Source organism: Zymomonas mobilis subsp. pomaceae ATCC 29192 (assembly GCF_000218875.1).
GTDB lineage: Bacteria > Pseudomonadota > Alphaproteobacteria > Sphingomonadales > Sphingomonadaceae > Zymomonas > Zymomonas pomaceae.
Window position 1 is genome coordinate 1 of sequence record NC_015709.1, and the last position, 57,671, is coordinate 57,671.

The window sequence follows — 57,671 nt, forward strand, 5'->3', positions numbered from 1 at the left end:
AAAACGCGCATTTACACAAAAATATCGACGATCCTATTGTTGATAATCGTTTGATGCCGTCTAAGCTGACAGCAAAAACTATGCATAGTTTTGCTTCCTGCTCTTGACCCGTAACGCGGAAAGCCATAAAGACTTTTCCTTCGTAAGGGCTGAACTGTGTTCAGTGTCAGTGCCTTTATTCTTATTTTCTGATTACATCGAGGACAAGCATGGCGAATACGCCGCAGGCAAAAAAGCGCATCCGTCGTAATGACCGTCGCGCTGAGATTAACGGCAATCGTATTAGCCGTATCCGTACTTTTATCAAAAAGGTTGAGTCTGCTATTGAAGCGGGCAATAAAACCGATGCAGAACAAGCTTTAGCCGCTGCACAGCCGGAATTGTTCCGCGGTGTTTCTAAAGGCATTTTGCATAAAAATACGGCTTCACGGAAATTCTCCCGTTTGGTTAAGAGCGTTACCGCTTTAGCCTAATATTTGTTAAAGGAGTTGCCATTGATCAGTTGATCTTGATTCAGCACGAAAAATGGCATTTTCCTCTAACAGATTTCAATATTTTATCTAAAAGCGTCCGATCCAAAGATCCTTTGCTTTTATTGGAAACAAGGGAATCACTTTATTTAAAGTAAAGTTGATATTCTTTATTCTTTTAAGATATTTTCGGATTGCTCTATCAGCCAAACTTCTTGTTTTTTAACAGGAAGTAGATTGAGCTCGTTACTGCATATAGTGGCGAGCTTTTTTATGCGTCAAAAATAATAATACCGTCTATATTTTGTAACAAAGTATTGATGTTGTAATAATATTTATGCACCGCAGTCTGAATATTTCTTGATAGCTGTTCATTTTAGCGCATCCGCTAAAAAAATAAAAAATGTCCAGTTAATCTATTTCAAGTGATAGTATCCCATGCAGTGATTCCTTCGTACATATCGAGTCAAGGCGTAAATTTTTGACGCTATCGCCGCTTACCCCTTGATTGGTTTTGTTTGCTCTTCCAAAAAGTAAGCGCATACTTGATAAATATTGAGTCCATCATCAGGACTTCAGTAAAACAGAATCGAGCATGACGGGTCTCCGTAAATAATAAGGCTGGGGCGCGTACCGTCTTATCGGTAGGGGCCGAAATCAAATAAAATCATAATTCTTTATAAGAGCTCAATTGAAGCGGGGAAAAATAATAGCGTGCTGAATCCAGTGCAAAATTCAGGTGGTGAAATGAATATCCCGGTACAAGACCAGGCATCATTACTGCCGGCTGCATGGAATGAAGTGCGTCAAATTTTGCGTAAAAAATGTGGTACACGTACTTTTGAAAGCTGGCTAAAATCTCTGGCACTCGCCGATTTTGATAACACTCATAAAATAATACGTTTGGCCTGTCCCAGTGAGTTTATGGCCAATTGGGTTTCTGCTCATTTATCTGATGAATTATTATTAGCATGGCGGACAGTCTGGCCTGGTATTACCGAAGTAAAGATAACCGTTCGCAATCCAAGTGCTCAACCTTTATTATTAGACGTTACAGAAATCGAATTACCCTTAGGCGACCATCCTCAACCCGTTGTCAAAAAAGCGAGCAAAAAAAAACAACCTTCGGCTACCATTGTTCCCCCTGCGTCAGCAGATGAATCCGAAAAGGATAGCCAAGGCCAGTTTGAAGAGCGCTATAATTTCGATAATTTTGTTGTTGGCAAGGCAAATGACCTCGCTTATCGCGCGGCCTGCACTTTTGCAGAAGGTGGAAAGCTCGATTTCAACCCGCTTTTTTTACATGGTGGAACGGGTCTTGGTAAAACCCATTTGATGCATGCGGTCGGGCTCGAATATTTAAAGCGTCATCCTAACAGTTCGGCAATTTATATGTCTGCCGAAAAATTCATGTATGATTTTGTCGCGGCCATGCGGGCGAAAGATACGCATAGCTTCAAGGCCAGATTGCGTTCCGCTGATCTTTTAATGATTGATGATGTCCAGTTTATCGCTGGAAAGGATTCTACACAGGAAGAATTCTTCCATACGATGAATGAGGTGATTACAGCCGGACGACGGCTCGTGATTTCAGCCGATCGTAGTCCTCAAGATTTAGAACGGATTGAAAGCCGTATTCTTTCCCGCTTGTCATGGGGCTTGGTTGCGGATGTTAATCCCGCTGATTTTGAGCTGCGGCTCAATATCATTCTGAAAAAATTAGAAGCTATGCCTCAGGTCACTGTCCCTGAAGACATTGTTTTCTTTCTTGCGAAGCGCATATGCACGAATGTTCGTGAATTGGAAGGCGCGCTTAATAGGGTTGTTGCCTATGCAACTCTTTCCAATCGGCCGATTGACATGGATTTTGTCACAGAAACCTTGGCCGATTTATTGCGCTCAACGCAAAAACGCATAACGGTTGAAGAAATTCAAAAGCGGGTTTGCGACCATTATCGTTTGAAATTAGCTGATATGAGTTCAAAAAGACGTGACCGGATTATTGCCCGCCCGCGGCAGGTCGCCATGTATTTATCCAAATATCTGACACCTCGTTCTTTACCTGAAATTGGTCAGCGTTTTGGGGGGCGGGATCATACAACCGTTATTCATGCGATTCGTCAGGTAGAAAAATTGCGTTTAATAGATGAAGAAGTTGATTCTGATGTCCGTATGCTGATGCGTCAGCTTGAAGGATAAGGCTTTTTAATAATAAAGCTTGAACCAACCTTCTGTGATTTTTATAAATTCGTTGTCTTTTGATTTCCTCACTTAACTTCCTGAATTGAGAAATATGCTTAGTTTTTCGGCCATTACTGTCCGGCTTGGGGGCCGACTTATCCTTGATCAGGCAACTGCGAGTTTACCACCCGGCAGTCATGTGGGTCTCATCGGGCGGAATGGCGCGGGTAAATCCACTTTGATGAAAGTGGTCGCAGGCCTCTTAGAATCCGATGGGGGCACGTTATCTATGCCCCGTGAAACCCGTATCGGCTATATTGCACAGGAAGCGCCAGAAGGGACGGCTACACCTTATGAAACGGTGTTAGCGGCGGATAAAGAGCGTGCAACGCTTATGGCTGCAAGTGAAACCGAAGCCGATCTTGAAAAGCTAGCGGAAATTCACGAAAGATTAAATGCCATCGACGCCTACACCGCGCCAGCACGGGCATCCCGTATTCTGGCAGGTCTTGGTTTCGATGAAACGATGCAGGCACAACCCCTTTCATCTTTTTCAGGTGGTTGGCGTATGCGGGTTGCTTTAGGGGCATTATTATTTTCTGCGCCAGATTTATTGTTGCTTGATGAACCGTCAAACCATCTCGATTTGGAAGCGGTATTATGGCTTGAAAATTTCCTTCGTTCTTATCGTGGGACTTTGCTTTTAATTAGCCACGAACGTGATTTTCTGAACAAAGTTGCTGATCATATTCTTCACCTTCAACAGGGAAAACTAACTCTTTATCCAGGGGGATATGATGCTTTTGAACGACAGCGGGCTGAACGTTTGTCGCAAGTCGAAGCAGCGCGTAATCGCCAACTAGCGGAAAGAGAAAAACTGCAAAGCTTTGTCAACCGCTGGCGCACAAAAGCACATAGCGCCCGCCAAGCACAAAGTCGAATGAAGGCGTTAGAAAAAATGGAACCCATCGCGGCGGCGGTTGAAGATCCATCGCTCAGTTTTTCCTTCCCCAGTCCCGATGCCAATTTGAAACCGCCTTTAATAACCTTGGATCAGGCTTCTGTTGGCTATGGGGAAAAGCCCATTCTAAGCCATCTCAATTTACGGATTGATCCTGATGACCGGCTCGCTTTCATTGGTCGAAATGGTAATGGTAAGACGACTTTAGCTAAATTATTAGTCGGGCAGTTATCTACGCTTGAAGGCGCTATGACCACCTCGTCTAAAATCAAAGTGGGCTATTTTACGCAATATCAGGTCGAAGAATTAGATGTTGAGGATAGCCCTCTTGATCATATGACGCGATTGATGCCCGGTTCGCCTACGGCTGCGGTTCGTGCCCAGCTGGGACGATTTGGTTTTTCAGGGGAAAAGGCAACTCAAAAAGTAGGCAGCATGTCTGGTGGTGAACGGGCAAGATTAGCTTTAGCTTTGATTACGCGTGATGCGCCTCATCTGTTGATTTTGGATGAGCCTACTAACCATTTAGATGTGGATGTTCGACAAGCCTTGATCGAAGCTTTAGCTGAATATCGGGGGGCTGTTATTATCGTTTCACATGACCGTCATATGTTGGAATTAACCGCTGATCGTCTTATTCTGGTCGATAATGGTAATGCTTCTGATTTTGAGGGTGATCTTGATGATTATACGGATTTTATCTTAGGCCGAAATGATCGGATAACTAGTGGTCAAAATACACCAAAGCCTCAAGATCGTAAGGCTGAAAAAAAGGCACGAGCTGAAGCCCGGCAAAAAAATAAAATTTTGCGGGATGAAATTAAAAAATTAGAATTAAAAATATCGCAATTAACAGCTAGAAGAAATGAAATAGATCAAGCTTTGTTCGATCCAAAATCGGCTTCTTCTAAAGATAAATCACTTACAGTTACTGAACTTATGAAGTTACGTTCTGATGTTGAAGAAGAATTAAACCAAAAAGAAGCCCTGTGGTTGGAAAAAAGTGAAACTCTAGAGTAAATTGATCTTAATTTTATTTAAAAAATACTTTTTGGTTTTTGAAAGTCTATCTCAGAGGCTCTCCAAGAAGAGTCTCTTTTTTCTCAAAACCAAGAGCATAACTGCGTTATAAAAGCCTCTAATGTAGGTAAAATTGCACTAAACATTAAAAATAGTGACCTTTTTATTTTATTTTCGAGCGTTTCCAACTATCACTTACATGATGAAATAAATTACCTTGAGATAATCTTTTAAGATTTTTTTGAGAAATTACTGTTTCGATTGTGCGTATTTAAGCAAAAGCAAGCTTTTCGTTTGATATGCGATGCTTTTTGGCAACATTTTGAGCTATATGTGTGCTTGCACCGCTCGCTTGCTTTGTTTAGTTACGATAGTAATCCGTAAGGGTTTGATTGAAAGGGGATGACAATGCGTAAGCTGGCCATTGTGGCTGCGCTCGCCTCTAGCGCAATAGCTGCACCGGCGCTTGCCCGCGATGGTGCGTGGTATGTCAGCGTCGACGGCGGCGGTTTGTTCGTCGAGGATATACATTATAAACTGCCGGGTGCCCAATCTGCAAGAATGGGTAACAAAGCAGGTTACGATGTAGATGCCAATGTTGGTTACGACTTCGGGCCGTTCCGTGTAGAAGGTGAAGCCGCCTATAAAAGTGCCAATAATGGCAACTTTTCATCAGGAGGTACTACCGCCAAAAGCCATGGATCGACTGATGTTCTAAGCTTCATGTTGAATGGTATGTTCGACTTTGGCGGCAAAAATGACGGCGTTTCCGGCTTTATCGGAGGTGGTGTCGGTGTCGCTCGCGTCGCTCTTAACCATTACTCATTAGGCGGCACTAGTAGCTTCGCCAATGATTCTGATGCGCATTTTGCGTGGCAGGTAATCGCTGGTATCCGTAAGCCGGTCACTAAGATGATCGACTTCGAATTGAAGTACCGCTTCTTCAATGTGAACGGTTTGAACTTCCAGACCACCGACATGGGTAACATGTCTGGCCGTTATCGTTCGCATAGTGTGTTGGCCGGCTTGGTATTTAACTTTGGTGAACCGAAGGCTTCGCCTCCACCACCACCACCGCCACCTCCGCCACCACCACCACCGCCACCTCCGCCACCACCACCTGCGCCGCCACCACCACCTCCGCCTCCGGCAATTCCGGGACCGTTCTTGGTGTTCTTTGACTTTGACAAGTACAATATTACGCCAGAAGCAGCGTCAATTCTTGACAACGTGGCCTCGTCTTACGATCAGACGGGACAAGCACGTGTGGTTCTTGCGGGTCATACCGACACCATGGGTTCTGCCAAATATAACATGGGTCTGTCACAGCGCCGTGCAGATTCTGTTAAGGCTTATCTGGTTGGAAAAGGTATTCCTGAAGATGCAATGGCTACCGAAGCTTTCGGTAAAACGCATCTCTTGGTACAGACCGCTGATGGTGTTCGTGAACCTCAGAATCGCCGCGTCGAAATCACTTTCGGTCCAGGTTCTGATCAATAATTTTAATCGCCTTTCTAGGCTTCAACAAGAAAGGGCTGATCTTTGGATCGGCCCTTTTTTTATTATGATCACGGTATTTTTTATATTTTTCCAAGGTAAAAAAGGCCGCACATCCGACCTCGGCATTTTATCTGATTTTATATTATTAGGGATGTTTTTTAAGAAAGATCGGCCTAAACTTTCTTTAGAATCTGAATAATAATATCGAGAAGGATGCCTTAATGTCCCATGATATAGACCGTGATATTGCTGCCGTAAAACAGCAAGAAGCGTTACTTCATTTACCCGAATTTAATGAAGAAATTGCATGGCAGCTAGGATCTTATATCCGCGCTATAGCCGGTAAAGAAAAACTGCCGATTGCTATCGCCGTGGCGCGTTTTAATCAGCCTCTTTTTTATGCGGCGATGCCTAATAGTTCTCCCGATAATAGAAACTGGATTCGACGCAAAGTGGCAACGGTTGCGCATTATTTCTCAAGTTCTTACGCTATCGGTTTGAAATTAAAGAAAAAAGGCGAAAAATCCTTAGCGTGTTATGGTTTAGATGATAGCCAATATGCTTTTCATGGTGGTGCTTTTCCTATTTTCGTTAAAAATGCCGGTATTGTTGGCTATATAGCTGTGTCAGGACTGGATCAGCGTGATGATCATGCTTTGGTCGTAATGACCTTGGCGCAACATTTAGGAATTGATCCTAAAACTGTCTCGTTAGATACCTTAATTACCGCCTAAATAGAATATTTAGATATAGGGGCATTATAGTAAATATTATTTATAATAAGGCCCCTATATTATTTAGGATGAAATAAATATATTTTTCAGTCATTTTTATTCTATTCCAGTTGGATATTATCTGTTTGTTAAAGCAATTAGTTTTCAAGACGATATGCCTCGCTGTTTTTTTTAAAATGTCTTTATATTTTATTTCATAGGTTTAACCGAAAGATAAAATTACAGGAGACATTTTAATCTATCAGTCAGCTTCATTTATATAGGCTATTAACTTGAAATAGAGTATTGCTATCCTGATATATACGGGAACAATCTTCCTAATTGGAGATCACACATTATGGCAAATTGGAATGATCCTCGGGTGAGCGCGATGGGATCTGCGACACCTGGTCGTGCCGGATCGTCGGAGCGTGACGCCGGTCTTCGCTCCTATATGCTTTCGGTTTATAATTATATGGCTGGTGGGGTATTATTCACCGGTATCGTTGCTTATTTACTGGCCCATTCATCCTTGGGTGAAGCTATTATTTTTTCACCCTTACGTTGGGTTGCAATTCTGGCACCGCTTGCCTTTGTTTTTGCTTTAAGTGCAGGGGTGAACCGTTTCAGCCTTTCGACATTACGCGGCCTTTTTTGGGCTTATGCCGGTGTAATGGGCGTATCCATGTCGGTTATTTTCTTTGTATATACCGGCACTTCTATTGCTCAGACGTTTTTTGCAGCGGCGGCAGGATTCGCCGGTTTAAGTCTGTTGGGTTATACGACCAAAAAAGATTTATCCGCGTTTGGTAGCTTTCTGATCATGGGCGTCTTTAGTTTAATCATTGCCTCTCTTGTGGGAATGTTCTTTCATTCTTCACAATTACAATTTGTGATTAGTGCCTTTGGCGTACTGATTTTCGCAGGTTTGACGGCTTATGATACTCAGCAGATCAAAAGCCTCTATTTTATGAGTTCAGATAGAGAATATACCGGAAAATTGGCGATTATGGGAGCTTTGAGCCTTTATCTCGATTTCATCAATATGTTCAACTATCTGTTGAGCTTTATGGGTGATCGCCGCTAATTTTCTAAAAAATTATTTTTTGAAGCCCGAAGGTAAATAGGCCTTCGGGCTTTTTTTATGTCGTAATGGTTTAAGGCTTCTCCGGGGTGGCTGGGGCCATGCTGGAATCTGACAGATTTTTTGCCTGTTTTTGTTCATCTTTTTCTATTTTGCGAAGCAAAGCCGGCTTGGGTTCTAAATATTTAGCTAGAAATTCGGTACTTCTTGCCCATGCCTGTTGAGAGGCCGCTTGGTTATAATTGGTCTGCGTTTCATCCATAAAACCGTGGCCGGAATTAGGATAAAAATAGCATTCCAAGGGTACGGAGGCGGCTTTTAAGGCTTCAATCCAATCAAGGGCTTCGACATCAATCTTTTGGTCCATGGTGCCGAAATGGAGCTGTAAAGGCGTTTTAATTTTCGCGGCCTCTGCAACAGGTGGAGAGGGACTATAATAAGTCACTGCAGCCAATAGATCGGTATTGGCTTGGGCGGCTGTATATTCTACTAATTTCCCGCCCCAACCAAGGCCGATAGCCCCTACCTTGCCGGTTGAATAACGTTGGTTCTTTAACCATGCAATCGTCATGACGGCATCTTTGATGACCCATGGCATATCAAAAGCCCCAATCATTGCTTTTGCCTTGGCCGTATCTTTCGGGGTTCCACCCCAAGGGGATAAGAAATCCGGCGCAAGCGCAATATATCCCTTAAGGGCCATCTGCCGGGCAACTTCGCGCGCTTCAAAATCCAGTCCGTTTTCATCATGTACCACCATGACCGCCGGTAATTTCCCGCGCGCAACGGCGGGCACCGCAATATAGCCATGCATCAATTCACCATTAGAGACTTTCCAGTGAACCCGATGGGTATTTAAAAGCGGATTATCATCGCCTTTATCAATAGGAAAAGGCAACTCGGCAGGTTTAGTCGATGTAGTATTACCCTCAGTCTCGGCAGCCATACTTTTACCCGAGAATCCAAGACCTATAAGCGTTGTTATACTCAAATTTAAAAAATTTCGGCTAAAACATCGACGATTTATTTGTTGTCTCAAAGAGACTATTTCGTCAGAAAGCGTTTTAAACCCCATAACAGGACCTCTATTGTTATATAGCACCATCAATAGCCGATAAATCTTCAGCCAGAAGACGCGCTATCAAATCCTGTGCACATTTATTTAAGGATTCTTTATCTGTAGATCGGATGACCAAATTGACCCCGCCGCTACCATTCCGAAAGAAAGGGTAGCTGCCTAATTTGCAATCAGGATGGTCTTTTTCAGTTTCTCTCAATGTTTTGGCAATACGGCTTTCACCATCCCATGTCCCAATAGTACGCGATAAAACCGGTTTCCCCCCTTTTAAAGTGCCATTAAGACTTTCCAACATCGTCGTTACAATTTTAGGAACACCGGCCAGAATAAAAATATTTTGAATATGGATTCCTGGCGCGCCCGATATTGGGTTTTTAATGAGCGTGCTACCTTTGGGAACCCGCGCCATTAGAAGACGGGCAGGGGTCAGGCCGCCCCGATCAGAATAATATTCTTCAAGGCATTTCCGAGCATCTGGATGAATGACTATCGGCAAATCAAGCGCGTGGCTGATACCTTCTACCGTAATATCATCATGGGTTGGGCCAATCCCTCCGGTAGTGAATAAATAATCATGGCTGTCTTTTAAATCGCGTACAGCCGCAACTATCCTCGTATCATCATCGGGAATAACGCGTACTTCTGTCAGCCTTATCCCTTGTATATTGAGCCATGAGGCAATTTGAGCAATATTTTTATCTTCCGTCCGTCCCGACAAGATTTCATCGCCAATTATCAGCAAAGCCGCTGTCCATATACGATTATTTTCCATAATGCTCGATTTGTCCTTGTTTATTCAAAAAACCATTTCTGAACTCTGAAACTTAACAATTCTAATGCATAATGCACCCTCGCAAAGGGCAAGTTTATTAGTTATAGCAGAAGTTATGACTGAATATATCTATGTCAAAGATGGCGACACCGCTATTCGTACACATGCCATCAAGCTTTATGATGAAAACGCTTTTGCCGGAATGCGTAAAGCTGGAAGACTGGCTGCTGATGTACTTGATGCACTTGTACCCCACGTCAAACCGGGTATCTCGACCGGAGAACTTGATCGTCTTGCCGATGACCTGATCCGGAAAGGGGGCGGTATCTCTGCCTGCCGTTACTATCGTGGCTATCAAAAGTCGGTATGTATTTCGGCCAATCATATTATATGTCATGGTATCCCAGGCCCCAAAGCATTGAAATCCGGTGATATTATCAATATCGATGTTACGGTTATTGTTGACGGATGGCATGGGGATACCAGCCGAATGTATTTCGTCGGAGATGTCCCCTTAAAAGCTAGAAAATTGGTCGATGTTACGTATCAAGCTTTGATGCTCGGTATCGAACAGGCTCGCCCCGGTAATCATATAGGGGACATCGGGCACGCTATTGCGACACTGGCGGCACAGCATCGCTATGGTGTAGTCCGCGATTTTTGCGGCCATGGCTTGGGCCGCGTCTTTCATGACCGCCCAGAAGTTGTTCATGTCGGTATGCCAGGCGAAGGGCCAGAATTAAGACCGGGTATGCTGTTTACTATTGAACCAATGATCAATATTGGTAAGCCCGATGTTAAAATTTTAGAGGATGGTTGGACGGCGGTTACCCGTGATCGGTCCCTTTCTGCCCAGTTTGAGCATTCTATCGGAATCACGGAAAAGGGTTGCGAAATCTTTACAAAAAGCGCAGCCGGATTAGATGCACCCCCTTATAAGGGGTAAGCTTGTTATTTTATAATAAAAATTAACGATAAGCTATCGTATTTTAGTTTTGGGGATAGTGAGTATAATGCAGACCATTCGTTTTTTTTCTGATAATGCCGCCACCGTCGCAGCACCTGTTATGGATGCTATTATAGCCGCCAACCACAGCGATATGGCCTATGATGCTGACCAGTGGAGTTTAAAGCTCGACGCTATCTTTTCCGAATTATTTGAAACGGAAGTGACAGCGCATTGGACGGTCACGGGGACGGCTTCAAACGCTTTGGCTATGGCCGCCATTTGCCCTCCCTTTGGTGGCGTTTTATGCAGTCAGGATGCCCATGTTCAGACAGATGAAGGCGGCGCACCAGAATTCTATACGCATGGCTCTAAATTATTATTAGTACCTGGCGAAGCCGCAAAATTTACCCCTCAAAGCTTACGGGATAGAGCTGCCGCTATTTCTGATAGTGTCCATATGGTACAACCCCATGCGGTAACTATTACCAATTCAACAGAATTAGGGCAGGTTTACACCCCAGAAGAAACAGCCGCTATTGGTGCTGTCGCTCGTGAAAAAGGATGGCATTTCCATCTGGACGGGGCACGCTTTGCTAATGCAATAGCTTCTCTTAACTGTTCGGTTGCGGATTTGACGTGGAAAGCGGGCGTCGATCTGATGAGCTTTGGCTTTACTAAGAATGGGGCTATGGCCGCAGAAGCCTTGGTTTTCTTTAATCGTGATCTCGCTGCTGACAATAAACGCCGCCGTAAGCGTGCGGGCCATCTCCTGTCAAAAGGACGTTTTATTTCCGCTCAGATCGAAGCTATGCTGAAAAACGACTTATGGCTTGATCTTGCACGGTCTTCCAATGGCGTTGCGGCGCGTATCGCTGCGGCTATTGATCCTAAACGTCTGGTTTACCCTGTTCAGGCTAATGAAATTTTTCTGTATATTTCGCAAGAAGAACGCGCTGAATTACGGGCAAAAGGCTTCGTTTTTTATGATTGGGGTCATGACAAAATCCGTCTGGTCGCTTCATGGGATCAGCCTGATCATGAAGTCGTCGCTCTGATTGAAGCTTTACAGGCTTTATAATTTTTATTGTGACGAGCGTATAAAATGGGGAAGAGGACGTAATGGCATTAACTGAAAGTGAAGTTCAGTCGAACAATAATTTAAGGCTGACTTCACCAAAGGTTTTAATCGCTTTTTTGTTAGTGACCTTAATCTGGAGTACCACTTGGTTTATTATCCGCGGTCAGCTTAACACCGTGCCCGCCAATTGGTCGGTCTGTTATCGTTTTTTTATAGCTGGCTTGATGATGTTTCTATTTTGTCGTGCCAAAGGTTATAAAATCACGCTGGATCGCGGAAATCAGCTTTTCTGCATGGTTTCCGGTTTACTCTTGATTACGGCCTCTTATGGTTTTGTCTATGCTGCCGAATCCCATATTACATCGGGGTTGGTGGCGGTTGCTTTTGCTCTAGTCATTATCCCCAATAGTTTTTTTGCGCGGGTCTTTCTGGGGAAAAAAAGCTCGCCCTATTTTGTTTTGGGATCGGCCTTAGCCGGAATCGGGTTGGGGCTGTTATTTCGTAATCAACTAGGGCATTTTTCCAGTGATACGGAAACCCGCTTGGGTCTGGGCTTATCTTTATTAGGGGTTCTGAGCGCTTCTTTGGGGGAAGTTTTACTAGCTACGCCTCGAGGACGCTCTCATCCTATGCCGGTTTTTTTGGCATGGTCTATGATATGGGGCAGTATAGGAATCGGCGTTGTGGCTCTTTTTATAGATGGCGCGCCTGTTTTTGACACTAGCCTTCCTTATCTTGAAAGCTTGCTCTACCTGACCGTCTTTGGCTCGGTATTGGCCTTTATCTTTTATTTTTATGTTTTACAGGCGGTGGGCCCTGCTATGTCTGCCTACTCCCATGTTCTTATTCCCATTGTCGCTATGGGTATTTCAACTCTCTTTGAAAATTATATCTGGGGTATTTCGGCTATTGCCGGTAGCGGCATGGTACTGCTTGGATTATTGCTGACGCTGAAGTCTCAGCAACCTAACACCCCGATACCTCTTGAAACCATGATAGTTGATTAGAAATTGTTAAGGGTCGGGCTTATATAACTAAAAGAGCCTTAAAAAGTTTTTATCGGCCTCAATAAGTGTTCTAGGATTTTAAATATCACTGTTAGGTTAGGATCACTGTATGTCTGAATCTCGGGTTGTTTCTGATAAACCTACGGTTATCCATCGCCATGATTATCAGCCACCTGATTGGCTAGTGCCCAGTATTGCGCTTAATTTTTTACTCGATCCGCAAAAAACACGGGTAAAAGCCCGTTTGCACGTCAAGCGTAACGGTGAACACACACATCCTTTACGTCTAGAAGGTAATGATCAATCGCTGATCAGCTTTTCTATTGATGGCGTTGATGCCCTGTCACAAGTCGAAAAAGCGGACCACGGCCTAACGGTGCCTTTATCCGGCGATTCTCATTTTATTGAAACCGAAGTAGAAATTTCACCTGAAAGCAATTCCCAATTAATGGGGTTGTATGCTTCTTCGGGGCTTCTTTGCACACAATGTGAAGCCGAAGGCTTTCGCCGTATTACCTATTTCCCAGATCGTCCCGATATTCTCAGCCGCTATACGGTGCGTATGGAGGCCGATGCCTCTGCCTTTCCGGTATTATTATCAAATGGTAATCTGGCGCTATCTGGAAAAACAGAAAATGGCCGCCATTTTGCCTTGTGGAACGATCCTTTCCCCAAGCCTTGCTATTTGTTCGCTTTGGTAGCGGGAAATTTAGCGGCGCGCCGTGATGAATTCATTACGGCATCTGGACGCAAAGTTGCGTTGGCCATTTGGGTTCGGGAAGCCGATCTTGATAAAACAGCTCATGCTATGGAGGCCCTTAAAAAGGCGATGGCGTGGGATGAAAAAGTCTATGGTCGCGAATATGACCTAGATCAATTTAATATCGTGGCTGTTGATGACTTCAATTTTGGCGCGATGGAAAATAAAAGTCTCAATATCTTTAACTCACGTTATATTCTAGCTGATCCCGATACCGCTACAGATGCTGATTATGATGCTATTGCAGGGGTGGTCGCCCATGAATATTTTCATAATTGGTCAGGTGACCGCGTTACCTGCCGTGACTGGTTCCAGCTTTCTTTAAAAGAAGGTTTTACCGTTTTTCGGGATCAAAGCTTTTCGGCTGATTTGGGTTCACCAGCAGTTAAACGTATCGAAGATGTCAGAAGTTTACGCGCGGCTCAGTTCCCAGAAGATGCTGGCCCCCTAGCGCATCCTATTCGGCCAGAAAGCTATATCGAAATTTCTAATTTTTATACGGCAACTGTCTATAACAAAGGGGCCGAAATTATCCGGATGTTGCATCGCCTGTTAGGGGCCGAGCAATTTAGAAAAGGTTCGGATCTTTATTTTGACCGCCATGATGGCGAAGCCGCTACTTGCGAAGACTTCGTTCAGGCGATGGAAGATGCTAGCGGTGTTGATCTAAAGCTGTTCCGTCGTTGGTATAATCAGGCGGGCACGCCTAAATTAAAGATTGCTTTCAAATGGGATGATAAGACCAAGATGGCCCATCTCCATTTGGAACAGATTGTTCCACCAACCCCGTCACAACCTGAAAAACAACCGATGGTTTTACCTGTCGCTGTCGCATTGATCGGGAAAGAAACGGGGCGCAATTTAATCGGGGAACAGTTGCTTGTTCTTTCTGAAGCCAGTCAGGATTACGAATTCGGGCCTTTGGAAGAAGAACCGTTATTATCAAGCAATCGTGGTTTCTCGGCGCCTGTGATTATAGAAGATCAGTGTGAGGCCGCTAATCTTGCTTTTCTTTCGGCGCATGATGACGATCCCTTTGCCCGATATGAAGCTATGCAGCAGCTGATGCTCAATTTATTGGTTGCTCGCGTTCATAAAGAGCAATCAAATGCCAGCACTGTTGTTGAAGCTGTACGACAAACCTTGATTGATCCTAAATTGGATTCTGCTTTCATTGCAGAGGCGGTGATACTGCCTTCTGAAAATATGATTGGCGAACAACTTGAAACGGTTGATCCAAAGGCTATTGCTGAAGCCCGCGATGATTTGCGGTCTATTTTAGGGCAAGAATTAGAAGATTTATGGCGCGATGCTTATAAACGTTCCAGTAGGGGCGATTATAGCTATACCCCCGAAGCCGTAGGTGCACGGCGTCTAAGAAATGTGGCGCTCAGCTATCTAGCGGCTGGCGATTTCAAAGATGCACCAACGATAGCATGGCAGCAATTTGAAAAAGCTGACAATATGACCGATCGTCGCGGGGCGCTTGACGTTCTGGTTAACGGGGTAGCGCCTGAACGGGAACAGGCCTTAACAGCCTTTTATGAGCGTTATAAAGATAACGCTTTGGTTATTGATAAATGGTTCTCGGCTCAGGCGCTTTCGACACGCCCTGATACGATTGATATTGTCAAAAAACTGGCCGTTCATCCTGATTTTACACTGAAAAATCCTAACCGTGCACGCTCTTTGATCGGCGGATTTGCCCATAATGCACGGGCTTTCCATGATCTTTCCGGCGAAGGCTATCGTTTTGTGACGGATATGATTATCGCCTTGGATAAAATCAATTCTCAGACGGCAGCAAGAATGATTGCGCCCTTTGGTCGCTGGAAACGCTACGATAGTACGAGATCAGAGCTGATGCGCCAATCTTTAGAAAAAATATTGGAAACGCCTAATCTTTCCAAAGATGTGTTTGAACAAGCCTCTAAAAGTTTGCTTTCTGACTAAAACAGAATGCCAATAAATACTTCAAAAGGTCGTCTTTTAATGAAAGGCGGCCTTTTTTATGTGTCCTGAATATAATTTGTCAGAGCATTCTATCTAAAATGCCTACCCCAAAGAAACAACGACGGTACAAGGCAAAGATGCCTCATCAAATTCGCCTCAAGAGGCAAGATTGAAAGTTTTTTGTTGGGATAAATTTTTAGGAGGTGTTTTTTTGATTATGAGCCATTTTAATGGCTCCCCGAGTAGGATTCGAACCTACGACCTGCCGATTAACAGTCGGACGCTCTACCGCTGAGCTATCAGGGAATACCGTTCGCGTTTACCGCGTTGGGTGTGGAGCGCGTATAACAATCACCCTTTTATCTCGCAAGCTTTTTTTTAAAAAAAATCAAAAAAATGAAAGCTATGGATGAAACTTGTTCACCTCCCTATATTTACTGAAATCGGATATAGGGAAGGTGGAGTTTGTCATGCGGCTTGATGATTACCGAAGTAGCGACAATGTCGAAGACGAACGGGGTGAAAATTTCAGTAACGGGGGCGGGGGCGGCTTCAATCTTTTAGGCCCTTTACTGGGATTTATCATCGGTCGTTTTGGGATTGGTGGTGTCGTTATATTAGTTTTAATTTGTGTTATTTTCAAAATTAATCCTTTGGGTTTTATCAGTAACACCCCGTCTGTCAGTCCATCCGCTTCAAGCCAGCAGCATTCCGTGCGTTCTGCCCAGCAAGCTTGCCAGTTAAATGCGGCCAGTCTTTTTTCCTGTCGCGTTTTGGCAAGTACAGAAGATACATGGAGTAAAATATTTGCGGATGAAGGCAAAAAATATACCCCGACGACTTTAGTTTTCTATAGCCAGCGTGGACGTTCTGGATGTGGGGTAGCGGAATCAGCGATGGGGCCGTTTTATTGTCCCGCAGATCAGCGGGTTTATCTGGATACTGATTTTTATAATGAATTGGTAAATCGTTTTCATGCGGGCGGGGATTTTGCCCAAGCTTATGTTATTGCTCATGAAGTCGGCCACCATGTTCAGGATTTGAACGGCTTATCTGATCAAATTCGTGAACAGCAGGCAAGGTCGTCGAAAGCGCAAGCCAATGCCCTACAGGTTCGGATGGAGTTACAGGCTGATTGCTATGCTGGCGTTTGGGCAGCCCATAACCGTGATCGCATCGAAAGCGGCGACATTGAAGAAGGTATGAAGGCCGCCCATGCTATCGGGGACGACACTTTGGAAAAAGCAGCGGGTATGCGTCCGGTTCCAGAAAGCTTTACTCATGGCACATCTGAAGAGCGTATGCGCTGGTTACGACGCGGAATTGAAAGCGGTAATCCAGCTCAATGTGACACGTTTAACCATGATATTGATAGCTAAATAGCGTCCCTATAGCTTTTTAAAAAGGCTACTGATAACGGCCAATTATCCTTGGATATAAATTAAGGCAGGCGCTAGAAAGTCTGCCTTATTTTTTAGGCTTATCAATAGCCTAGCGTGAAGGCTTCATACCTTCTCTTTGAAATTACGCCTTGCTCTCATCCTCTTCCCCATCCGGTTGAGGCTTTAATTTTTCGGCTTCTTTTGCGGCATCATTCTTCTTCAAAGAGATGTTTTTTTCTTTTTTTATGCCTTTATCGGGGGCGGCCTGTACGCCATCCTCGTTACCAGAAGAAGCATTGTCCCCTTCTTCAGCCTGCTGCATAGAGGTCGGCACATCAGGTTGATCATTAATCCAATGCAGGGGTGATCCCGGCGGGGTCGTATAATAAGAGGTACCCGTGTAAAATTTCACCTGTGCTTTAGCCATACGATTGGCAAGACGACGATAAAATTCTCGCTGAATTTTCCACTTCATCATCGCTGCCGTGCGGATGGTGCCCACCAAAATAGCACCACTACCATCTGTATTATCGACACCAAGATCATTGTATCCTGAATAGATAATATCTTTAAAATTATCTTCCTTTCGCATTTCATCAATGGTTTGTTGCATGATTTTGACAACACGAGAGGAATCTTCGGATAAATCCAAGGTCTGACGAATAATAATTTGGTTAAAATCGCGGCCTGTATTGGCAATAGAGGTCACGGATGAAAAGGGTATAATATGCAGATCACCGTTGATAGCACGGACCCGCAAAGTACGGATAGAAAGATGCTCAACCGTCCCTGAAACACCGCCTGTTGTAACCCAATCACCCACCTGAATGGCATCTTCAACCAACATAAAAAAGCCGGTAATAAAATCTTTAACCAAGCTTTGAGAACCAAAAGCAATCGCGGCACCCATGATACCGGCACCCGTCAGTAAAGGGGCGACATTAATACCAATCTGAGATAAAGTGGTAACCGCTACGATAATAACAATAAATACTAACAAAACTGTGCGAATAATCGGCAAAACCGTACGCAAACGTGTCGCACGACTAAATTGGTTGGTTTCATGGAAACGATCGATCTGACGATTCAATAAAGCGTTAACAAATTCCCATAAAGCAGCCGCAATCGTAATAGCTATCAACATGCTAAAGGCTAACCCTGTCAGGCGCGCCCCTATACTTGATTTAAACAAAAAGCGGATAGTGGGAATGCCCCAACTTTGAGTAAGGGCGACCAGAGAAACAAAAGTAATAATAACAGTAATAGCGGTATGGACATAAGGATAATAAAAATCGGCACGCTTTTGTAGGCGGGGATAACGATTTTTTGTTTCATCTTTAAGATTGAAAAGATTCTCTTGCGCCCCATAAGCTAGAACCGCAAATAAACGAGAAAAAATTAAGATAGCTATAGTGAGGATACAACTGCGCAGCATCCATTTATAGCCATTATGAAGGCGGGTTGCCCATATCAACCAAAGGGCCATATCAACGAATATAGCCGGTATCCACCATAAACCGACAATCGTGCTGACAAAGCCCCAGAAAACACTGCCTCGCATTTTTTCAGGCGGTTGAAGGGCACGACCAACAATATGACGAATACGCCATATAAAGGCAGCTAAAAGTAAATGCTCAATTAAAATAACGGCAAGGACAATCGCCTCTATACCACGGCGTGCGAGATGAAATTCACTCCCCATGGAAGTAATAAAAATAATAACCGCGGGGGAAAATACTAAAATATTAGCCCAACGAATAACTAATTTTGCAGTATAATCAGAAGCTGGAAATATCCGGATGGGAGGCGATGCCGGCGCAAAGGTTGATTCCAGAATAATATAAACAATACGGGATACAGAGTAGGCATTCGCCAGCGTCAGGGTTAGGGCTTCTGCCTGCCGACTAGGAGAGAATAAAGCAGAAGCAATATAGCTAAATCCTACCAATAGAGCGACTGGTAATAATTTTATCATCATATGATAAAAGGTAAAAGGCACGCGAATGATGAAGGCCATCACCTCATGCTGTCGCCGATGATCTTCTTCTCGGGTTTTTATATCTTTTGGATCGGGATCATCCGAGTCAATATTATCCTCAGATACCGGATTTATGCCTTGGCTAGTATCGTCGCTGTCGTTATGGGCAAGATGCCGAAAGTTCCACTGCGTTTCATAGGACTGTGCCCGCGATTTAATCGTCCGCAGCAAACCTCTTGTAAGAAAAGCTGTGGCATATTCTAGCGCTAATCCCAGTAAAAAGATAAAGGTCCCGTAAACGACAGCGTTAACCAAAATTTTATGGGTAACGGGGTTACTCATTTCTACCCGGAACCAACGGGCGACAAAACCCATATCCTTAAATAAGGATGCAAAATTGCTGCTATACCGGACGATATAGCGAGAAACGACATTCAGGTCATCGCCAACATCTTTGTTAATAATAATAGCGGGTTCATTATTATCGACGGCTTCTTCAGCAGAAGACGTTTTTGATGGGGCTACGGGAGCAGCGGCAGGCTTTTCAACTGTTTGAGTACTATTATTTTCGATATTATTTTCAGTAACGCTATCATTAGTAACGCTGTTATCGGCTTCGACCGTATTATCTAAATCAGATGTTTCTGATGGATGATGCGTCTTATCGTGATCGGAAGGCAGCGCCTTGGTCATTAAAGAGAGGGTATGCGCAAACGCTTCTCTTTTCTTTGGATTTTCTAATGTTTGTAATAATCTTTGTGCTTCAGATTTTGATAAACTGGCCTGATCACTGGGCGCAGCGGGGGGATTATCATTATTATCCGCAGCAATAGCTTGCGCTGTTATTGTGTTGATAAACAAAAGCAGAAAAAATAGAAAAAGAGATATAGAACGTATTTTTTGAAAATAACTATTATCAGGCAATATTTTCATACGATTATACACGCTTTACATTCTCTTTTTATAAAGGATAAAATCATAAGAATTCATATTAAATCTTAGATAAAAAATATGAATTCTTACCCTGAAATAATTTTTTTGCTCGTCAATCAATCCAACTTGACGATTTAATATTTCAGCCTCAAGGAAAAACAGCAAGCAAATTATTCTAAAATACGCTTCGAATATCGAATATAAACTAAAAATAATAGTGCATTTATAGCCTTTATCTAAGGCTAAACTGTTCCTTCTTTATAAGCCGATATAACATAAACAAGATATTCGATTAACATAACCGGAATTGTTCTCGTGCTATCCGATCATCCAAGGCATGATTGGGATCAAATAGCAAATTAAGCGGCGTAGTTCGGTCTAAAGTAATGGTAACATCAGAAATATCACGCATTTCCCGTTGATCGGCCACGGCGCTCATAGGTCTTTTATTCGGATCAATGACCCGCATATCAATAATAGAACATTCAGGAATAATAGCGCCTCGCCAACGACGCGGGCGAAATGGGCTGATCGGGGTAAGCGCCAACATACCAGAATCCAAGGGAAGAATAGGGCCATCTGCTGATAAATTATAGGCGGTGGAACCTGCAGGCGTTGCCACTAAAATACCATCAGCGACCAGTTGTGGTAGAACAACACGCCCATCAATACTGATTTCCAAATGGGCCGTCTGGCGCGTTTCGCGTAACAGCGACACTTCATTGATCGCCCGATAGATTTTTTCTTCTCCTGAAACAGAAGTGCTTTCCATCCTTAAAGGATAGATTGTAAAACGCCTTGCCCGAAGAATCCGTAAAAGAAGATTAGGCGTTCTCCATTCATTCATCAAAAAGCCCACCGTGCCCAAATTCATACCAAAAACAGGAATATTGAGACGATGATCTAACAAATGATGAAGCGTTTGGAGCATAAAGCCATCACCCCCAAGGGCAACGATAACATCTGCTTCTTCCAAGCTTCCCCAAGAATAGAGTTTTCGTAATTCAGCCGCTGCTACCTGGGCCTGCTCTGTCGGAGACGCGATTAACGCCAATACATTATATTTCATAACCGGTATCTTTTTGAAATAACAAAGAGGAGGAGCGCAAAAGGATGCTCTTAAATGAGTAACTTAACCACTTTTCCGTTGCTGATTTAAAACTTCATAGGCCATAATCGCGCCTGCAACAGCAACGTTAAGGCTATCTGCCCGACCCATCATCGGTATTTTTACCAAATGATCGCACGCATCTTCATAGGTTGCAGGAAGACCCTGTGCTTCATTCCCAACCAAAACAAAGCTAGGCGTTCTATAAATCGGTTGCTGATAATCTTGGGAAGCTCTTAAGCTGGCCCCGATCAATTCCCCCTTATCCTGCTTCAGCCATAGGATAAAATCTTCCCAGCGCGCTGTTACTATTTTTTGGGTAAAGAGTGCCCCCATAGTAGCGCGGACGGCTTCTACTGAAAAAGGATCAACACAATCATCAATCAAGATAAGGCCCCCTGCACCGACGGCATCACCCGTACGGAGTAGAGTGCCAAGATTACCGGGGTCTCTTAAAGATTGGGCGACCAACCAGATAGGCGCTTGATGACGATCAATATCGGATAAAGATTGTGTAAAGGCTTCAAATACACCGATAACCGTTTGGGGATTATCTTTGCCGGATAATTTATGAAGAATATCACGACTGGTTTCTATAGCTTCCCCGCCCGTTTCCTCAACTGCCTCAATCAAGGTTTTTACTAAGGGATGAGGGGCACTATCAGCCGCAAAGAAGATATAGACCGGAATATAGCCCGCTTCCCGTGCTTCTGTTAAAATACGCAATCCTTCAGCTAAAAACAGTCCTTCTTCACGGCGATGCTTCTTATCGCGTAAAGCGCGGATGCGTTTAATAAGGGGATTAGAAAAGGCTGTAATCGATCTTGGCATGAAAAAACCAGATTATCCTTGTTTATTCTTCACCGAATTTTTGTTCAACTAAATCAGCTAATGCGCTGGCCGCCCGTTCTGCACCTACACCTGAAGCATGAATAGTGACATAATCGCCAATAGCGGCCCCTAACATCATTAATCCCATAATCGAGGTGCCGATCACTTTTGAGCCATCTTTTTCGACTTCGATAGTGGCTGACTGGGCAGAAGCTAAAGCAACGAAACGGGCACTGGCACGGGCATGAAGACCGCGTTTATTAGAAATTTTTACTTTACGTGTAACGGAGGTCATAATGATTCGCCTAATATTTCTGATGCAACTGAAATATACTTACGTCCTGCTTCACGGGCAGCCGCAACAGCGGCCTGAACATCTTGTTGCCTGCGTGCCCGTTCCAGCCGGATTAGCATTGGCAGATTGATTCCCGCAATGACTTCTACCTTGCCGGGCTGCATAAGGGAAATAGCCAGATTAGAAGGCGTGCCGCCAAACAAATCCGTTAATAAAATAACCCCGTCCCCTGTTTCTACCTCCGAAATGGCTTGTGCTATATCAGCACGCCTGATTTCCATATCATCGTCAGGGCCGATGCAGATAGCGACTATCCCCTCTTGCTTCCCGACGACATGTTCCATAGCCGTGACGAATTCCGCCGCTAGCCCCCCATGGGTTACTAATACTAATCCAATCATTCAGTGCTCATCCGCCTTGATATTCCTTTCCGCCTCTAAACGCCTCGGGTTGTGATTCGAGTAGAGGTAATTTTAAATCACGATGGGTAATAGTGAGAGAAAAATGCGCTTGACGCAACTTTGCAGCCATCCATTCTGCCGCATAGACAGAACGATGCCGTCCTCCCGTGCAGGCAAAAGCAATAATAATATAGCTCTTACCTGTTGTTATATAGCGCGGCAGTAAAAAAAGAAGAAGATCTTCAATTTTACTTAAAGCCGACGCACAGGCCGGATCTTGCTCGATATACTGGGCTACTTCCGCATCCAACCCTGTCAGAGGCCGTAATTTTTTGTCCCAATAAGGGTTCTGTAAAAAACGCATATCAAAGAGCAAATCGCAGTTACGCGGGATGCCGCGTGAAAAACCAAAGGATAAAATAGATACATTGGGCGCCAAGCTATTTTTTGCCCCAAAACGTTGTCTTATTTCTAATTGCAGGCTGTGGCTGCTGGTTGTGGTAGTATCAATTAAAAACTCGGCGGCTTCTCGAAGCGGGGCTAAAAATTCACGTTCCTGTGCGATTCCATCTTCCATAGGTCGATCAAGCGCCAAAGGATGGCGTCGTCTTGTGGTGTCAAAACGACGCATCAATTCGCTATCCGAACAATCCAGAAACAGAATATCAATAGGTTGGGCGTGGTGTTTTCGTAACTGCACTATGTCCTTTAGAAAAGCTTTCGCATCAAAACCGCGGGTGCGACTATCTATGCCTAAGGCTAAAGGCCGCCCTTCATAGGGGGTAACAGAGGAGGCAGAGGAGGGCGGTGTTAAAATAAGACGCTCTAATAAAGAGAGCGGCAAATTATCGACTGTTTCCCACCCCATATCTTCAAAAGTACGGAGTGTAGTGGATTTACCCGCACCCGATAGACCAGACACTAAAATAATACGTTTGGGCGGTGGGGCTGATGAGGCATCAAGCGGAGGGATTATTTCAGATGAATTATTCTGGGCCATGCTTGAAATATCCTCTTTCTTGTCAATTCTCTAACAGAATATCGCCAAGTAAACAGTCAATTTTGATTTCAATTTTTAAAGGTGCAGAATTTTCAAAAGCATTAAGTCTTATTTGAGGAATCCGAATATCCCCTATCACGCTATGGCTATCCTTTTCAGGCATTCTTTTCGGTTGTTGATCCAAAATTGCTAATAAGGCTATTTTTGCCGTGGTAATATAAGGGATAGTTATAATGCCTAGCCCCCTTACTTCCAATAAATGCGCGATAGAAGGGGGCGCTTTTGCCAATAAACTTTTTGTATCAGAAGTATAAATAGGCTCAATTAAGGTATAATCATCGCTGACCAAGCTAGCGCCCCGATCAAGGAGGCGTAAAGCGAGATCAGATTTTCCACTTCCTGATCGACCTATTAAAAGAACCGCCAGATTTTTAATAGCCACCGTTGTGGCATGTATCACCAACGGCTTTTTATACGAAAAAAAGGTCTCTTCATCTTCAGCAGTAAAAGAGAAAAAATCATCAGAAGGTATAAAAGACCTGCTCATAGCTTTTTATAGCCTAGTTCTTTTTCTCTGCGAATATCAAAAAGCTATGAGCGACCGCTATTATCTGATTCCAATATTTAAGATCTAGAAGAAGGCATAGTCGGAATAATGGGGGCAGCGGGGAGATGAATAATAAATTTTGCCCCTTTCTGACCATTCGCACGATTCTCGACTTCGATAGTGCCATGGTGGGCTTCAACCGTTGCCTTAGCAATGGCCAAGCCTAGGCCGCTATGCCGTCCGAAAGCTTCTTGACTAGGGCGGACAGAGTGGAAGCGGCGAAAAATTTCTTCTCTTGCCTCTTTTGCTACACCGGGCCCTTCATCCTCTACCCAAATAACGACATCATCGCCATCACGTGTAGCGGCAATAGTGACCAAGCCATCAGGGGGAGAAAAAGAAATCGCATTATCGATCAGATTTTCAAAAACACGGGTCAAACGGGCACCATCGCCCAAGACAACGGCAATACCTGACTGCGGTCGAGCAAAAGCAATTCTGACATCGGACGCATCGGGTCGTCTTTGACAATGTTCAGTAATGCCTTGAATAAGGGGACCAAGGTCAATCACCTCAAAACTTGAACGCGCCATTTCGGCATCGACACGGGAAGCTTCCGAAATATCGGTAATCAGCCGATCAAGCCGTTGAATATCATCCCGTAAGACGTTGATAAGCTGACGCCTTAGATGATCTTCCTTAATGATTTCAAGGCTATCAACCGCAGAACGCAACGAAGCTAGAGGATTTTTCAATTCATGTGTTACATCAGCAGCAAAGGCTTCAGTGGCATCAATACGCTGTTGAAGCGCTGTATTCATGTCCGAAAGCGCTCTTGCCAAAAGGCCGATTTCATCCCTTCTAGCCGGAAGCCGCGGGACTTTCACTTCCCGTTCTCGTCCTAATCGAACCCGAACAGCAGCCTTCGCTAAACTCTTAAGAGGGTGAACAATTGTGCGGGCTAAAAACAGGGAAAGTCCTAAGGAAACTGAGGTGACCACCAATAAAACGATCATCGCCCAAAAACGCTGTCTCCGCACTTTATGTGTAATATAGCGTGGATTATCCGTCGTAAATAACGTCGCACCTTCTTTTCGAAGGGGGGCTGCGATAGAAATCAAGGGTGTCCGATCGGCGGCCCAACGTAATCGGGTAGAAAGTTTATTCTGATCACGGGCTTCCACAGCCTCTGGCCATGCATGCAGCGTATCATGCTGCGGTTCTTCATAATAGGGTAAGGGTTGTGCCCGAACAACCGTATCATTAATCTGATCCATTAAACGGGCTAAACGATGCTGCCACGTATCCTGTGCCGGATCATGAATAACGTAAGTTGGGGTTTGTCCTTTCCAACTATCAGAAATTTGAGCGCCTTTATTATCAAAAATTCTGATACGAAATCCGGTTTGCTGTCCCATTCTTTTAACCAGATCAGGCCAGTCTTCCCTTGGTGAATCGTCCAGATTATCGGCAATAAGTTCGACCATTGCCTTATATTTTCCGGTTTGAAGACCCGTCAAGCGATCCCGATATTGGGCGACATAGAAGAAACTACCGGCAAATATCAGAAGGACAAAGATATTAATGGCCAAAATCCGCGCCGTCAGCGACCAACGCGCTGACCAACCCAGCGCGAGCTCGTTACGTCGCCAATTATGACGGGAAAAACCTGTTTCTTTATTCTTCGGCAAATCGGTAGCCGATGCCATAGAGCGTCTCTATACTTTTGAATTGATTATCTACCTGACGGAATTTACGCCGCAGGCGCTTGATATGACTGTCTATGGTACGATCATCAACATATACATCATCTTGATAAGCGGTATCCATCAACTGATCACGTGATTTTACAAAGCCTGGACGTTGGGCAAGCGCTTCTAAAATAAGAAACTCGGTAACGGTAAGGTTAACATCTTTACCCTCCCATGAAACCCGATGCCTTGCTGGGTCCATAACAAGGCGTCCTCTTGTAATAACCGCATTTTCTCTTGATTGAGAAGCATTATCTGGCGATAATTCACTATGCCGTGCTTCGGTACGCCGTAACAAAGCACGAATACGGGCAATAAGAAGGCGCTGGGAAAAGGGTTTGGCAATATAATCATCTGCGCCCAAAGCCAGCCCCAAGGCTTCATCCAATTCATCATCTTTAGAGGTAAGAAAAATCACCGGAATCATGCTTTTTTCACGTAATCGACGCAAAACTTCCATGCCGTCCATGCTGGGCATCTTGATATCCAAAACAACCAGATCAGGCGGAGCGTCCAACAACGCTTCAAGCGCCATTTTCCCATCCGAATAGACCCTGACCCCAAAACCTTCTGATTGAAGGGTAATGGAAATAGAGGCTAATATATTACGGTCATCATCGACCAAGGCGATTGAAGCAGTCATTTTATCTCTGCTCTACTGCACAAATATTTTGAAATGGCAACCATTATCCGGTAAAAATTTCTTTCTTTGTCGCAGGTTATAACGGTTTTCCTGTTCCTAACTGTGTTGTCTTAGCCGCTGATATAGACAGAAAATGAAGAATAAATCAGGAAAATTGTCTTGGGTGCTAGAAAGCTTGGTCATCACCTTCTATAGGGCTACGAATCTTATTGCCCAATCAGATCCTTATATCTTCTTTCTATAAGGTTTTGAACGGGCCTGATCCGGGGGATTCACATCATGGAAATCAGTCTAGGCCTCACTTTTGACGATGTATTACTTCGTCCGGCAGCCTCTGATGTTCTTCCTAGTCAGGCCGACCTCCGCACAAACCTGACGCGGGAAATTTCACTTAATATCCCCATGTTGTCTTCTGCCATGGATACGGTAACAGAAGCCAAGATGGGTATTGTCATGGCCCAATTAGGCGGCCTTGGCGTTTTACACCGTAATATGACGGTAGAAGAACAGGCTGACGCTGTACGGCAGGTAAAGCGTTTTGAAAGTGGTATGGTTGTTGATCCTATCACTATTACGCCTAACAGTAACTTGCGCGAAGCGCGCGAATTAATGGCACGCTATCATATTTCAGGTATTCCGGTCGTAGAAGCGTCGGGCCGTCTGGCAGGTATTCTTACCAACCGCGATGTCCGTTTTGCCGAACATCCAGAACAATTAGTATCTGAATTGATGACTTGTGAAAATCTGGCAACCGTCAAACCGGGGGTTAGTCAGGATGAAGCGCGCCGTCTGTTACATCAACGCCGTATTGAAAAGCTTTTGGTTGTTGATGACAATTATCATTGTTTAGGCTTGATCACCGTCAAGGATATTGAAAAAGCGGTAGCTTATCCGGCGGCAACCAAGGATAATTCAGGTCGTTTACGTATTGCCGCTGCAACGACGGTTGGTGATTCCGGTTTCGAACGGGCCGAGGCACTGATTGATGCTGGTTGTGATTTGATTGTTATTGATACGGCCCATGGTCACAACATCAATGTGGGTCGTGCTGTAGAACGCCTGAAACGCTTATCCAGTAAAATTCAGGTTGTTGCGGGTAACGTTGCCACCCCTGAAGCCACACGCTTCTTGATTGATTCAGGCGCCGATGCTGTAAAAATCGGTATTGGGCCGGGCTCTATTTGTACCACGCGAGTGGTTGCCGGTGTGGGCGTGCCTCAGTTAAGCGCTGTTATGGAATCAGCGGAAGAAGCCTCTAAATCCAATGTTCCTATTATCGCTGATGGCGGATTAAGAACTTCGGGTGACTTGGCCAAAGCCTTGGCGGCTGGTGCTTCAACGGTAATGGTCGGTTCTTTGTTGGCCGGTACCGAAGAAGCCCCGGGTGAAACTTTCATCTATCAAGGACGCTCTTATAAATCTTACCGTGGCATGGGATCGGTAGGCGCTATGGCGCTGGGTTCAGCTGATCGCTACTTCCAGCAAGACGTCAAAGATCAGATGAAATTAGTGCCGGAAGGTATTGAAGGACAGGTACCTTATAAAGGTGCTGCGGCGGCTGTTATCCATCAATTGACGGGTGGCATTAAGGCTGCAATGGGATATACAGGCTCTGCTACTATTCCTGAATTGCAAAAACGGGGTAAATTTGTCCGTATTACCGGCGCAGGTTTAAGCGAAAGCCATGTTCACGACGTTTCTATCACGCGTGAAGCCCCTAACTACCCGCTTCGCTAAAAGGCTGACGGGACATTAATTTCTTATTTAAGGAGTCTTGGCGGTGATCCCTCAAGCAAGAGTAGAAGCCGCCATCGAACTGCTTGATCAGATAATCAACGCAGCCCGTGATGAAGGATCAGCGGCCGATAGGCTGATTAGCGGTTATTTTAAAACGCGCCGCTATGCGGGTTCCAAAGATCGGGCTGCGGTGAGGGCGCTCGTTTATCGCGCCATCCGTCATATTGGTGACTGTCCTAAAAACGGACGGTCTGCCATGATAAGGCTGGCCAAAGATGATCCTGAACTGGCCGCTTTATTCGATGGGGGTAAACATGCGCCAGCGCCTATCTTACCACAAGAAATCGAGTATGCGGCACAGAAATCCGCAGAAAATCCGTCCTTACTGCCTTTGTGGCTCGCCCAAAAGATGGATGGCTATTTAGATAAGGATGAACAAAACGCTTTATTAGGACGTGCTCCGCTTGATATTCGGTTTAATCCTCATATCACAAATTTAGAAGCCGTCTTAGAAGCCTTTCCAGAAGGTAAACCTATTGAAGGCCTTCCTTATGGGGTCCGCTTGACTGAAGGCACTCAGGTTGAAAAATCACCGCTCTGGCAAAAAGGCGCTGTTGAAGTTCAGGATGCTGGCTCGCAATGGGCGTCCCTGATATGTCAGGCAAAATCAGACATGCGGATTGTTGACCTTTGTGCGGGGGCAGGGGGCAAAACCCTAGCCCTAGCCAGCGATATTCTGGCTGATGGGGGCGATGGGCACGGTTTGATTGCCTGCGATACGGATCGTTCCCGTTTATCGCGCTTACAGCCGCGCTTAAAAAGAGCCGGTATCGAGACGGTAGAACAACGTCTTCTCAATCCCAAAGAAGAAGATCAGGCTTTAGCCGATCTTTTTGAAAAAGAAGATTTGGTCTTGATTGATGCGCCTTGCTCGGGGACAGGCACATGGCGTCGGAATCCTGAAGCAAGATGGCGTCTTAACCCAGAACGTCTAAGCCGTTTAACCGCAATACAGGCTTATCTTCTCGATATGGCGACGAAGCTTGTGCAACCGGGCGGCCATTTGGTCTATGTGGTTTGTTCTTTGCTGAACGAAGAAGGCAATGATCAGATTGCCGCTTTTTTGGATCGCCATTCCGACTGGACAGTCGAAAATATCGCTATTCCTGTTGGAAGTGTTCAGGAAAATGGGCGGCGGCTTACCGTGTTAAAAGATCAAACGGATGGTTTTTTTATCAGTCGGTTAAAATATTCAGGTTAGTTTCATTCATTTTCTTGTCAGATAATCCATCATGCTTCCAGACTAGCATAAAATAGAGCTATTGATTGCGATTATCCAATTTGCAGGTTAAGTCTTTTGGATATGAGCAGATGATTTCCGTCGTGACGAATTCTTATCAGCCTATTTCTTTTCCGGAGAAAATAATGAATTTTTCGCCACTAGCCCTTGTCTTGTCGCTGACATTGGCGTCCGGATCTGCGGTTTCAAATGGAGAAAAACCCGATAATCAGATTAATCCTTATTCGGTTAATTTGATGCTTCATGGCGAAAAACTGCAACAAGAAGGCCATCTAGTTCAGGCGGCACAGATGTTTGAATCGGCATTAGCCGTCGATCCACGGAATAAAAACGCCTTTACGGCTTTGGGAAAGGTCGCTTTTGCCCAAGGATTACCCGGCAAATCTATTCGTTTTTATCGGGAAGCGCTTAATATAGATCCGAATGACCTAACCGCTTTGGAAGCCCAAGGCGAATCTATGGTGGCGCAAGGGGCGGTTGCGCGGGCAAAGCAAAATCTGGAAAAAATTAAGACAATTTGTCAGACGGAATGTCCCGCTTATACTTCTTTATCGGCTGTCATTGCGAAAGGGCCTCCGGCTATTGCGCCCATAAAGTCAGAGAATAGCGCAAATGATACTAATACCCCGCTAAAGACCGCTCCAGCGCCCACTGCGGCGGAAACACCGGCGACGACATCCTCAGAGGAAAAATCACAATCTCCAAAAGCCCCTGAAACGCATTAATTCTTTCTAAGACATCCGAATGAACCGTCCCAAGACGCAATTCATTCGGATGAAATGTTATTCAAGCTGCTTTTGGGGCGCTACTGTCTAAATGACGGGCAATGGCAACAAATTCTTCTACTGATAAGGTTTCTGGCCGACGGCTGGATTCAATCCCTATCGCTTCTAACGCCTCCATGGCTCCTTCAGTATTTTTTAAGCTTTGACGAAGCATTTTCCTGCGCTGATTAAAAGCTGCAGCCGTTACTTTTTCTAAAGTCGCCAGCGATGTCTGTTCCGGTTGCGCTTTTGGGGTAAGATGCACAATAGCAGACGTCACTTTAGGCGGTGGAACAAAAGCCGAGCGATGGACGGTAAAACTCAGTTTTGCCTGACTGCGCCACTGCGCCAAAACAGACAGTCGTCCATAATGTTCACTGCCCACCTTTGCCGTAATGCGTTCTGCGACTTCCTTCTGAAACATCAAGGTTAAAGAACGCCACCAAGGATACCATGTTTTTACCGTCAACCACCGAATAAGTAAGGCCGTGCCCACATTATAAGGCAGATTAGCGACAATATGAATATCCTTGCCTAGAATTTGGGCTTCATCGACCGTCATCGCATCGCCAGAAATTATCTGCAATTTTTCAGGAAAGAGCAGCGATAACTCTTCAAGGGCGGGCAAACAGCGACGATCGCGTTCAACAGCGGTGACATGTGCCCCCACTGATAACAAAGCACGCGTTAGTCCGCCCGGGCCGGGGCCTACTTCATAAACAGACGTATTTTCTAAATCACCCGGAACACGGGCAATTCTATTTAAAAGCTGACTATCCAACAAAAAATTTTGTCCCAGCCGCTTATCAGCTGCCAGCCCATAGCGTGCTATTACCGCACGTAAAGGTTCAAGTTTTTCAGTTTGGGACATTTTGTTTCTACTTATAACGCATGGATTTTTTTATAGGCCTGTCGATGATGGACAGATTCAGCCGCCATCAAAAGGGCTGCAACCATAGCGCCCTCATCGGCTTTGTCTTTCCCTGCCAATGCAAAGGCGGTCCCATGATCGGGAGAGGTTCGAATAATAGGCAGCCCCAACGTTGTATTGACGCCATTATCGAAATTGATAGTTTTAATAGGAATAAGCGCTTGATCATGGGTAGGGCATAATGCTGCATCATAGCCTGCCCGAGCGCGAGGATTAAATAACGTATCGGCGGCAAAAGGCCCTTGAATATCGATGCCTTCTGATTGAAGTTGTTTTACAGCCGGACGAATGATCTCGATTTCTTCACGTCCAATCGCTCCATTTTCACCCGCATGGGGATTTAACCCTGCGATAACCAGACGGGGGGATTGAATACCAAAATTATACCGCAACCCTTCTGCGGTCACGCGTGCACGGCTGATAATTAAATCAAGGGTTAAAGCAGACGGCACATCTTTATAAGGAATATGAATAGTAAGGGGGACTGTCCGCAAGTCCGGCCCCGCTAACATCATAACCGTTTGATCGGGGGCAATACCGCATCGGTCTGCTACAAATTCTGTCTGACCGGGAAAAGTAAAGCCTACTTTATAGAGATGCTCTTTTGAAACAGGTGCGGTAACCAAAGCGGACGCACTCTCATGAAGTGCCATTTTAACGCCGACTTCTAAAGCCGAAAACGTTACTTGGGCTCCGGCCTGATCGGGTTGCCCTAATCTCACCTCTGCTAGAGAAGGAATTTCAAAAAGCGGTAAGGCTTGGTCAAAATAGCGTAAGGCTTCATCGGGATGATGAATAACTTTTACCGGAATATCAGAAGCCGCTTTTAAAGACGCCACACTGCCTACCGCAAAAAAAGGCATTAACTTTTCATTTTCTCGACGACGCCATGCTTTAGCGACAATTTCAGGCCCAATACCCGCAGGGTCTCCCAAAGTTACGACAAGCGGTTTCATATTCTGTTCCAGCCTTACTCTATACGGTCTAATATTAAATTTTAACGATACTCGATAATAGCATCACGCCGTAAATCGCGTAGGTATCGTGTAGCACGTTTTGTAAGGCGTTCCTCTTGCAATCTATTATGAATTTGCTGAAAATTCGGTGCTTTTGCGACCTTGGGATCATCGCGACCACATAATACCAAAACCCGAATACCTTCATTAAGCGAACCGAAAGGCGGCGTTGCTTCACCGATTTGAAGGGTCGTCATCATATGCTGTAAGGCTTCAGGCATCTGGCGAATACTAACTTGATCATTTTCAATGACCTCGCCGCCCACTTTTGCCGCAATATCATTGACAGAACCACAGCCCTTGATCTGTTTGACCGCATCCGCAAAAGCTGTAATTTTAGGCTCGGCGGTTTCCTTGGTCGTGCCGGGTGGAAAATTTACATACAGTTGTTTTAAAGACAAAATAGCGTCCCGAGGATCAACCCCCAGAATTTCACGCTTATCTTCAAGGGCGATAATAGAAAACCCACTAGGCGTTTCCAAGGGTCCCACCGCAGAACCAACCGGCATCTTTTGAACAGCCTGCGCTAACGCATCCGGCAATTGTTCAGCGCGTACCCAGTCCATATCGCCGCCTCTTGCTGCGGTCGAAGCTTCTGAATATTGTCGTGCATAGGCCGAAAAGGCAGCAGCGCCACCTTCCTTTAAAATTTGTTGGGCGATACGCGTGGCATTGGCTTTGACTTCAGCACGATTGGCATCCGTTGCCGATAAGAAAATCTCGACAACATGATATTCTTCTTTACCCTTGGCTGCCTTCAATCGGTTAATAATACCCTGAACTTCTTCGTTGCTGACGTTGATAAAAGGCTCAATCCGCCGTCCCATTAAACGTCGCCAGGCTAATTCTCCCTCGATCTGACGCTTCAGCGCTTTTTCTGAAGCCCCAATATTATGGAGATATTCAGAAAATCCTTCCGGGGTTTTTTTCAGATTTCGAGCAAAATGCTCATATGTCTGATTAATTTCAGCGGGCGTAACAATAATATCGTTCGCTTTAGCTTCTTGAACCTGAAGTGTTTCATCAATTAGATTGCGTAAAATCTGTAATCGAAGCTGACTCCGTTCTTCTTCCGGGATCTGGCCGCCACTTCCGGCCGCGGCCAAGGCAAAGCTCTGATCAATATCCGTATTAGTAATAATGGTACCGTTTACAATGGCGGTTGCCTTGTGAACATTGGGATCACTTTTACTAAAAATAGTCAGATCATGGGGTAATTTAAGATCCGCTGCATCGGGGTCTGCCAATAACAAAGCCGGGGTTAAAGCTACAGTCGCAGCTAGAACCGTTACAATCTGTTTTATCCGTTTTTTAGAAACGGCGCCTATTTTTTGCGGCAAACGCAATCTTGTATCCTCGATAAAGTCTGACATCACCCTCTTTATATCCGAAAAGGGCTTTATTTTTAAAACGGAAAAAATAGCTTTTATCACTAAATAATGATTATCTATATTGGCTGTTACGCCTTACATTTAAAGGATAGGATACCTTTTTTAGCTAGTTATTATCAGTGCCATAAAGGGAAAAACGTAGCATAAAACTATTACCACGACGGGAATCGCCAACCGTTGAATAGTCACGACGCCATGTAAGACCCAATTGCAGGCAATTATCATCATATTGTATTCCAATACGTTGCCTGACAGGTTGGAAACCATTGGAAATAACCCCAGAATCTGCAATGTCGATCTGCTTTTGATTGGCAATCTGGTCTTTCTTCGTTGTCATATCGATAGTACCAGAACCGAAAATAGACCAGTAATGGGCAATCTGGATACGACCACCTAAACGTAATTCGCGGTAATTACCCAAATCCGGTTCAATCGCGGTATCAATATCGCGACTTAACTGAAGATAACCGACCATAAGGTAAGTGCGCTTTGAACCGATCGTCAAATCGAGTTCCTGACGGCGAATCGCTAACGTTTTCCGATCCAGCCGGAAGCGTTCGGTAAGCTTGAGGAAAGAGCCATAACGTACCGACATGCGGCCAACAAAGTCAGAAAAGCGTCGGTTGAAACCTGTTCCTTGCGGGAAAATTTCATCTTCTCTGACCAACCGCACACTTTGACCAAGATTACCATAAACCGAGATCATAGGCCGTTCCATTGTGTATTCGGCGCCATAGGTTACGCGCGTTCCGTCTTCAAAACGATCATATCCCGGGAAACGATTGATAGAGAAAAGATTAATATCCTGAAGATCAAGTGCACGGGAATCTTCATCGGGAATAGCCAGATTCCGTACATGGGGCGAGGTTACCACCTGCACACGTGGCGTAATAACTTGTGTTCCACCGAAGGCTTCCCCTGCAAAAGGCCAACTGGCATCTACGGCACCGGCAACAATACCGCGTTGTTGCCATCCGCCGGTGCCCTGATAGAGTTCGGGGGTCAAATTATTGTAATTGCTGTGATAAAGATCACCACGCAGTAAAGCGGTGTAGGTTATCTGTTGACCCAACGGAGTGTATTTTCTTAAATCCCATTCGGCGCTTACAAAAGCCCGTTGGGTATCTTGTCCGTCTGTACGGCTTAGAGCGAGGGTATTGGCCTGAAGCGAGACGACACCTCCCAACCACGGATCAGCTATTCTTTTCCGCCAATCAACAAGCGGTAAAGCCATCGGCTGGGTACCAAAGTGATCGGTTGGACGTAATCCCTGAATGATCCACCCCGAGACTGAAAAATAACTTTTATCCGTAATCCGTTCCAGATTAAGCGTTGATCGTAAGCGATCATCCCATGCAAAATCATAGCGGCGCAAGAAAGTTTTATCCGTCGTTACTCGGATGGATCCGGTCAAACTCCATTTGGGGTCGAATTGAAATTTACCATTTGCATTAATATAACCACGCATCTTAGCATGGGCATCCGAGCTAATCAGCGAACTATTAGCAGAATTCTGTTCTTCAGCCGGCAGCGGCGTGCTGCGGGTCAACATGCCTTCGACCTGAAAAAAGCCCTTTCCAAATAATTGGCGATAATGAGCGCCAATTCCCGGCAATACTTTTGAATAAATATAAGGGGTAAGGGTTAAATCCTTATTGGCGGCCAACTTGAAATAATAAGGTGCCGACAATTCGAAACCGTTGATTTTCGATTCTTGAATATGCGGTAATAATAAACCGGAACTACTTTTGGATCTGTTGTCAGGATAAGAAAAACTGGGTAAGCGTACGAGGGTACGACCCAAAACATCTAACTGAGGCGACTTGAAAGTGACCCTTTCCCGTGTAGGGTCGCGGACAATACGAACTGCAGAAATACGCCATATCGGCGTTTTAGGACATCCTTCGTCATTGATAACCCGACACGGGGTATAAGCGGCCATATCAAAGGTTGTAACATCGTTAACATGCGAGGCTTTTTGCGCAGCTACTCGGCTACCATCTTGTAAGACCATAAGCATATTCTGAATAACGCCATCTTTTAAATGCGGGTCTAAATCGGCCTGATCACTATAAGAAATGGCCCCATCTTCGTTAATAATAACGACATGACCGATGGCATGGACCTTATCGGCTTTTCTGTCCCATTGCAGTTGATCGGCACTAAGACGGGTATTATTTTGATTAGCGTGTACCTTGCCACTTACCGTTACAATATCATTATCACGGTCATAGGTCATTTTATCCGCCTCAAAGGCGATAGGATCATTGTATTTACCCGATTGGGGCGGTGAAACACTTTCAAGATCAGCGGCGCTTTTATCCGTTGCGAGTGATGGAGACGCAGCAGAGGACAGCGTGCCTGTTTCAGCCACAGCCGGTGCTAGAAAAATACTAGACAGAATCAGCGGCATGGCCGTGAGCATGTCGGTTCTGAAATACCTCACATTTCTCCTTAACGTATGACAATACATCCAACAACATGCCGTCTTATGGCATAAGAAATATCACGACTAGTCATTTGTGATCAGAAGAGAGCTGATAGACAGCCCATTCTGAATGGTAGTTTTATACAAATATTTGGTATCAGGCGTTTTCTATACAGCTCAATTAAAAGTCGAAAGGTTTTTTTACCTTAAAGTAGGCGCATTCGGGTATTTTTGGCCTTTTTATGCAAAGCTGATGCAAGTCGGTTAATAATTCTACTTTATAAACTCGACCCGCAATCAACTGATCGACTTTATCCTTGATATTATATCTTTATAAAATAGCTATATCGTATAGCCTAGAAAAAGACTGACGGCTGTTTTTGAATGAAAGTATTGTGATTATGGCACTTCCTTTAAATATCTATTTCAAGGCTGATACGGCTGATAAGCAGGCTGTAAAGGTACTGCCGGTAAAAGAAGGCTTTTCAGTTTCCGAGCTTCCTGATTTTAGTGATGAAGCGCGGGCATTAATAACTTTAGCCGCAAAAAATGCGCGTTTTACGGGTAAAGAAGGTAGCCTTCTAGAGGTAGTTTTACCGGAAAAGGGAAATGTTCGTCAGTATGTTTTAGTCGGTTTTGGTAACGATAAAGCCTATGATAAAGCAGGTGCGGCGGTTGTTGCTCGCTTCTTAACTTCTGGTCTTGAGAGCCTTGCTATTGACCTTGCCGCCGTAAAAAAGAAAGAAACCGCAAAAGCGGCCGCTTCCTTTGCCTATGGCGCTGTGCTTCGGGGATATAAACTAGACAACTATCGCACGACCTTATCAGACGATAAAAAACCCAGTTTAAAATCACTGTATTTTGCTGAAGTAGACCAGAAAGAAGCAGAAAAAGCTTGGCAGCCCTTTTCCGCTTTAGCAGAAGGTATTCTGTTTACTCGGATGCTGGTCACCGAACCCGGCAATATCCTTTATCCTGAAAGTTTTGTTGAGCATTGCAAGCCTTTGGCCGAAATCGGTCTTTCTGTTGAAATTCTTGATGAAGCTGCCCTTCGTGAAGCGGGTATGGGCGCCTTGTTGGGGGTCGCCCAAGGCTCTGCTCGATCCCCGCGTCTTTTAGCCTTGCGTTGGAATGGCACGGGTAAGCCGGATTCCCGCCCTGTCGCTTTTGTGGGTAAGGGGGTTACCTTTGATAGTGGCGGTATTTCCCTGAAACCCGGGGCCGGTATGGAAGGCATGAAATGGGATATGGGGGGCGCTGGCGCTGTCGTCGGGGTTATGAAAGCCTTAGCGCTTCGTAAAGCCAAAGCTGACATCATCGGTGTTTGTGGTCTGGTGGAAAATATGCCCGATGCCAATGCCCAGCGTCCGGGTGATGTCGTTAAAACGATGTCAGGTCAGACGGTAGAAGTGATCAATACGGATGCAGAAGGACGGCTCGTCCTATGCGATGTTTTAACTTGGGTACAAAAGAACTATAAACCCGAAGTCATTATTGATTTGGCGACACTGACAGGGGCAATGATCATTTCATTAGGCCATGAATATGGGGGCTTATTTTCTAATTGTGAAAAATTGGCCGACAATCTAGTGAAAGCAGGCCGTTCATCGGGGGATGCCTTATGGCGTCTTCCTATGGGTGATGCCTATGATAAATTATTGGATTCCCATATTGCCGATATGAAAAATGTTGGGCCCCGCTATGGTGGTTCCATTACAGCGGCCCAGTTCTTGAAACGCTTTATTGATAAAGATGTCCGTTGGGCTCATCTTGATATTGCGGGTATGGTCTGGGCTGATAAAGCGGATACTTTCTGGGATAAAGGCGCAACCGGATATGGTGTTCGCCTTTTAAATCAGTTGGTTTCCGATAATTTTGAAAAATAGGGTGGATATTCTTGGTAACACGCATTGATTTTTATCATTTATTATCAACAACAATAGATGATGTGTTACCGCGTATCGCAGAAAAAGCCCTGACGGCTGATAAAAACCTGTTGATCGTTGTAAAAGACGATCAACAGGCTAAGGCGCTCGACCGACATTTGTGGTGCTATACGCCTGAAAGTTTTTTGCCCCATGGATGCGTGGGGGCAGGGGATGAAGAGGCACAGCCCATTTTAATCTCGTCTCTTCCTGATGCCTTGAACCATGCCCCTTATATTGCCTTGGCAGATGGGCTTTGGCGCCAAGAATCTTTGAATTTTGAGCGGGTTTTCTATTTTTTTGACGAATCCTCTATCCAGATAGCACGAAAGGCTTGGCGTTTTCTGGCCGATACAGAAGGGGAGCGGCATTATTGGAAACAGGATAGCCGTGGAAAATGGCAGAAATTCGCGTGAAGGACTGCCTTGAATTATAGGCTTGAACGGCAGCCTTTTGTAAAGAGACGTTTTTTTTAGAGTGATCTGACTTTATGCCGCCGGCAGATAGTAGCCATAGGATACTTACTATCTGCCTTGGAAGGCTATAATTTAACCATGACAAGAGGCACAATGTGCTTCTAAAATATGTTTATGCCACGTCTCTGGCCCTGTTTTATGAATATTATTGCCCTTTGTATCGACCGCTACGGTGACCGGCATATCTTTGACTTCAAATTCGTAAATGGCTTCCATCCCCAAATCTTCAAAAGCCAGTATTTTTGCGACTTTAATCGCTTTCGAAATCAAATAAGCGGCACCACCTACCGCGATCAGATAGATCGCTTTATTATCTCGGATAGCTTTAATAGTTTCCGCGCCTCTTTCAGCTTTCCCGATCATGCCCCGCAAACCTGTCTCGGTCAGCAAACGGGGTGTGAATTTATCCATTCTTGTGGCTGTTGTCGGTCCCGCTGGCCCCATGACTTCGCCGGCCATAGGATCAACAGGTCCCACATAATAAATAAATCGGTCTTTAAAATCGACGGGTAACGGTTTTCCTTGGTCTAATAAATCTATCAATCGCTTATGGGCTGCATCGCGCCCTGTTAACAATTTACCCGAAAGCAACAGGGTATCCCCCGGCTGCCATTCTGCGATCTCGCTTTCGGTCACTGTATCAAGATTGACTCTCTTTGCTTTGTCATCACTCAGACGGGTAATTTCCGGCCAATCACTCAGATTAATTTCGGGCATATCAGCAGGGCCATTACCCTCTAATGTAAATTCAATATGGCGTGTAGCTGCACAATTAGGCACTAAACCAACCGGTTTATTGGCCGCATGGGTAGGATAAGAGCCCACCTTTACATCTAGTACGGTACTAAGGCCGCCCAAACCTTGGGCACCGATACCTAATTGATTAATCTTCTCATATAATTCCAGTCGCAATTCTTCATCGCGATTTTTGGCACCCCGTGCTTTTAAACTATGAATATCAATGGATTCCATCGCCAAAGACTTGGCCATTTCCATTGCTTTTTCAGGATTACCCCCAATGCCAATACCGATAATACCGGGGGGACACCAGCCAGCCCCCATTTTTGGTAATTGTTCCAGCACCCAATCCACAATATTATCTGAGGGATTAAGCATCGCCAGACGGGCTTTGGCCTCGCTTCCGCCCCCTTTTGCCGCAATCCGTATCCGAAGTTTATCCCCTGAAACCATATGATGATGAATAACCGCCGGTGTATTATCGCCGGTATTTTTACGGGCCCCATCGGGATCTGAAACGACGGATTTACGCAAAATATCAGCCGAACTAGTATAAGCCCGCCTAACACCTTCGTTGATCATTTCATCAAGAGTCATTTGACTATCAAAATGCACGCCCATGCCGATTTCGACAAAAACGGTAACCATTCCGGTATCTTGGCACATGGGACGTTTCCCAATGGCTGCCAGGCGGGAATTAATCAAAATTTGTGCCAAAGCATCCCGTGCGACGGGGTTTTCTTCCTTTTGATAGGCTTGATACAAACTATCAATAAAATCTTTTGGGTGATAACAAGCGATAAATTGCAACGCATCAGTGATGCTGTCGATCAGGTCGTTTTGATGAATGACAGTCATAAAAAACTCTTACAAAAAGAAGAAAACAGGTAATCAAAAATGACTTTAAAAAGTGCCAGAATTTGAATTCAGTTACCGATCTTTTACGATGTCCAACAGATTTATCTCAATAGCTGCTCTATGATTTTTATCGGGCTTGGTTGGACTTCTGTCAAAATACCGCTTTAAGGCTAACCGTTAGGGCATAATGAAAGCGCTTTTCTCTTGCAAAAGAGACGCTATTTTAATCTTTTTTCCCTTCCTATCGGACAGTAAAAGGCGGCAATGGCAAACAAGACGAAAAAAAAACGGGTCGATCAACTGCTGGTAGAACGCGGTCTTGTGGAAAATACAATCCTTGCACAAGCCCTACTTATGGCGGGTCATGTTTGGTCAGAAGATCGTCGGATTGAAAAAGCCGGACAAATTCTATCGGTAGAGGCACCGCTTCGCTTAAAGGGAAAGGAACATCCATGGGTATCTAGAGGCGGTGTAAAATTAGCCCATGGCTTGAAATATTTTGGCTGGAAAGTAGAGGACTATGCCGCTTTGGATGTCGGCTCCTCAACTGGAGGCTTTACCGATGTGCTGTTACAATCCGGTGCCCGTCGGGTGTATGCGGTGGATTCAGGCACCAATCAACTGGCATGGAAATTAAGACAAGATCCCCGTGTTGTGGTCTATGAACAATTAAGCGCCCGTTTATTAACCGCCGAGCATATTCCCGAGGCCATAGATTTGGTCGTCTGTGACGTCAGTTTTATTTCTCTGACTAAAATATTGGAAAAGGCGCTTTCTTTTGCAAAAATCGGCGGAAAGCTGCTTGCTCTGATTAAACCTCAATTTGAAGCCGGACGTGACGAAGTCGCAAAAGGCGGCATTGTCCGCGATCCCGATGTGCATAAACGGGTTTGTTTAGAAGTGACGGCTTGGCTTGAAGGATTAGGCTGGCACAGCCTTGGCATAGAAAGAAGCCCTATTACGGGTCATGATGGCAATATTGAATTTTTAATCGCCGCCGAAAAACAAATATAAAATCCTGTTCTTTATTTTCTTCCCTGTAAAAGGGCTGTTTTTCCAGAAAGATAGCTATTCATTGTTAATTTATGCCAGCCGCCTTCGCTATAGCGCAGAAGCCCCTTGTTTCACGCTTTTATAAAGGCCACATCAGAAACAAGGTTAACCTTATTATTGCAGGGGAATTTGAAAATGCAGACAGAAAATCATTTAATTGATGATCTCGTCAAAGTGATCAATGGGGCGGTCGGCACTTTTGCCGGTTTGGGCCGTGAAGCAGAAGCGACCTTAAAAGAACATCTGCGTGAATGGATCGGCGGCCTTGATTTTGTAAGTCGGGATGAATTCGAAACCTTGAAAATGCGTGTTGAGGCATTGGAAGCCTCTGCAAAAAAAGATATAAAGTAAAATACCCTAGGCTGATAATCGTATTCAAAAATTTTGGTTAAAAAATGTATGAAAAGCATCTCTTAACGTGAAAATTTTTTACAGATGCGCTAATCAGCCTTTTTTATATGAATTTTTAGCCTTTGGGGGGCTTAATCGTGATCACTGATGATTATGAGTTAGCCAATGATGACCTTGGACCAATTGATATGCTGGAACATTATTTTTCAGCACATGGCTGGACTCATGAACGTCAGAGCGATGATGAAATTATAGCTAACTTTCAAGGCAGCTGGGCGCAGTATGAATTACGGGCGATCTGGCGCGAAGAAGATAGTGTCCTGCAATTCTTGGCGCTACCTGATATTCGCGTTGCTCCCGATCGTCATCGCGTTATTTATGAAACCTTAGGGTTAATTAATGAGCAGCTGTGGATCGGTCATTTTGAAATGTGGTCCACTTCCGGCATTGTTCTCTTTCGTCATGCGGTTTTATTGGATGATGACAGCAACGCTAATCTTTCTGTGATACAGGCCGAAACTTTGGTCGAGGCCGCCCTTGATGAATGTGAGCGTTTTTATCCGGTATTTCAATTTGTGTTATGGGCCGATAAAAGCCCTTCAGAGGCTATCGCGGCCGCTCTGATCGAAACGATTGGCGAAGCCTGACCCTATATCTGGGCTTTATAGAACAGAATAGAACAGATAAGCCTTATCTCTTATATTTAATAATAGAGTACTGATTTCTCTCATGACTGATCTTGCGATGCCTTCCGAGTTTAAAGATTTATTAGACGATTCTCATGCTCCTTTTTGGATCGTCGGAGCGGGTAACATGGCCGGCAGTATGATTCAATGCTGGCTGAAAAAGGGTATAAAACCCCAAGATTTATTAGTCATCCGGCCTTCTGGTAAACCTATTTCCGAAGGCGTAAGCGTCGTTACGCATATAGAAGCAGATCAGGCAGCGCCTGCGACGCTTTTATTGGGTGTAAAACCTCAAATGCTGGCTACGGTAGCGCCTAATATCGCTTCCCACGTCGATTCAAACACTATTCTTATTTCGGTTTTGGCGGGCGTTGAACTGGCCACTTTGCGGGAATATTTTCCAAAGGCTGGAAAAATTGTTCGCGCGATGCCTAATTTACCTGTTTCCTTAGGGAAGGGGGTAACGGCCCTTTGCGCGGAATCACTCGACCAAGCGCAACGACAGTTTATAGATCAATTAATGGGTGCCTTGGGCGTTGTTGAATGGGTCAGAGAAGACCAGTTCGACACTGCAACCGCAGTGGCTGGATGTGGCCCTGCTTTTGTCTATCGGTTTATTGATGCGCTCGCGAAAGCGGGCGAAAAATTAGGGCTGACAGCCGATCAGGCGTTACCAATGGCTTTGGCAACAGTGGAAGGCGCCGCCGCTATGGCTAAACAGTCTGATATATCGCCTCATGCTTTGGCCGAAAAGGTAGCAAGCCCCGGTGGCAGTACACGAAAAGGTATGGATGTTTTAGATCAAGATAACGCGTTGTTTACGCTGATTGAACGGACTTTAGAGGCTTCTTTTAAGCAAAATCGTTATATGGCCGAAATGGCACGGAAGAATAAGCCTTAAAAAAGGCTTTCTATCTGAAACGTATTTTCTAAAGGTAGGATTATCATCTTTCTATGCCCTTATTTTTAGCCTTTTTGGAATTTATGGCGTGGATGTCGCCTCTAAAAAGGCTAAAAAATGGGGAAAGCAAGCTTTTAAAGCTTCATCAACAGCTGTCATTTCTATGTTTTTGTGAAGATGCTCGAGGCTGGTAACGCCGAAATCTTGAAGACCACAAGGGACAATACCCGAAAAATGTTCAAGATCAGGGGCAACATTTAAAGAAAACCCATGAAAGCTGATTCCCCGTTTTATTCGGATGCCAATAGCGCCTATTTTAGCTTCCCCTTCTTCTGTATTCACCCAGATGCCCACTCTTTCCGGGACGCTATAAGCGGTTACACCCAATAGCGATAAACTCGTAATTATCCAAAATTCAAGGCCATGCACAAAGCGCCTGACATCTTGCCCATGCTTTTTAATGTCTATCATGATATAGCCGATACGCTGCCCGGGTCCATGATAGGTATAGCGTCCGCCTCTTTCGATAGGATAGACAGGAAAACGTTGCGGGGTCAGTAATTCTTTAGGATCAGCGCTGCGGCCTGCGGTATAAAGGGGCGGATGTTCTAATAACCAGATCAACTCTTGGGCTTCGCCCTGTAAAATAGCTTCAACACGGGCGGTCATTTGCTGATGGGCAAATTCATATTCAGTCAGCCTAGGGCTAATCTGCCATTCTATCAATGAATCTAAAGCCATGATTTTATCTTTAAAGCAGTGAAAGGATAGCGATAGGCTAAGTCGGCGCTTTATGATAAAAATAAAACGATAGGTATTTATTTTTACTTTTCATCTTAGAAATATTGCTAAGAGCGTTACAATTTTACAGATATTTTAAAGGGATAAGAACCCGTATTAACACGGGTTATGCCTAATATTGGGTGTGCTCGGCTTGGTCAGGCTAAAGGGAAAAATTTGTGCCTTCTTTCAAGATAACGGAAATTATCAACGAAACCTTCTCTTTTATAAAACGCGAAATCAGGTTGATTGCGCCTGTCGTCTTATCGACTATCGGTTTTAGTAATCTTGTGATGTTTTTTTTGTCGATTGAAAAAAAGAATATCAATCCGCTTTCATCGGCTATGCCTCATCAAGGCTACTATACGCTCTTACTGTTATTTTGTACCTTTCTTAACATCGTAGGTTATCTTACCTTATCCAGATTGACCGCCGTTTCTGGCGAAACTGTAAAACAGGCTCTATCTTTGGCGCTTCGCCGTGTCATTTCTGTTTTTGTCTTTCTTTTTACACTGTCCTTGATTTTTACTTTTGTCCTTCTTTCCCTTCTTATAATCGGTAATTTCCTAAGTCGTTTCTTAGGCAATACCCAAATTTTAACGCAACCCGCATTTCTTTATCCCGCTATATCATTAGGCCTTATCGTCACTATCGCTATTCTGATTAAATTCAGTTTTTGGTATGTCATAATGATGACGGATAAAGCTTCCCCTTTTCAGGCTGCCCGTTATAGTTTCCAGATAACAAAAGGGCTGTTTTGGCGTTTAATTCTTGTGATGATGCCTTTTGCTATCAGCAGTTATGCCGCTTCTATGGCTTATATTTTTGCCCATACCCACACATTAAAAATCATTGTTGGTATTATAGGCTGTATTCTCAATGCAGCGATTGTTTCATCCCAAGTCATTTTTCTGGCAATCATTTATAACAGACTAAAATCCAAACTGTTTTTCTACAAAAATAGATAAGTACTATTTTTTATTACTGACTTTCCTTGTCCTTATTTCAAACCAATCATCTTATGCGTTTGCAGGGAAAGTCGCCATAAGGGCCGTTGCATAACAAAGGCAACGGCTTCTTCTAAATTCTGCCTTGCTTCATCATTATCCATCGGTTGAATAAGATAATGGGTAAAATCGAGGCTTTCTAGCGCTTCAATATCAATATCTGTCTGAGGCCATATTAACTTTATTTCATTCCCTTTTTTTAAGGCGAGCGCTGCGCCCGCCTTGGGACTCATACAGACCCAATCTATGCCTTCGATCATGGGCCGCGTGCCGTTAGTTTCAACTGCAATTATAAAGTCATGGGATTTTAAGGCCTGTATTAAATCAGTATCGACTTGTAATAAGGGCTCGCCTCCCGTCAAAACGACAAAAGGCCGACTAGCGGGAGCGGGTAAAGAGGCGCTCTCACATAAACCCTGTCGCCACAGATTTTTAGCATGGGTCGCCAACTGGCTAGCTGTAAATCGACCACCGCCATCCCCGCCAAGACCCACAAAATCAGTATCACAAAATTGACAAACTGCCCCCATCCGGTCTCGTTCCAAGCCATTCCAAAGATTACAGCCTGAAAAACGAATAAAAACTGCCCGTCGTCCTGCCTGTGCACCCTCACCCTGTAAGGTAAGGAAGCTTTCCTTGACAGCGTAGCTGCCGCTCATAAAATTATCTTTCTATTAGTATAACTTAACGACTAAAGGTATCTAACCTCCATCGCCTGCCGTAAATTGCCCCGATGGTCTATTAAAAGCTGGTCGGCCTGATCCGCTGAAAGGTTCATCGCTATTAAGACCGCTTTTCTAATATCGTCATGCGCTTCTATCAGGGCACAGGTTGCCTTTTCTTCATCAACCTTTGCCAGCCGCCCGATAATATCATGGGCACGCTGCCGTAATTTGGCATTGGAAACCCGCATATTGACCATTAAACCACGGCATACCAGCCCCAATTTTAACATAATAGCTGTTGAAAGGGTGTTCAAAATCGCTTTTTGGGCTGTACCGGCTTTCATACGCGTTGAACCTGCTACAGGTTCACTGCCTGTTGCGGCAACAATGGGATATTCTGCCTCCTCTAATAAGGGGGCCTTTAAATTATTTGCAATTCCAATGGTTAAAGCGCCAGCCTCTCTCGCTGCCCTGATAACCGCTCGGGTATAGGGGGTACGACCGCTAGCCGCTACGCCGATAACCACATCTTGGGCATCAATTTTTAAAGCCTTTACTTCCTTATAGGCGGCTTCCACATCATCTTCCGCACCTTCAACGCTAGTGGCCAAGGCTTTCATGCCGCCCGCTAATAAAAATCCTAGACGTTCTGGGGGCCAATTATAAGTAGGGGTTAATTCTACCCCATCTTGAACCGCAATCCGACCGGATGTCCCTGCGCCCGCATAGATAATCCGATTACCGTTATAAAGCCGTTTTGCTGCGGCATCCGTCGTCGCCGCGATAGCCTCGGTCTGTCCTGCAACGGCGGCAATGGCAGCCATCTGCCCTTCAACCATAGCAGAAACAGCATAACTACTTGTCCAGCTATCAATATCAACAAAGCGTGGATCAACCGTTTCAGTGGACATTTTGGTTCCCTGTTTATAGCCTTACTACAACGAAAGCTTGGTTACCGCAAAAATGGAAAAGCGGTTTTGGGTCACTCCATTTTTACAGATTTATAGCCTGTTATTAAGCCCTAGCGGACAAAAAGACGAACCCAATCCTCGCGATTTGGATCACGTCACATTCTATAACGACGAAAAAAGGGGAATGATAATACAACTTTTTAATAACAAAACTACTAGGCTATTTTAATAATATTTATTAATATAATTAATAATAAAAAATAGAAAAAATACTGTATGTTTGATAATTTTTTCAAAATTTTTCTTAATAAATTTATTAGTCATAGCATTATAAATATTTTTTTATTTTTTAATAGGACACTCTTTCTTGACTAAAAATTAAGGAAGAAATACCTTCTTCGCTAATTAGGGGAGGGGCCTTTCTAATCTTTAATTATTGTTAAAGTTTAAAACGGCCATTTATTCTATTTAAATAGTTACTAACCAATCAAGGGGGGAATTGGATGCGTCTTTCTCGATCTATACTGCTAAGTTTGACAGCCCTTTCGGCTTTTATAACGACAACAAGCGTTCAAGCAGACAATACGGCGGCCAAGGAAAAGGAAAAAGCGCCGGCTACACCAACAGTAGCAGAAGATAAGCTGGTACCGACCCGTTCTTTCAGTGATGGGACGGTGACAGTAAAAGGGCAAAGCATTAATTATCAGGCCGTGGCCGGTACACTTATTGTCCATCCCAAAGGCTGGGATGAAACAGTCGAAGATAAAGAGAAAAACCAACCTCGGGCTTCGATGTTTTATACGGCTTATTTCAAAAAAGATGCCCCGTCTGCTAATCGGCCTATTGTCTTTTTATATAATGGTGGGCCGGGATCGGCCTCTGTCTGGCTCCACATGGGCTCTTTTGGCCCCAAGCGTATTGTGACTGAAGATCATGAGCATAATAATGGGGCACCTTACCATCTGATCAATAATGATTATAGCTTGATGGATGTTGCAGATGTCGTCTTTGTTGATGCTCCGGCGACAGGTTTTAGCCGTATCGCTGGTAAAGATAAGGAAAAAGCTTTCTTGGGTGTGGATCAGGATGCCTTTGCCTTTTCCGAATTCATCAAAAGCTTTTTAACGCAATATAATCGTTGGAACAGTCCGAAATATCTATTCGGAGAAAGTTACGGCACCCCCCGTTCTGCGATATTGGTTAATATGCTTCAAGAAGATGCTGTTGATTTTAACGGTGTCATTCTTCTTTCGCAAATTTTGAATTTTGGTCTAGATTCCGATCTGCCCAATCTCAATCCGGGATTAGATCAGGCTTATATTACCAATCTTCCCACCTATGCGGCGACCGCTTGGTATCACAACCGCTTACCGGGACAAAAACCCGCCAATCTTGAAGGCTTTCTAAAAGAAGTCGAATATTTCGCCACGACTGAATATGCGATGGCGCTTCAGCAAGGCAACGCTTTAGATCCTGCTAGAAAACAGGCTATCGCTCAAAAATACAGTCAATATACCGGTATTCCTGTCGATTATATTTTGAAATCCGATCTCCGATTGAACGGCGGACAATTTAATCAAAATCTGCAAGGATCTGATATTACAACGGGTCGGCTGGATACACGCTTTTCTGGTCCGACGCTTGATCCTTTGGAAAAAGAAGCCACTTACGATCCGCAAAGCTCTGCGCTGTCATCGGCGTATGTTTCGGCTTTTAACGATTATAGCCTAAGACAGCTCCATTTCGGGGAGGGCCGGGCCTATAAATCCTATGTGCCTATTCATAAATGGGACTATCAGCACCGTTTACCAAATGGGCCAATTGTGCCTTGGGCTGTTAATGTATTGCCTGATCTTGCTTCTGCTATGACCACTAATCCCAAATTAAAAATAATGGTCGCTGGTGGTTATTTCGACCTTGCTACCCCTTATTATGAAGGGTGGTATGAAATGCATCATCTTCCGATCAGGGACAGCTTAAAACAAAATATTGAATATCATTACTATAAATCAGGTCATATGGTTTATGTTAATAAAGAATCTCTGAAGGTGTTACATGATGATGTCGCTTCCTTCATCCGTCGTAATTATCAATAATTTTAAATACTTTACATAAAATTTCAGAAAGGCGGTCAGTAATGGCCGCCTTTTTTTTAAGGACAGATAATCTTGTTTCGTAATTTTTTTTAAAAATTTGCCGATAGGGAACAGATATTAAATATTAAACGTTTGTTTAATCAATATTATGAAATTTTAAAGTGATGGATGGAGGTTCATAATGGGGTTAATTTCATGGCTGATCGTCGGCGGTATTATCGGCTGGCTCGCCGGAAGCATTATGCAACATGGCGGTAATGGTATCATTATTAACATTATTGTCGGTGTAGTAGGCGCTTCTATCGGTGGCTTTATTTTTAATGGTGGTGATATTGGTGAAGCGGGTTTGACTATCCGTAGCTTTCTAGTCTCTTTAGCGGGTGCGGTCATTCTCCTTGCTATCATTAACCTATTCAAATTTGGACGCGTTAAATAAATAATTTTTGATTTTTATATTGTAAATAATCGATAAATCGATTGTAAAGCCATCCTGATAATCAGGATGGCTTTTTGTTGAAGTATTGAGGCTGTATTACGCTATGGCAAACCCTGCCCAATTCAAAAATATAAATTGTAAAACCTCTTTTTTATTACCTTGGAATCGCCGTCATTTTTTATCATCTGGCCTTGGTTTATCCATTATTGCCCTAACGGGTGTTTTTTCTTCCTTTGCCTTTTCAAAAGGATCCTCTTCCTCATCCTTATTGGCCTTTATGAGGGTTTCTCTGCGCCTAACCGATCGTGCCACACTTGACCCCACCATGGGACAGGCTCTCTTGAAAAATCTAATAGAAAGTGACGAAAAACGCCTTTCTCAAATTGTTCAGATGCACAAAATTCTGAAAAGCAAAAATTGGGAATCTGCGCGCGATTTTACACGCGCCGTGGTCCAAGAAAACAGTCAGCTTGCCAACGTTATCCGTGACATTCTTCATGGCTGGTATCGCGGTATCGTTAATAACAAGGTCATCGTTTATCAGTCTGCGATGATGTTTACGCTGACTAAAAATGTTCTCTACCCTAAGACTTATGCAAATGGAGAGGTTTTTTATTGGGCCTCGAAACCGCCTACGATATTACCCACTCAAACACAGCCTGTTATGGCCCCGTCCATTCCCAAAGATTTAGGCCAATAAAGCAGGAGTATAGCGATGGGTCAGAATCAAACCCTTTCTGCTGACATTATTATTGTTGGCTCTGGCGTATCTGGTAGCAGTATTGCCAAGACATTAGCCGAAACGGGGGCTTCCGTCCTCGTTTTAGAAGCTGGACCTCGCGTTGAACGGCAGCGTATTCTCGATAACTGTCGTAATGTCGTCAACAAAAACAAATATGACGAACCTTACCCGCCTACTGCATGGTCAATGCATCCGCCAGATCAGAACAGACCTAATCGTTACCTACACACAACGGGTCCCGATGCCGAAGCCTATCAGCAAAGCTATTTACGTATTCTTGGCGGAACAACATGGCATTGGTCAGCCTGTGCATGGCGTTATCTTCCCTCTGATTTTGAACTTCGCAGTCGTTATGGAGTAGGGCGAGACTGGGCGCTGACCTATGATGATTTAGAGCCATTTTATTATCAGGCCGAAAAGATGATGGGTGTTTGTGGCCCAGATCCCAAAGTAGAGGATTTAGGATCTCCACGAAAAAATCCCTATCCAATGGAAGCGCTGCCGCTTTCTTATGCCGCCGAACAATTCAAAAAGTTAATTGATACCCATACCCCTTATCGGGTGGTGCATGAACCACAGGCACGAAATACAAAACGGTATGACAACCGGCCTACCTGTGAAGGTAATAATAATTGTATGCCGCTCTGTCCGATCGGAGCCATGTATAATGGCATTCACACCGTTATTCATGCCGAAGCTGCTGGTGCACGTTTTATTGATAATGCGGTGGTCTATAAAATAGAAACCGACCCTTCCAATAAACGGATAACTGCGGTTCATTATTATGACCCTAATAAAGAATCTTATCGGGTGACAGGTAAAATATTTGTCATTGCTGCCCATTGTATTGAATCCGCGAAACTTTTGTTGCTCTCTGCAGATGACAAGAACCCTAATGGTATTGCGAATAGCTCTGATCAGGTGGGGCGTAATATGATGGATCATACTGGTGTTCAGGTCACTTTTATGAGTGGTAATGAATCACTTTGGTGTGGTCGTGGCCCCTTGGAAACGAATGTAATTGACAGTTTTCGGGACGGCCCTTGGCGTAATGAACGGGGCGCATCGCTGGTTCATATGGTGGATGATAACCAAATTGATCTGGCAACAGCCCTAGCGATTGATAAAGGCTATGTCGGCAAAGAACTTGAAAATGAAATCCGCTATGGTGCAGCTCATTTAGTACGATTATTCAGCCATAATGAAGGCTTGCCTGATCCTGATAATCGTTTGACTTTAAGTAAAACGCATAAAGATATTCTGGGAATTCCGCATCCCGAAATTTATTATAAGCTACCGGATTATACTGTGCGTAGCTGTGATCAATCCCGTGCTTTATTTAAAGAAATAATGGGATTAATGAAAGGATCAGACCCCCGTTGGACGCCGGGTTATTTTCCCCAAGATCATCCGTCAGGTAGCACTATTATGGGGCATGATCCCAAAAATTCGGTCGTAGATGGTCACAACCGAACACATGATCATGAAAATCTGTTCATTGCCAGCTCAGGGGTTTTTGCGTCGATGGGAACGGGTAATATAACCTTAACCGTGGCGGCTTTGGCGTTAAGGGTAGCTTCTACGCTAAAAAGCGATATTTATCATGGCTGATTTTTCCTTTAAATTGCGCAGTAATCTTTCCCAAAAAATTTTCTTGGGAAGTGGTTTGGCACTCGTATTTTGTGCCCCTTTATGGGCAGAAAACCGAACAGCCTATAATCTAGAACTTATTCAAAAAGGTCAGTATTTAGCAACGGCCGCCGATTGCATGGCATGCCATACCTCACCCAACAGTAGGCCTTTTTCAGGAGGCGTTACGATAGTCTCCCCTATGGGGAATATTATATCGACGAATATTACCCCCGATGCGGATACAGGGATCGGACATTATAGCGAGGCTGATTTTAGCCGCGCTTTACGTCAAGGTATTCGGAAAGACGGTAGCCATCTTTACCCTGCTATGCCCTATACGGCTTATGCAAAGCTTAGTGATGGCGATATTCATGCACTTTATCGCTATTTTATGCAGGGTGTGGCCCCTGTTTTTCATAAAAATAACAAGACTAGATTAACATTTCCCTTCAATGTCCGGGCTTTGATGATGGGGTGGAATATCTTGTTCTTGTCGGATAAGCCTTCCAAAATCGATTTTGATCATCTGCAAGGTCTAGATAAAGGGCGTTATCTGGCTGATACGCTTGAACATTGCGGCACTTGTCATTCGCCCCGTAACATTTTTATGGCAGAAAAGAAAAAGGCTTACCTAGGAGGAAGCCCCTTAAGCGGGTGGTATGCCCCTAATATCACGGCCAGCTTTAATAGCGGTATCGGTCGCTGGCGAGAGGAAGAGCTTTTCCAATATTTAAAGACGGGTAGCTTACCGGGGAAAGCGCGTGCCGCGGATGGTATGGGGGAAGCTGTTACCAATAGCCTAAGCAAGTTAAGTGATAGCGACCTTCATGCCTTGGCGGCTTATATCAAACAGGTTCCGCCTTTAGAAAATAATAAGACAGCCCTTCGCCCTCGGGATCAGTATGGTGAGGAGAAGGATAGTATAGATATCAGAACGGGGAAAACTGAAATCGTCGGTCAAACGCCCCCACTGAATGGGCAAGCACTTTATAGTAACAATTGTGCTAGTTGCCATGGCGAAAATGGTGGCGGCTCCCCTGATCAGCATATCCCGTCTTTATATAACAATACGACGACCGGTGCCGAGCGTCCCGATAATTTGGTGATGACTATTTTGAACGGCGTTCAGCGTAAAACAAACGGGTATGAAGTTTTTATGCCTTCTTTTGGTAAGGCGTCCATGGTGCAATCTCTTTCGGATGAAGAAATTGCCCGTCTCGCTAATTACGTGACGGGCAGCTTCGGAAGCGGAGATCACCATTTGACAGCAGCCAATATCAAGACAGCGCGTCAAGGGGGCGAAAAACCGTTTTTGATGCGCTATCTATATTCCCTGATGCTCGGTGGCATTCTCCTTGTCATAGCTTTCTTGGCGCTCTTTTTCAGAATCTATAGAAAAAATAAGGAGAAAAAAGCGATCCACTGATGAAGCAGATAAAAATAAGGGCTACCCTAATTTACTATGCGCATAAGGGGGAAGGGGCGGCGGCCCGGCGGATTCACGAATAATCAGGGCATGATCTAATTCGACCGTTCGGGTTTCTTCCGTATTCCAGCCATGTTCCAGCAAGTTTAGAATAATATCGGTCGCCGTATAGGCCATCGCCGAGATAGGTTGCCGCATGGTTGTAATACGGGGCCAGACAATAGATGCCAACTGACTGTCATCAAAACCGACAACGGATAATTCTCTCGGTACAGAAATACCATGTTCATGGGCAGCCTGAACAATACCGGCAGCCATATCATCATTGGAAGAAAAGACAGCCGTAGGCCGCGGATTAAGGGCAAAAAGTTTACGGGCAGCGGCAAGACCACTGGTAAACCGAAAATCACCGGCCACGACCAAATCGGGATCAAAAGGAATGCCCGCACTTTTTAAAGCATAGCAATAGCCTTCAAAGCGCGCACTACTGGCCGGATGGATAGGATCGCCCCGAATAAAGGCAATCCGCTGATGCCCCAACCCGATAAGATAACGGGTCATTTCCCGAGCTGCGATCATATCTTTAATGATGATGCGGGGTGAACCGGCACGGGCTTCAGTGCCAGCAACCCTTACATAGGGTACACCACTTTGGTCTAACTCTTCCATCAGCTCTGGATCATTCGACATGGGCGGTGTTAAAATGACCCCGGCCAATCCCGAACTACGAATAATAGCAATCATCTTACCGTGAAATTCTTTGAAATTTTCTACCGGAAACATGAGTAGGCGATAAGATTCACCCCGAAGTCGATCCAAAGCACCGGTCTGAACATTAATGGCATAATTGGGACTAGGATTTTCATAAAACAGGCCAATCATATAAGATTGACGTCCCGCCAGACTACGTGCCGCCATATTAGGATGGTAATTGAGTTTATGTGCGGCCTGTAAAACACGTTCACGCATTTCAGGACGAACATTGGGTTCATTATTTAAAACACGCGATACCGTCTTAATAGAAGCACCGGACATCGCCGCGACGTCTCGAATAGTAACCGTTGGAACCAGCTTACGTAATTCTGCGGAAGTAGCTTTAGTGTTCGCAGGTGATTGATCGTTGTTACTCGGGGGAAGGTAAGTCATAATAAATTATCCTTGCATACCGTAACTTGCTTCCCAAGTGGGATATGCTGATAAGAAATAACAATATTTCATATTTTGGGCTGAATAATACAGTATTTGAGAGGCTTTAGGAAAAGCCTATCGCTACTCTTTTCATGTCTGTATTGATCTATAGCATTATTTATATTTAAATTTTAGCTTTTGGCGAGAGATAAAATTAATCGAAAGAAAAGAATACTACGCTATCGCAGTTTTTGCTCATTTTCTGTATGGCAGCCAAGAGATTGGTTCTGGCGATTCATGATAGCTTGTCTATAGACAGGAACACTAATATAGCCATTCCTGATCTTCAAAATAGAATAAAGCTTATCTCCCCTCTTGCCAACCCAGCTACTGCCCAGCTAGGGGCATGGCGTTCGATGGAGCCGCTTATAAGCTTGTCTTTGTTTTCTTTCGGTCTGAATTTTAGATAAAAGAGGCAATAGACGGTTTACCTGTGTTTCGAATTTTACGGATTGCCTTGATTTCAGAAAATTTAAGGCACCGACATAATAGTGAAAGGTTACGAAATGAGTGATACTGCAGAGCGTATCAAGAAAATTGTTGTTGAACATCTTGGTGTAGAGCCAGATAAAGTTGTAGAAACGGCAAGTTTTCTTGATGATTTGGGCGCTGATAGCCTCGACATCATTGAATTGGTTATGGCATTTGAAGAAGAATTCGGTGTCGAAATCCCTGATGATGCCGTAGAGAAAATCGGGACGGTCAAAGATGCCGTTTCTTACATTGATGAGCATAAAGCCTGATCAAATTGAAAGCAGGATCGGTAAAATATAAATCCGATCCTGCCTTTACATCTATTTATATTCTATTAGCTTTTGCGGCTGCCTTCTATTAAGGCATAAAGTCTAAGTATTTTAACTTTTTACCTTAAACAATTGAAGGAGGGGTGTCATGCGGCATAATGCTGGAGGCGTTCTGCCAAGGGGAGAAAAGTAACATGCGTCGCGTAGTCGTTACCGGCCTCGGAATGGTGACTTCACTTGGAGGCGATGTTGAAACAACCTGGGCCAATATTTTGGCTTCACGTTCGGGTGCCGGACGTATCACACGTTTCGATCCGGAAGGTTATGCCTGCACCGTTGCCTGTGAAGTAAAACCAGCCGATCATGAATATGGTTTTGATGCCACAAAACGCGTTGACAGTAAAACGATAAGACAGGTCGAACCTTTTATTGTTTATGGTATCGATGCTGCCGGTCAGGCTTTGGAAGATGCTGGCCTTATCGATATGAGCGAAGAAGAAAAGCTGAATACCGGCCTTTCTATCGGCGCAGGTATCGGTGGTTTACCGCGCATCGAAAAAGAATCTATCATTTGTAAGGAAAAAGGGCCACGGCGCGTTTCCCCGCATTTTGTCCATGCAAGCCTTATTAATTTGATTTCTGGACAGGTTTCTATCCGCTATGGCTTGAAAGGGCCTAACCATGCGGTTGTTACTGCCTGTTCTTCTGGATGTCATTCTATTGGCGATGCCAGCTGGATGATCCGCATGGGATATGCCGATGTCATGGTTGCCGGTGGTTCGGAAGCGGCTGTTTGCCCACTCGGTATTGCCGGATTTTCTCAGGCTCATGCCCTTTCAACCGGCCATAACGATACACCGGAAAAAGCTTCCCGCCCTTATGATAAAGGCCGCGACGGTTTTGTAATGGGTGAAGGCGCAGGTATCATTATTCTGGAAGAATATGAGCATGCCAAAGCTCGGGGTGCCAAAATTTACGGCGAGATCATCGGTTATGGTATGACGGGTGATGCGTATCATGTGACGGCCCCGCATCCAGAAGGCGATGGCGCGTATCGTTCCATGAAAATGGCTCTCGAACGGGCTAATCTGACGCCTGCTGATATTGACTATGTTAATGCCCATGGAACCTCGACGCCGATGGGTGACGAAATCGAAGCTAATGCTGTTCGTCGACTTTTTGGTAAAGATATTGCTGGCATGTCGATGAGTTCAACCAAATCAGCGATTGGCCATCTTTTAGGCGGTGCTGGCGCCGTTGAAACGATTTTCTGTTTGTTGGCGATGCGGGATCAAATTGCTCCGCCGACGATCAATCTTGAAAATCCGAGTGAAGGGCTCGAAGGCTTTGATCTAGTGCCGAATGTGCCTAAAAAACGTGAAATCAAGGCTGTACTTAATAATAGTTTCGGCTTTGGTGGAACCAATTCAAGTCTTATCTTCAAAGCGGTAGACTAAATCTTATGATGCGCCTCTTTAAATGGCGTAACAGAACAAGGAAAAGCCAAAATTCTGATGCTAACCGCTGGTTGGATCGGCTTGTGGTCTTTGTCTTTCTGTCTGCTATGTTTCTGGGAGGGCTGGGCTTTTATCATGTTTTTGTTGCCCCCAATGAAAAACAGTTGGTTGTAACAATAACTGATGGCAGCTCTCTTGGAAAAGCGGCGCATCTTTTAAAACAGGCGGGCGCTATCCGCTCTGAAGAAGCCTTTTTATGGCTGGTACACAGTAAAAATAAATTTACGCTGAAGGCAGGCGATTATCAAATCGAGCCTAGAACCTCCCTCAACCACCTTGTCACATTGTTAGAGCATGGCCCTAATATCCGTCATATTTTTATTGTGCCGGAAGGCATGGCTTCTTTAGAAGTACATGATCGCTTAATGGCAGAGCCCAGCCTTGTCGGGGACATTCCCGTCCCAGCAGAAGGTAGCTTGTTACCCGATGGATATGCCTTTGTTCCCGGTGAGAAACGGGCCTTGGTCGTTGCACGCATGGAAGCGGCTATGACAAAAATGCTCCATCAATTATGGATAAAAAAAGCACCCGATATAGGGGTGAAAATCCCTGAACAAGCGGTGATATTGGCCTCCATTGTAGAAAAAGAAACGGCTTTACCGGAAGAACGCCCTATCGTCGCAGGGGTGTACTATAATCGTTTGCAAAAAAATATGCGGTTACAGGCTGATCCCACTATTATTTATCCGATAACGCATGGTTATCCCTTGGGGCACCCTATTTTACGTTCAGAGCTCATGGCTCAGAATAGCTATAACACCTATCAGATAAAAGGCTTGCCCAGCGGCCCGATAACCAATCCCAGCCGCAGTTCTTTGATGGCGGTTTTGCATCCCGCCAAGACCGAAGCCTTATATTTCGTTGCCAATGGCAAGGGGGGACATATATTTTCAAATAATCTTGAAGAGCAATCACAGCATGTTCGTGATTATCATAATCGGCAACAGCAGAAGACCTCTTCATAAAAAAGCGCTGTAGGCTAGACAGCGCCTTTTCATAAAATTTTAAAATGACTTATGCTTTATTGTACGGCATTTTTCGCTTTTATAACCCGTGCTGCAAGGCGACTGATTGGGCGTTTCTCTTTAAGATGAAGTCGGTCGGCTAAACGCGCAGAAGCGGCCCCCAGCATGAAACCACCGGCGGCGGCCAATCCCGGAATCAAGGTAGTGGTGGCAATCGCCGTCACTATGGCTTGCCGCCGTTTTTTTGCCAGACGATGGGCTGCGAAAGAAGCGGCACTTCCTAATATAAGCATTTTACCCATAAAGCGTAAATCCTTTACTCTGGCCAGATCACGGCTGGCTCATTTGTTTATTATTTATGCGGGTTCAACAACTGTTACGCCATAACCTACGTCACGTAACGCGGCAATTAACCGATCAAGATGGGCCTGATCTCGCGTTTCACATTCAATATCCGCACAAAGACCTTTTGCGGGCAATGTCGTGAAGATCCGCTGATGTGAAACTTCCATAATATTGACCTGCTGGTCATGAAAGACCTTAGCCACTTTATAAAGTTGACCCGCCTGATCTTTCATCCGCACTCTAAGACGAGCTAAACGACCGGAACGGG

At 44.6% G+C, this 57,671-nt stretch carries 51 protein-coding genes and 1 tRNA gene (1 of these 52 running past the window's edge); 29 read left to right on the top strand and 23 right to left on the bottom strand.

Going from position 1 to position 57,671, the window contains the following annotated elements:
- Nucleotides 1-209: 209 nt before the first annotated feature.
- From rpsT to ZYMOP_RS00030, 6 genes are all read left to right on the top strand, one after another.
- Nucleotides 210-473: a 30S ribosomal protein S20 gene (rpsT, locus tag ZYMOP_RS00005; RefSeq protein ID WP_013933306.1), complete on the top strand. Its 264-nt coding sequence runs from the start codon at nucleotides 210-212 to the stop codon at nucleotides 471-473.
- Between the two features lie 744 nt (nucleotides 474-1,217).
- Nucleotides 1,218-2,669: a chromosomal replication initiator protein DnaA gene (dnaA, locus tag ZYMOP_RS00010; RefSeq protein ID WP_013933307.1), complete on the top strand. Its 1,452-nt coding sequence runs from the start codon at nucleotides 1,218-1,220 to the stop codon at nucleotides 2,667-2,669.
- Between the two features lie 94 nt (nucleotides 2,670-2,763).
- Nucleotides 2,764-4,632, top strand: coding sequence for an ABC-F family ATP-binding cassette domain-containing protein (locus ZYMOP_RS00015; RefSeq protein ID WP_013933308.1), 1,869 nt, complete (start codon nucleotides 2,764-2,766; stop codon nucleotides 4,630-4,632).
- A 408-nt stretch (nucleotides 4,633-5,040) separates the two neighbouring features.
- Entirely contained in the window at nucleotides 5,041-6,132 is a 1,092-nt protein-coding gene (locus ZYMOP_RS00020) for an OmpA family protein (protein ID WP_013933309.1), read from the top strand.
- A 221-nt stretch (nucleotides 6,133-6,353) separates the two neighbouring features.
- Nucleotides 6,354-6,866 (top strand): heme-degrading domain-containing protein, encoded by a 513-nt coding sequence (locus ZYMOP_RS00025; RefSeq protein ID WP_013933310.1) that lies wholly within the window; start codon nucleotides 6,354-6,356, stop codon nucleotides 6,864-6,866.
- A gap of 337 nt (nucleotides 6,867-7,203) precedes the next feature.
- Nucleotides 7,204-7,932, top strand: a complete 729-nt coding sequence (locus ZYMOP_RS00030; protein WP_013933311.1) for a Bax inhibitor-1/YccA family protein — start codon at nucleotides 7,204-7,206, stop codon at nucleotides 7,930-7,932.
- A 70-nt stretch (nucleotides 7,933-8,002) separates the two neighbouring features.
- Here ZYMOP_RS00030 and ZYMOP_RS00035 read toward each other — a convergent pair whose 3' ends face one another.
- Together ZYMOP_RS00035 and ZYMOP_RS00040 are read right to left on the bottom strand one after the other, a co-directional pair.
- Entirely contained in the window at nucleotides 8,003-8,875 is an 873-nt protein-coding gene (locus tag ZYMOP_RS00035; protein WP_252507423.1) for a dienelactone hydrolase family protein, read from the bottom strand.
- Between the two features lie 145 nt (nucleotides 8,876-9,020).
- A complete protein-coding gene (locus tag ZYMOP_RS00040) occupies nucleotides 9,021-9,782 on the bottom strand; it encodes a competence/damage-inducible protein A (RefSeq protein WP_158498485.1) in 762 nt (253 codons plus the stop codon).
- 112 nt (nucleotides 9,783-9,894) lie between these two features.
- On the opposite strand from ZYMOP_RS00040, the gene map reads away from it, so the two are divergent.
- The 4 genes from map (at nucleotide 9,895) to pepN (ending at nucleotide 15,526) form a co-directional block, all read left to right on the top strand.
- Nucleotides 9,895-10,725, top strand: a complete 831-nt coding sequence (gene map / locus ZYMOP_RS00045) for a type I methionyl aminopeptidase (RefSeq protein ID WP_013933314.1) — start codon at nucleotides 9,895-9,897, stop codon at nucleotides 10,723-10,725.
- Nucleotides 10,726-10,792: 67 nt separating this feature from the next.
- The gene (locus tag ZYMOP_RS00050) at nucleotides 10,793-11,806 is read left to right on the top strand and encodes a threonine aldolase family protein (protein WP_013933315.1); all 1,014 of its coding nucleotides are present in this window, start codon (nucleotides 10,793-10,795) and stop codon (nucleotides 11,804-11,806) included.
- A 41-nt stretch (nucleotides 11,807-11,847) separates the two neighbouring features.
- Complete coding sequence (locus ZYMOP_RS00055; protein WP_013933316.1) at nucleotides 11,848-12,813, top strand: DMT family transporter; 966 nt, start codon at nucleotides 11,848-11,850, stop codon at nucleotides 12,811-12,813.
- Between the two features lie 109 nt (nucleotides 12,814-12,922).
- Nucleotides 12,923-15,526 carry an aminopeptidase N gene (gene pepN / locus ZYMOP_RS00060; protein WP_013933317.1) on the top strand — a complete coding sequence of 868 codons (2,604 nt, stop codon included), beginning with the start codon at nucleotides 12,923-12,925 and terminating at the stop codon, nucleotides 15,524-15,526.
- Nucleotides 15,527-15,757: 231 nt separating this feature from the next.
- Here pepN and ZYMOP_RS00065 read toward each other — a convergent pair.
- A tRNA-Asn gene (locus ZYMOP_RS00065) sits at nucleotides 15,758-15,832 on the bottom strand.
- Between the two features lie 164 nt (nucleotides 15,833-15,996).
- On the opposite strand from ZYMOP_RS00065, the gene ypfJ reads away from it, so the two are divergent.
- Nucleotides 15,997-16,905: a KPN_02809 family neutral zinc metallopeptidase gene (ypfJ, locus tag ZYMOP_RS00070; RefSeq protein ID WP_013933318.1), complete on the top strand. Its 909-nt coding sequence runs from the start codon at nucleotides 15,997-15,999 to the stop codon at nucleotides 16,903-16,905.
- 145 nt (nucleotides 16,906-17,050) lie between these two features.
- Here the strand turns inward: ypfJ and ZYMOP_RS00075 are convergent, their stop codons facing one another.
- The 9 genes from ZYMOP_RS00075 to ZYMOP_RS00115 form a co-directional block, all read right to left on the bottom strand.
- Nucleotides 17,051-19,819, bottom strand: coding sequence for a mechanosensitive ion channel family protein (locus ZYMOP_RS00075; RefSeq protein ID WP_041581608.1), 2,769 nt, complete (start codon nucleotides 19,817-19,819; stop codon nucleotides 17,051-17,053).
- 292 nt (nucleotides 19,820-20,111) lie between these two features.
- Nucleotides 20,112-20,888, bottom strand: coding sequence for an NAD kinase (locus tag ZYMOP_RS00080; protein WP_013933320.1), 777 nt, complete (start codon nucleotides 20,886-20,888; stop codon nucleotides 20,112-20,114).
- Nucleotides 20,889-20,951: 63 nt separating this feature from the next.
- On the bottom strand, nucleotides 20,952-21,758 hold the full coding sequence (locus ZYMOP_RS00085) for a TrmH family RNA methyltransferase (RefSeq protein WP_013933321.1): 807 nt from the start codon (nucleotides 21,756-21,758) through the stop codon (nucleotides 20,952-20,954).
- A gap of 22 nt (nucleotides 21,759-21,780) precedes the next feature.
- Entirely contained in the window at nucleotides 21,781-22,053 is a 273-nt protein-coding gene (locus tag ZYMOP_RS00090) for an HPr family phosphocarrier protein (protein ID WP_013933322.1), read from the bottom strand.
- A complete protein-coding gene (locus tag ZYMOP_RS00095) occupies nucleotides 22,050-22,454 on the bottom strand; it encodes a PTS sugar transporter subunit IIA (protein ID WP_013933323.1) in 405 nt (134 codons plus the stop codon). Before ZYMOP_RS00095 ends, ZYMOP_RS00090 begins: the two co-directional genes overlap by 4 nt.
- Nucleotides 22,455-22,461: 7 nt before the next feature.
- Nucleotides 22,462-23,454, bottom strand: coding sequence for an RNase adapter RapZ (rapZ, locus tag ZYMOP_RS00100; RefSeq protein ID WP_013933324.1), 993 nt, complete (start codon nucleotides 23,452-23,454; stop codon nucleotides 22,462-22,464).
- 22 nt (nucleotides 23,455-23,476) lie between these two features.
- A complete protein-coding gene (locus ZYMOP_RS00105; protein ID WP_013933325.1) occupies nucleotides 23,477-24,001 on the bottom strand; it encodes an HPr kinase/phosphorylase in 525 nt (174 codons plus the stop codon).
- A gap of 77 nt (nucleotides 24,002-24,078) precedes the next feature.
- Nucleotides 24,079-25,710 (bottom strand): sensor histidine kinase, encoded by a 1,632-nt coding sequence (locus ZYMOP_RS00110; RefSeq protein WP_013933326.1) that lies wholly within the window; start codon nucleotides 25,708-25,710, stop codon nucleotides 24,079-24,081.
- Entirely contained in the window at nucleotides 25,679-26,395 is a 717-nt protein-coding gene (locus ZYMOP_RS00115; RefSeq protein ID WP_013933327.1) for a response regulator transcription factor, read from the bottom strand. The genes ZYMOP_RS00110 and ZYMOP_RS00115 overlap by 32 nt, the downstream gene beginning before the upstream one ends.
- A gap of 279 nt (nucleotides 26,396-26,674) precedes the next feature.
- Here ZYMOP_RS00115 and guaB point away from each other — a divergent pair, with 279 nt between their 5' ends.
- The 3 genes from guaB (at nucleotide 26,675) to ZYMOP_RS00130 (ending at nucleotide 30,157) form a co-directional block, all read left to right on the top strand.
- Nucleotides 26,675-28,132: an IMP dehydrogenase gene (gene guaB, locus ZYMOP_RS00120; RefSeq protein WP_013933328.1), complete on the top strand. Its 1,458-nt coding sequence runs from the start codon at nucleotides 26,675-26,677 to the stop codon at nucleotides 28,130-28,132.
- A 43-nt stretch (nucleotides 28,133-28,175) separates the two neighbouring features.
- Nucleotides 28,176-29,393 carry an RsmB/NOP family class I SAM-dependent RNA methyltransferase gene (locus ZYMOP_RS00125; RefSeq protein WP_013933329.1) on the top strand — a complete coding sequence of 406 codons (1,218 nt, stop codon included), beginning with the start codon at nucleotides 28,176-28,178 and terminating at the stop codon, nucleotides 29,391-29,393.
- 164 nt (nucleotides 29,394-29,557) lie between these two features.
- Nucleotides 29,558-30,157 carry a tetratricopeptide repeat protein gene (locus ZYMOP_RS00130; RefSeq protein ID WP_013933330.1) on the top strand — a complete coding sequence of 200 codons (600 nt, stop codon included), beginning with the start codon at nucleotides 29,558-29,560 and terminating at the stop codon, nucleotides 30,155-30,157.
- A gap of 61 nt (nucleotides 30,158-30,218) precedes the next feature.
- Here ZYMOP_RS00130 and rsmA read toward each other — a convergent pair whose 3' ends face one another.
- From rsmA to ZYMOP_RS00150, 4 genes are all read right to left on the bottom strand, one after another.
- Nucleotides 30,219-31,067 carry a 16S rRNA (adenine(1518)-N(6)/adenine(1519)-N(6))-dimethyltransferase RsmA gene (gene rsmA, locus ZYMOP_RS00135; RefSeq protein ID WP_013933331.1) on the bottom strand — a complete coding sequence of 283 codons (849 nt, stop codon included), beginning with the start codon at nucleotides 31,065-31,067 and terminating at the stop codon, nucleotides 30,219-30,221.
- Nucleotides 31,068-31,078: 11 nt separating this feature from the next.
- Nucleotides 31,079-32,083, bottom strand: coding sequence for a 4-hydroxythreonine-4-phosphate dehydrogenase PdxA (pdxA, locus tag ZYMOP_RS00140; RefSeq protein ID WP_013933332.1), 1,005 nt, complete (start codon nucleotides 32,081-32,083; stop codon nucleotides 31,079-31,081).
- 41 nt (nucleotides 32,084-32,124) lie between these two features.
- The gene (locus ZYMOP_RS00145) at nucleotides 32,125-33,516 is read right to left on the bottom strand and encodes a peptidylprolyl isomerase (protein ID WP_013933333.1); all 1,392 of its coding nucleotides are present in this window, start codon (nucleotides 33,514-33,516) and stop codon (nucleotides 32,125-32,127) included.
- 124 nt (nucleotides 33,517-33,640) lie between these two features.
- Nucleotides 33,641-35,980 carry an LPS-assembly protein LptD gene (locus tag ZYMOP_RS00150; RefSeq protein WP_013933334.1) on the bottom strand — a complete coding sequence of 780 codons (2,340 nt, stop codon included), beginning with the start codon at nucleotides 35,978-35,980 and terminating at the stop codon, nucleotides 33,641-33,643.
- A 383-nt stretch (nucleotides 35,981-36,363) separates the two neighbouring features.
- Here ZYMOP_RS00150 and ZYMOP_RS00155 point away from each other — a divergent pair, with 383 nt between their 5' ends.
- Both ZYMOP_RS00155 and ZYMOP_RS00160 read left to right on the top strand, forming a co-directional pair.
- Entirely contained in the window at nucleotides 36,364-37,848 is a 1,485-nt protein-coding gene (locus ZYMOP_RS00155) for a leucyl aminopeptidase (protein WP_013933335.1), read from the top strand.
- Between the two features lie 11 nt (nucleotides 37,849-37,859).
- Nucleotides 37,860-38,303, top strand: coding sequence for a DNA polymerase III subunit chi (locus ZYMOP_RS00160; protein WP_013933336.1), 444 nt, complete (start codon nucleotides 37,860-37,862; stop codon nucleotides 38,301-38,303).
- 132 nt (nucleotides 38,304-38,435) lie between these two features.
- Here ZYMOP_RS00160 and ZYMOP_RS00165 read toward each other — a convergent pair whose 3' ends face one another.
- A complete protein-coding gene (locus ZYMOP_RS00165) occupies nucleotides 38,436-39,959 on the bottom strand; it encodes a fumarate hydratase (protein WP_013933337.1) in 1,524 nt (507 codons plus the stop codon).
- 264 nt (nucleotides 39,960-40,223) lie between these two features.
- Here ZYMOP_RS00165 and ZYMOP_RS00170 point away from each other — a divergent pair, with 264 nt between their 5' ends.
- From ZYMOP_RS00170 to proC, 4 genes are all read left to right on the top strand, one after another.
- Nucleotides 40,224-40,973, top strand: coding sequence for a TlyA family RNA methyltransferase (locus ZYMOP_RS00170; protein WP_013933338.1), 750 nt, complete (start codon nucleotides 40,224-40,226; stop codon nucleotides 40,971-40,973).
- 174 nt (nucleotides 40,974-41,147) lie between these two features.
- A complete protein-coding gene (locus ZYMOP_RS00175) occupies nucleotides 41,148-41,363 on the top strand; it encodes an accessory factor UbiK family protein (RefSeq protein ID WP_013933339.1) in 216 nt (71 codons plus the stop codon).
- A gap of 137 nt (nucleotides 41,364-41,500) precedes the next feature.
- The gene (locus tag ZYMOP_RS00180) at nucleotides 41,501-42,010 is read left to right on the top strand and encodes a type III secretion system chaperone family protein (protein WP_013933340.1); all 510 of its coding nucleotides are present in this window, start codon (nucleotides 41,501-41,503) and stop codon (nucleotides 42,008-42,010) included.
- A gap of 82 nt (nucleotides 42,011-42,092) precedes the next feature.
- Nucleotides 42,093-42,950 carry a pyrroline-5-carboxylate reductase gene (gene proC, locus ZYMOP_RS00185; RefSeq protein ID WP_013933341.1) on the top strand — a complete coding sequence of 286 codons (858 nt, stop codon included), beginning with the start codon at nucleotides 42,093-42,095 and terminating at the stop codon, nucleotides 42,948-42,950.
- Between the two features lie 81 nt (nucleotides 42,951-43,031).
- Here proC and lipB read toward each other — a convergent pair whose 3' ends face one another.
- Complete coding sequence (gene lipB / locus ZYMOP_RS00190) at nucleotides 43,032-43,691, bottom strand: lipoyl(octanoyl) transferase LipB (RefSeq protein ID WP_013933342.1); 660 nt, start codon at nucleotides 43,689-43,691, stop codon at nucleotides 43,032-43,034.
- A gap of 218 nt (nucleotides 43,692-43,909) precedes the next feature.
- Between lipB and ZYMOP_RS00195 the strand changes: the two genes are divergently transcribed.
- On the top strand, nucleotides 43,910-44,698 hold the full coding sequence (locus tag ZYMOP_RS00195) for a hypothetical protein (protein WP_013933343.1): 789 nt from the start codon (nucleotides 43,910-43,912) through the stop codon (nucleotides 44,696-44,698).
- A gap of 32 nt (nucleotides 44,699-44,730) precedes the next feature.
- On the opposite strand, the gene queE is transcribed toward ZYMOP_RS00195, so the two are convergent.
- Together queE and ZYMOP_RS00205 are read right to left on the bottom strand one after the other, a co-directional pair.
- On the bottom strand, nucleotides 44,731-45,396 hold the full coding sequence (gene queE, locus ZYMOP_RS00200) for a 7-carboxy-7-deazaguanine synthase (protein WP_013933344.1): 666 nt from the start codon (nucleotides 45,394-45,396) through the stop codon (nucleotides 44,731-44,733).
- Between the two features lie 32 nt (nucleotides 45,397-45,428).
- Complete coding sequence (locus tag ZYMOP_RS00205) at nucleotides 45,429-46,313, bottom strand: N-acetylmuramic acid 6-phosphate etherase (protein WP_013933345.1); 885 nt, start codon at nucleotides 46,311-46,313, stop codon at nucleotides 45,429-45,431.
- Nucleotides 46,314-46,816: 503 nt separating this feature from the next.
- On the opposite strand from ZYMOP_RS00205, the gene ZYMOP_RS00210 reads away from it, so the two are divergent.
- The 5 genes from ZYMOP_RS00210 (at nucleotide 46,817) to ZYMOP_RS00230 (ending at nucleotide 52,645) form a co-directional block, all read left to right on the top strand.
- Nucleotides 46,817-48,409: a S10 family peptidase gene (locus ZYMOP_RS00210; RefSeq protein WP_013933346.1), complete on the top strand. Its 1,593-nt coding sequence runs from the start codon at nucleotides 46,817-46,819 to the stop codon at nucleotides 48,407-48,409.
- 181 nt (nucleotides 48,410-48,590) lie between these two features.
- The gene (locus ZYMOP_RS00215; protein ID WP_013933347.1) at nucleotides 48,591-48,845 is read left to right on the top strand and encodes a GlsB/YeaQ/YmgE family stress response membrane protein; all 255 of its coding nucleotides are present in this window, start codon (nucleotides 48,591-48,593) and stop codon (nucleotides 48,843-48,845) included.
- A gap of 103 nt (nucleotides 48,846-48,948) precedes the next feature.
- Nucleotides 48,949-49,545, top strand: coding sequence for a sugar dehydrogenase complex small subunit (locus tag ZYMOP_RS00220; protein ID WP_013933348.1), 597 nt, complete (start codon nucleotides 48,949-48,951; stop codon nucleotides 49,543-49,545).
- Nucleotides 49,546-49,560: 15 nt separating this feature from the next.
- The gene (locus tag ZYMOP_RS00225) at nucleotides 49,561-51,198 is read left to right on the top strand and encodes a GMC family oxidoreductase (protein ID WP_013933349.1); all 1,638 of its coding nucleotides are present in this window, start codon (nucleotides 49,561-49,563) and stop codon (nucleotides 51,196-51,198) included.
- Entirely contained in the window at nucleotides 51,191-52,645 is a 1,455-nt protein-coding gene (locus ZYMOP_RS00230) for a cytochrome c (protein WP_013933350.1), read from the top strand. Before ZYMOP_RS00225 ends, ZYMOP_RS00230 begins: the two co-directional genes overlap by 8 nt.
- Before the next feature lie 21 nt (nucleotides 52,646-52,666).
- On the opposite strand, the gene ZYMOP_RS00235 is transcribed toward ZYMOP_RS00230, so the two are convergent.
- Complete coding sequence (locus ZYMOP_RS00235) at nucleotides 52,667-53,791, bottom strand: LacI family DNA-binding transcriptional regulator (RefSeq protein WP_013933351.1); 1,125 nt, start codon at nucleotides 53,789-53,791, stop codon at nucleotides 52,667-52,669.
- A gap of 548 nt (nucleotides 53,792-54,339) precedes the next feature.
- Here ZYMOP_RS00235 and ZYMOP_RS00240 point away from each other — a divergent pair.
- The 3 genes from ZYMOP_RS00240 to mltG all read left to right on the top strand — a co-directional run bounded on the left by ZYMOP_RS00240 (nucleotide 54,340) and on the right by mltG (nucleotide 57,058).
- Complete coding sequence (locus ZYMOP_RS00240; RefSeq protein WP_013933352.1) at nucleotides 54,340-54,576, top strand: acyl carrier protein; 237 nt, start codon at nucleotides 54,340-54,342, stop codon at nucleotides 54,574-54,576.
- A 194-nt stretch (nucleotides 54,577-54,770) separates the two neighbouring features.
- Nucleotides 54,771-56,033, top strand: a complete 1,263-nt coding sequence (fabF, locus tag ZYMOP_RS00245; protein WP_013933353.1) for a beta-ketoacyl-ACP synthase II — start codon at nucleotides 54,771-54,773, stop codon at nucleotides 56,031-56,033.
- Between the two features lie 5 nt (nucleotides 56,034-56,038).
- Nucleotides 56,039-57,058, top strand: a complete 1,020-nt coding sequence (gene mltG, locus ZYMOP_RS00250) for an endolytic transglycosylase MltG (protein WP_049778853.1) — start codon at nucleotides 56,039-56,041, stop codon at nucleotides 57,056-57,058.
- A gap of 56 nt (nucleotides 57,059-57,114) precedes the next feature.
- On the opposite strand, the gene ZYMOP_RS00255 is transcribed toward mltG, so the two are convergent.
- Together ZYMOP_RS00255 and ZYMOP_RS00260 are read right to left on the bottom strand one after the other, a co-directional pair.
- A complete protein-coding gene (locus ZYMOP_RS00255; protein ID WP_013933355.1) occupies nucleotides 57,115-57,360 on the bottom strand; it encodes a hypothetical protein in 246 nt (81 codons plus the stop codon).
- A gap of 54 nt (nucleotides 57,361-57,414) precedes the next feature.
- Nucleotides 57,415-57,671, bottom strand: the end of a protein-coding gene (locus tag ZYMOP_RS00260) for a threonine ammonia-lyase (protein WP_013933356.1). Its footprint extends 982 nt past the window's final position; the window shows 257 of its 1,239 coding nt (coding positions 983-1,239); its start codon lies beyond the right edge, outside the window; its stop codon occupies nucleotides 57,415-57,417.

Excerpts from the sequence above, each read along its gene's own strand:
- rpsT (WP_013933306.1), top strand. The coding sequence starts at position 210 with ATGGCGAATACGCCGCAGGCAAAAAAGCGCATCCGTCGTAATGACCGT.
- dnaA (WP_013933307.1), top strand. The coding sequence starts at position 1,218 with ATGAATATCCCGGTACAAGACCAGGCATCATTACTGCCGGCTGCATGG.
- ZYMOP_RS00015 (WP_013933308.1), top strand. The coding sequence starts at position 2,764 with ATGCTTAGTTTTTCGGCCATTACTGTCCGGCTTGGGGGCCGACTTATC.
- ZYMOP_RS00020 (WP_013933309.1), top strand. The coding sequence starts at position 5,041 with ATGCGTAAGCTGGCCATTGTGGCTGCGCTCGCCTCTAGCGCAATAGCT.
- ZYMOP_RS00025 (WP_013933310.1), top strand. The coding sequence starts at position 6,354 with ATGTCCCATGATATAGACCGTGATATTGCTGCCGTAAAACAGCAAGAA.
- ZYMOP_RS00030 (WP_013933311.1), top strand. The coding sequence starts at position 7,204 with ATGGCAAATTGGAATGATCCTCGGGTGAGCGCGATGGGATCTGCGACA.
- ZYMOP_RS00035 (WP_252507423.1), bottom strand. The coding sequence starts at position 8,875 with ATGGCTGCCGAGACTGAGGGTAATACTACATCGACTAAACCTGCCGAG.
- map (WP_013933314.1), top strand. The coding sequence starts at position 9,895 with ATGACTGAATATATCTATGTCAAAGATGGCGACACCGCTATTCGTACA.
- ZYMOP_RS00050 (WP_013933315.1), top strand. The coding sequence starts at position 10,793 with ATGCAGACCATTCGTTTTTTTTCTGATAATGCCGCCACCGTCGCAGCA.
- ZYMOP_RS00055 (WP_013933316.1), top strand. The coding sequence starts at position 11,848 with ATGGCATTAACTGAAAGTGAAGTTCAGTCGAACAATAATTTAAGGCTG.
- pepN (WP_013933317.1), top strand. The coding sequence starts at position 12,923 with ATGTCTGAATCTCGGGTTGTTTCTGATAAACCTACGGTTATCCATCGC.
- ypfJ (WP_013933318.1), top strand. The coding sequence starts at position 15,997 with ATGCGGCTTGATGATTACCGAAGTAGCGACAATGTCGAAGACGAACGG.
- ZYMOP_RS00075 (WP_041581608.1), bottom strand. The coding sequence starts at position 19,819 with ATGAAAATATTGCCTGATAATAGTTATTTTCAAAAAATACGTTCTATA.
- ZYMOP_RS00080 (WP_013933320.1), bottom strand. The coding sequence starts at position 20,888 with ATGAAATATAATGTATTGGCGTTAATCGCGTCTCCGACAGAGCAGGCC.
- ZYMOP_RS00085 (WP_013933321.1), bottom strand. The coding sequence starts at position 21,758 with ATGCCAAGATCGATTACAGCCTTTTCTAATCCCCTTATTAAACGCATC.
- ZYMOP_RS00090 (WP_013933322.1), bottom strand. The coding sequence starts at position 22,053 with ATGACCTCCGTTACACGTAAAGTAAAAATTTCTAATAAACGCGGTCTT.
- ZYMOP_RS00095 (WP_013933323.1), bottom strand. The coding sequence starts at position 22,454 with ATGATTGGATTAGTATTAGTAACCCATGGGGGGCTAGCGGCGGAATTC.
- rapZ (WP_013933324.1), bottom strand. The coding sequence starts at position 23,454 with ATGGCCCAGAATAATTCATCTGAAATAATCCCTCCGCTTGATGCCTCA.
- ZYMOP_RS00105 (WP_013933325.1), bottom strand. The coding sequence starts at position 24,001 with ATGAGCAGGTCTTTTATACCTTCTGATGATTTTTTCTCTTTTACTGCT.
- ZYMOP_RS00110 (WP_013933326.1), bottom strand. The coding sequence starts at position 25,710 with ATGGCATCGGCTACCGATTTGCCGAAGAATAAAGAAACAGGTTTTTCC.
- ZYMOP_RS00115 (WP_013933327.1), bottom strand. The coding sequence starts at position 26,395 with ATGACTGCTTCAATCGCCTTGGTCGATGATGACCGTAATATATTAGCC.
- guaB (WP_013933328.1), top strand. The coding sequence starts at position 26,675 with ATGGAAATCAGTCTAGGCCTCACTTTTGACGATGTATTACTTCGTCCG.
- ZYMOP_RS00130 (WP_013933330.1), top strand. The coding sequence starts at position 29,558 with ATGAATTTTTCGCCACTAGCCCTTGTCTTGTCGCTGACATTGGCGTCC.
- rsmA (WP_013933331.1), bottom strand. The coding sequence starts at position 31,067 with ATGTCCCAAACTGAAAAACTTGAACCTTTACGTGCGGTAATAGCACGC.
- pdxA (WP_013933332.1), bottom strand. The coding sequence starts at position 32,083 with ATGAAACCGCTTGTCGTAACTTTGGGAGACCCTGCGGGTATTGGGCCT.
- ZYMOP_RS00145 (WP_013933333.1), bottom strand. The coding sequence starts at position 33,516 with ATGTCAGACTTTATCGAGGATACAAGATTGCGTTTGCCGCAAAAAATA.
- ZYMOP_RS00155 (WP_013933335.1), top strand. The coding sequence starts at position 36,364 with ATGGCACTTCCTTTAAATATCTATTTCAAGGCTGATACGGCTGATAAG.
- ZYMOP_RS00165 (WP_013933337.1), bottom strand. The coding sequence starts at position 39,959 with ATGACTGTCATTCATCAAAACGACCTGATCGACAGCATCACTGATGCG.
- ZYMOP_RS00170 (WP_013933338.1), top strand. The coding sequence starts at position 40,224 with ATGGCAAACAAGACGAAAAAAAAACGGGTCGATCAACTGCTGGTAGAA.
- ZYMOP_RS00175 (WP_013933339.1), top strand. The coding sequence starts at position 41,148 with ATGCAGACAGAAAATCATTTAATTGATGATCTCGTCAAAGTGATCAAT.
- proC (WP_013933341.1), top strand. The coding sequence starts at position 42,093 with ATGACTGATCTTGCGATGCCTTCCGAGTTTAAAGATTTATTAGACGAT.
- lipB (WP_013933342.1), bottom strand. The coding sequence starts at position 43,691 with ATGGCTTTAGATTCATTGATAGAATGGCAGATTAGCCCTAGGCTGACT.
- queE (WP_013933344.1), bottom strand. The coding sequence starts at position 45,396 with ATGAGCGGCAGCTACGCTGTCAAGGAAAGCTTCCTTACCTTACAGGGT.
- ZYMOP_RS00205 (WP_013933345.1), bottom strand. The coding sequence starts at position 46,313 with ATGTCCACTGAAACGGTTGATCCACGCTTTGTTGATATTGATAGCTGG.
- ZYMOP_RS00210 (WP_013933346.1), top strand. The coding sequence starts at position 46,817 with ATGCGTCTTTCTCGATCTATACTGCTAAGTTTGACAGCCCTTTCGGCT.
- ZYMOP_RS00215 (WP_013933347.1), top strand. The coding sequence starts at position 48,591 with ATGGGGTTAATTTCATGGCTGATCGTCGGCGGTATTATCGGCTGGCTC.
- ZYMOP_RS00220 (WP_013933348.1), top strand. The coding sequence starts at position 48,949 with ATGGCAAACCCTGCCCAATTCAAAAATATAAATTGTAAAACCTCTTTT.
- ZYMOP_RS00225 (WP_013933349.1), top strand. The coding sequence starts at position 49,561 with ATGGGTCAGAATCAAACCCTTTCTGCTGACATTATTATTGTTGGCTCT.
- ZYMOP_RS00230 (WP_013933350.1), top strand. The coding sequence starts at position 51,191 with ATGGCTGATTTTTCCTTTAAATTGCGCAGTAATCTTTCCCAAAAAATT.
- ZYMOP_RS00235 (WP_013933351.1), bottom strand. The coding sequence starts at position 53,791 with ATGACTTACCTTCCCCCGAGTAACAACGATCAATCACCTGCGAACACT.
- ZYMOP_RS00240 (WP_013933352.1), top strand. The coding sequence starts at position 54,340 with ATGAGTGATACTGCAGAGCGTATCAAGAAAATTGTTGTTGAACATCTT.
- fabF (WP_013933353.1), top strand. The coding sequence starts at position 54,771 with ATGCGTCGCGTAGTCGTTACCGGCCTCGGAATGGTGACTTCACTTGGA.
- mltG (WP_049778853.1), top strand. The coding sequence starts at position 56,039 with ATGATGCGCCTCTTTAAATGGCGTAACAGAACAAGGAAAAGCCAAAAT.
- ZYMOP_RS00255 (WP_013933355.1), bottom strand. The coding sequence starts at position 57,360 with ATGGGTAAAATGCTTATATTAGGAAGTGCCGCTTCTTTCGCAGCCCAT.